This is a genomic window from Kribbella soli (genome assembly GCF_004331345.1).
Lineage (GTDB): Bacteria > Actinomycetota > Actinomycetes > Propionibacteriales > Kribbellaceae > Kribbella > Kribbella soli.
In genome coordinates, this window is the sequence record NZ_SJJZ01000001.1 from 1,176,709 (window position 1) to 1,233,272 (window position 56,564).

At 68.1% G+C, this 56,564-nt stretch carries 54 protein-coding genes (2 of these 54 only partly in view); 17 read left to right on the top strand and 37 right to left on the bottom strand.

Features of this window, described 5'->3' with window-relative positions:
- From E0H45_RS05950 to E0H45_RS43830, 10 genes are all read right to left on the bottom strand, one after another.
- On the bottom strand, positions 1-118 hold the 5' end (the start) of the coding sequence (locus tag E0H45_RS05950; RefSeq protein ID WP_131335236.1) for an LLM class flavin-dependent oxidoreductase. It extends 983 nt beyond the left edge of the window; the window shows 118 of its 1,101 coding nt (coding positions 1-118); it begins with the start codon at positions 116-118; its stop codon lies off the left edge, out of view.
- A complete protein-coding gene (locus tag E0H45_RS05955; RefSeq protein ID WP_131335237.1) occupies positions 108-2,009 on the bottom strand; it encodes an FAD/NAD(P)-binding protein in 1,902 nt (633 codons plus the stop codon). The genes E0H45_RS05950 and E0H45_RS05955 overlap by 11 nt, the downstream gene beginning before the upstream one ends.
- Entirely contained in the window at positions 2,006-3,322 is a 1,317-nt protein-coding gene (locus tag E0H45_RS05960) for an NtaA/DmoA family FMN-dependent monooxygenase (protein WP_131335238.1), read from the bottom strand. The genes E0H45_RS05955 and E0H45_RS05960 overlap by 4 nt, the downstream gene beginning before the upstream one ends.
- Positions 3,319-4,410, bottom strand: coding sequence for an LLM class flavin-dependent oxidoreductase (locus E0H45_RS05965; RefSeq protein WP_131335239.1), 1,092 nt, complete (start codon positions 4,408-4,410; stop codon positions 3,319-3,321). The genes E0H45_RS05960 and E0H45_RS05965 overlap by 4 nt, the downstream gene beginning before the upstream one ends.
- Positions 4,407-5,462, bottom strand: coding sequence for an NADPH-dependent FMN reductase (ssuE, locus tag E0H45_RS43585; protein ID WP_131335240.1), 1,056 nt, complete (start codon positions 5,460-5,462; stop codon positions 4,407-4,409). The genes E0H45_RS05965 and ssuE overlap by 4 nt, the downstream gene beginning before the upstream one ends.
- 9 nt (positions 5,463-5,471) lie before the next feature.
- Positions 5,472-6,428: an ABC transporter substrate-binding protein gene (locus tag E0H45_RS05975; RefSeq protein WP_131335241.1), complete on the bottom strand. Its 957-nt coding sequence runs from the start codon at positions 6,426-6,428 to the stop codon at positions 5,472-5,474.
- Positions 6,429-6,437: 9 nt separating this feature from the next.
- Positions 6,438-7,370 carry an ABC transporter substrate-binding protein gene (locus E0H45_RS05980; RefSeq protein ID WP_131335242.1) on the bottom strand — a complete coding sequence of 311 codons (933 nt, stop codon included), beginning with the start codon at positions 7,368-7,370 and terminating at the stop codon, positions 6,438-6,440.
- On the bottom strand, positions 7,370-8,122 hold the full coding sequence (locus tag E0H45_RS05985) for an amino acid ABC transporter ATP-binding protein (RefSeq protein WP_131335243.1): 753 nt from the start codon (positions 8,120-8,122) through the stop codon (positions 7,370-7,372). The genes E0H45_RS05980 and E0H45_RS05985 overlap by 1 nt, the downstream gene beginning before the upstream one ends.
- Entirely contained in the window at positions 8,119-9,012 is an 894-nt protein-coding gene (locus E0H45_RS05990; protein WP_131335244.1) for an amino acid ABC transporter permease, read from the bottom strand. The genes E0H45_RS05985 and E0H45_RS05990 overlap by 4 nt, the downstream gene beginning before the upstream one ends.
- 113 nt (positions 9,013-9,125) lie before the next feature.
- Positions 9,126-9,200, bottom strand: a complete 75-nt coding sequence (locus E0H45_RS43830) for a putative leader peptide (RefSeq protein ID WP_355483003.1) — start codon at positions 9,198-9,200, stop codon at positions 9,126-9,128.
- A gap of 425 nt (positions 9,201-9,625) precedes the next feature.
- Between E0H45_RS43830 and E0H45_RS05995 the strand changes: the two genes are divergently transcribed.
- Together E0H45_RS05995 and E0H45_RS06000 are read left to right on the top strand one after the other, a co-directional pair.
- Positions 9,626-10,477, top strand: coding sequence for a M23 family metallopeptidase (locus E0H45_RS05995; RefSeq protein ID WP_131335245.1), 852 nt, complete (start codon positions 9,626-9,628; stop codon positions 10,475-10,477).
- A 42-nt stretch (positions 10,478-10,519) separates the two neighbouring features.
- Positions 10,520-11,206 (top strand): hypothetical protein, encoded by a 687-nt coding sequence (locus E0H45_RS06000; RefSeq protein WP_131335246.1) that lies wholly within the window; start codon positions 10,520-10,522, stop codon positions 11,204-11,206.
- Here E0H45_RS06000 and E0H45_RS06005 read toward each other — a convergent pair.
- A complete protein-coding gene (locus tag E0H45_RS06005; RefSeq protein WP_131335247.1) occupies positions 11,203-11,712 on the bottom strand; it encodes a GNAT family N-acetyltransferase in 510 nt (169 codons plus the stop codon). The genes E0H45_RS06000 and E0H45_RS06005 overlap by 4 nt on opposite strands.
- 121 nt (positions 11,713-11,833) lie before the next feature.
- Between E0H45_RS06005 and E0H45_RS06010 the strand changes: the two genes are divergently transcribed.
- Complete coding sequence (locus E0H45_RS06010) at positions 11,834-12,445, top strand: M15 family metallopeptidase (RefSeq protein WP_131335248.1); 612 nt, start codon at positions 11,834-11,836, stop codon at positions 12,443-12,445.
- On the opposite strand, the gene E0H45_RS06015 is transcribed toward E0H45_RS06010, so the two are convergent.
- Both E0H45_RS06015 and E0H45_RS06020 read right to left on the bottom strand, forming a co-directional pair.
- Positions 12,442-13,836 carry a hypothetical protein gene (locus tag E0H45_RS06015; protein WP_131335249.1) on the bottom strand — a complete coding sequence of 465 codons (1,395 nt, stop codon included), beginning with the start codon at positions 13,834-13,836 and terminating at the stop codon, positions 12,442-12,444. The genes E0H45_RS06010 and E0H45_RS06015 overlap by 4 nt on opposite strands.
- 43 nt (positions 13,837-13,879) lie before the next feature.
- Entirely contained in the window at positions 13,880-14,401 is a 522-nt protein-coding gene (locus E0H45_RS06020; protein ID WP_131335250.1) for a GNAT family N-acetyltransferase, read from the bottom strand.
- A gap of 42 nt (positions 14,402-14,443) precedes the next feature.
- Between E0H45_RS06020 and E0H45_RS06025 the strand changes: the two genes are divergently transcribed.
- The gene (locus E0H45_RS06025) at positions 14,444-15,004 is read left to right on the top strand and encodes a helix-turn-helix domain-containing protein (RefSeq protein WP_238154977.1); all 561 of its coding nucleotides are present in this window, start codon (positions 14,444-14,446) and stop codon (positions 15,002-15,004) included.
- Here E0H45_RS06025 and E0H45_RS06030 read toward each other — a convergent pair.
- The gene (locus tag E0H45_RS06030; protein ID WP_131335252.1) at positions 14,971-16,482 is read right to left on the bottom strand and encodes an FAD-dependent monooxygenase; all 1,512 of its coding nucleotides are present in this window, start codon (positions 16,480-16,482) and stop codon (positions 14,971-14,973) included. The genes E0H45_RS06025 and E0H45_RS06030 overlap by 34 nt on opposite strands.
- Before the next feature lie 78 nt (positions 16,483-16,560).
- Positions 16,561-17,169 (bottom strand): TetR/AcrR family transcriptional regulator, encoded by a 609-nt coding sequence (locus tag E0H45_RS06035; RefSeq protein ID WP_131335253.1) that lies wholly within the window; start codon positions 17,167-17,169, stop codon positions 16,561-16,563.
- 220 nt (positions 17,170-17,389) lie between these two features.
- On the opposite strand from E0H45_RS06035, the gene E0H45_RS06040 reads away from it, so the two are divergent.
- Complete coding sequence (locus E0H45_RS06040) at positions 17,390-18,598, top strand: TerC/Alx family metal homeostasis membrane protein (protein ID WP_131335254.1); 1,209 nt, start codon at positions 17,390-17,392, stop codon at positions 18,596-18,598.
- On the opposite strand, the gene E0H45_RS06045 is transcribed toward E0H45_RS06040, so the two are convergent.
- Genes E0H45_RS06045 through E0H45_RS06060 form a run of 4 tightly spaced genes read right to left on the bottom strand, consistent with a single transcriptional unit; the run spans position 18,588 to position 23,468 of the window.
- Positions 18,588-19,418 (bottom strand): carbohydrate ABC transporter permease, encoded by an 831-nt coding sequence (locus E0H45_RS06045; protein ID WP_131335255.1) that lies wholly within the window; start codon positions 19,416-19,418, stop codon positions 18,588-18,590. The genes E0H45_RS06040 and E0H45_RS06045 overlap by 11 nt on opposite strands.
- Positions 19,419-19,420: 2 nt before the next feature.
- Positions 19,421-20,302: a carbohydrate ABC transporter permease gene (locus E0H45_RS06050; protein WP_131335256.1), complete on the bottom strand. Its 882-nt coding sequence runs from the start codon at positions 20,300-20,302 to the stop codon at positions 19,421-19,423.
- Positions 20,299-21,663 carry an extracellular solute-binding protein gene (locus E0H45_RS06055; protein WP_131335257.1) on the bottom strand — a complete coding sequence of 455 codons (1,365 nt, stop codon included), beginning with the start codon at positions 21,661-21,663 and terminating at the stop codon, positions 20,299-20,301. Before E0H45_RS06055 ends, E0H45_RS06050 begins: the two co-directional genes overlap by 4 nt.
- The gene (locus E0H45_RS06060) at positions 21,612-23,468 is read right to left on the bottom strand and encodes a glycoside hydrolase family 127 protein (protein ID WP_131335258.1); all 1,857 of its coding nucleotides are present in this window, start codon (positions 23,466-23,468) and stop codon (positions 21,612-21,614) included. Before E0H45_RS06060 ends, E0H45_RS06055 begins: the two co-directional genes overlap by 52 nt.
- Positions 23,469-23,625: 157 nt before the next feature.
- On the opposite strand from E0H45_RS06060, the gene E0H45_RS06065 reads away from it, so the two are divergent.
- Positions 23,626-24,624, top strand: coding sequence for a LacI family DNA-binding transcriptional regulator (locus E0H45_RS06065; RefSeq protein WP_131335259.1), 999 nt, complete (start codon positions 23,626-23,628; stop codon positions 24,622-24,624).
- Positions 24,625-24,700: 76 nt separating this feature from the next.
- On the top strand, positions 24,701-25,915 hold the full coding sequence (locus E0H45_RS06070; RefSeq protein WP_131335260.1) for a hypothetical protein: 1,215 nt from the start codon (positions 24,701-24,703) through the stop codon (positions 25,913-25,915).
- Here E0H45_RS06070 and E0H45_RS06075 read toward each other — a convergent pair.
- From E0H45_RS06075 to E0H45_RS06125, 11 genes are all read right to left on the bottom strand, one after another.
- Positions 25,878-26,858, bottom strand: a complete 981-nt coding sequence (locus tag E0H45_RS06075; protein ID WP_131335261.1) for an acetylxylan esterase — start codon at positions 26,856-26,858, stop codon at positions 25,878-25,880. The genes E0H45_RS06070 and E0H45_RS06075 overlap by 38 nt on opposite strands.
- Before the next feature lie 11 nt (positions 26,859-26,869).
- The gene (locus tag E0H45_RS06080; RefSeq protein ID WP_131335262.1) at positions 26,870-29,179 is read right to left on the bottom strand and encodes a polysaccharide lyase 8 family protein; all 2,310 of its coding nucleotides are present in this window, start codon (positions 29,177-29,179) and stop codon (positions 26,870-26,872) included.
- Between the two features lie 10 nt (positions 29,180-29,189).
- Positions 29,190-30,026 carry a GDSL-type esterase/lipase family protein gene (locus E0H45_RS06085; RefSeq protein ID WP_202872204.1) on the bottom strand — a complete coding sequence of 279 codons (837 nt, stop codon included), beginning with the start codon at positions 30,024-30,026 and terminating at the stop codon, positions 29,190-29,192.
- Positions 30,027-30,415: 389 nt separating this feature from the next.
- Entirely contained in the window at positions 30,416-31,468 is a 1,053-nt protein-coding gene (locus E0H45_RS06090; RefSeq protein ID WP_131335264.1) for a DUF1565 domain-containing protein, read from the bottom strand.
- Positions 31,469-31,512: 44 nt separating this feature from the next.
- Positions 31,513-32,004, bottom strand: a complete 492-nt coding sequence (locus tag E0H45_RS06095; protein ID WP_202872205.1) for a hypothetical protein — start codon at positions 32,002-32,004, stop codon at positions 31,513-31,515.
- 188 nt (positions 32,005-32,192) lie between these two features.
- Positions 32,193-34,172: a heparinase II/III family protein gene (locus tag E0H45_RS06100; RefSeq protein WP_131335266.1), complete on the bottom strand. Its 1,980-nt coding sequence runs from the start codon at positions 34,170-34,172 to the stop codon at positions 32,193-32,195.
- Positions 34,172-35,728: a heparinase II/III domain-containing protein gene (locus E0H45_RS06105; protein WP_131335267.1), complete on the bottom strand. Its 1,557-nt coding sequence runs from the start codon at positions 35,726-35,728 to the stop codon at positions 34,172-34,174. The genes E0H45_RS06100 and E0H45_RS06105 overlap by 1 nt, the downstream gene beginning before the upstream one ends.
- A gap of 152 nt (positions 35,729-35,880) precedes the next feature.
- Positions 35,881-36,645, bottom strand: coding sequence for an SDR family NAD(P)-dependent oxidoreductase (locus E0H45_RS06110; protein WP_131335268.1), 765 nt, complete (start codon positions 36,643-36,645; stop codon positions 35,881-35,883).
- 45 nt (positions 36,646-36,690) lie between these two features.
- Positions 36,691-37,572, bottom strand: coding sequence for a carbohydrate ABC transporter permease (locus E0H45_RS06115; protein ID WP_238154821.1), 882 nt, complete (start codon positions 37,570-37,572; stop codon positions 36,691-36,693).
- Positions 37,559-38,512, bottom strand: coding sequence for a carbohydrate ABC transporter permease (locus tag E0H45_RS06120; RefSeq protein ID WP_202872206.1), 954 nt, complete (start codon positions 38,510-38,512; stop codon positions 37,559-37,561). The genes E0H45_RS06115 and E0H45_RS06120 overlap by 14 nt, the downstream gene beginning before the upstream one ends.
- The gene (locus E0H45_RS06125) at positions 38,509-39,795 is read right to left on the bottom strand and encodes an extracellular solute-binding protein (RefSeq protein WP_131335269.1); all 1,287 of its coding nucleotides are present in this window, start codon (positions 39,793-39,795) and stop codon (positions 38,509-38,511) included. The genes E0H45_RS06120 and E0H45_RS06125 overlap by 4 nt, the downstream gene beginning before the upstream one ends.
- Before the next feature lie 223 nt (positions 39,796-40,018).
- Here E0H45_RS06125 and E0H45_RS06130 point away from each other — a divergent pair, with 223 nt between their 5' ends.
- Both E0H45_RS06130 and E0H45_RS06135 read left to right on the top strand, forming a co-directional pair.
- Positions 40,019-41,086 carry a LacI family DNA-binding transcriptional regulator gene (locus E0H45_RS06130; protein ID WP_202872207.1) on the top strand — a complete coding sequence of 356 codons (1,068 nt, stop codon included), beginning with the start codon at positions 40,019-40,021 and terminating at the stop codon, positions 41,084-41,086.
- Positions 41,087-41,095: 9 nt separating this feature from the next.
- On the top strand, positions 41,096-41,902 hold the full coding sequence (locus E0H45_RS06135) for a TrmH family RNA methyltransferase (RefSeq protein WP_131335270.1): 807 nt from the start codon (positions 41,096-41,098) through the stop codon (positions 41,900-41,902).
- 204 nt (positions 41,903-42,106) lie between these two features.
- On the opposite strand, the gene E0H45_RS06140 is transcribed toward E0H45_RS06135, so the two are convergent.
- Complete coding sequence (locus E0H45_RS06140) at positions 42,107-42,901, bottom strand: class I SAM-dependent methyltransferase (RefSeq protein ID WP_131335271.1); 795 nt, start codon at positions 42,899-42,901, stop codon at positions 42,107-42,109.
- A 169-nt stretch (positions 42,902-43,070) separates the two neighbouring features.
- Between E0H45_RS06140 and E0H45_RS06145 the strand changes: the two genes are divergently transcribed.
- Both E0H45_RS06145 and E0H45_RS06150 read left to right on the top strand, forming a co-directional pair.
- Positions 43,071-43,367: a putative quinol monooxygenase gene (locus E0H45_RS06145; RefSeq protein ID WP_130384741.1), complete on the top strand. Its 297-nt coding sequence runs from the start codon at positions 43,071-43,073 to the stop codon at positions 43,365-43,367.
- The gene (locus E0H45_RS06150) at positions 43,364-44,107 is read left to right on the top strand and encodes an isocitrate lyase/PEP mutase family protein (RefSeq protein WP_131335273.1); all 744 of its coding nucleotides are present in this window, start codon (positions 43,364-43,366) and stop codon (positions 44,105-44,107) included. Before E0H45_RS06145 ends, E0H45_RS06150 begins: the two co-directional genes overlap by 4 nt.
- On the opposite strand, the gene E0H45_RS06155 is transcribed toward E0H45_RS06150, so the two are convergent.
- Positions 44,104-45,366: an AlkA N-terminal domain-containing protein gene (locus E0H45_RS06155; RefSeq protein ID WP_238154822.1), complete on the bottom strand. Its 1,263-nt coding sequence runs from the start codon at positions 45,364-45,366 to the stop codon at positions 44,104-44,106. The genes E0H45_RS06150 and E0H45_RS06155 overlap by 4 nt on opposite strands.
- 82 nt (positions 45,367-45,448) lie before the next feature.
- Here E0H45_RS06155 and E0H45_RS06160 point away from each other — a divergent pair, with 82 nt between their 5' ends.
- The 3 genes from E0H45_RS06160 to E0H45_RS06170 all read left to right on the top strand — a co-directional run bounded on the left by E0H45_RS06160 (position 45,449) and on the right by E0H45_RS06170 (position 47,577).
- Positions 45,449-45,988, top strand: coding sequence for a P-loop nucleotide/nucleoside kinase family protein (locus tag E0H45_RS06160; RefSeq protein WP_238154823.1), 540 nt, complete (start codon positions 45,449-45,451; stop codon positions 45,986-45,988).
- 108 nt (positions 45,989-46,096) lie between these two features.
- A complete protein-coding gene (locus E0H45_RS06165) occupies positions 46,097-46,780 on the top strand; it encodes an RraA family protein (RefSeq protein ID WP_131335274.1) in 684 nt (227 codons plus the stop codon).
- The gene (locus tag E0H45_RS06170) at positions 46,777-47,577 is read left to right on the top strand and encodes an aldo/keto reductase (protein ID WP_131335275.1); all 801 of its coding nucleotides are present in this window, start codon (positions 46,777-46,779) and stop codon (positions 47,575-47,577) included. Before E0H45_RS06165 ends, E0H45_RS06170 begins: the two co-directional genes overlap by 4 nt.
- On the opposite strand, the gene E0H45_RS06175 is transcribed toward E0H45_RS06170, so the two are convergent.
- The gene (locus E0H45_RS06175) at positions 47,574-48,458 is read right to left on the bottom strand and encodes an LLM class flavin-dependent oxidoreductase (protein ID WP_131335276.1); all 885 of its coding nucleotides are present in this window, start codon (positions 48,456-48,458) and stop codon (positions 47,574-47,576) included. The two genes, E0H45_RS06170 and E0H45_RS06175, sit on opposite strands and share 4 nt — an antisense overlap.
- 91 nt (positions 48,459-48,549) lie before the next feature.
- Between E0H45_RS06175 and E0H45_RS06180 the strand changes: the two genes are divergently transcribed.
- Entirely contained in the window at positions 48,550-48,975 is a 426-nt protein-coding gene (locus tag E0H45_RS06180) for a MarR family winged helix-turn-helix transcriptional regulator (RefSeq protein WP_131335277.1), read from the top strand.
- Positions 48,972-49,658 (top strand): alpha/beta fold hydrolase, encoded by a 687-nt coding sequence (locus tag E0H45_RS06185; RefSeq protein ID WP_131335278.1) that lies wholly within the window; start codon positions 48,972-48,974, stop codon positions 49,656-49,658. Before E0H45_RS06180 ends, E0H45_RS06185 begins: the two co-directional genes overlap by 4 nt.
- Positions 49,659-49,665: 7 nt before the next feature.
- On the opposite strand, the gene E0H45_RS06190 is transcribed toward E0H45_RS06185, so the two are convergent.
- From E0H45_RS06190 to E0H45_RS06200, 3 genes are all read right to left on the bottom strand, one after another.
- A complete protein-coding gene (locus tag E0H45_RS06190) occupies positions 49,666-50,184 on the bottom strand; it encodes a YciI family protein (RefSeq protein WP_131335279.1) in 519 nt (172 codons plus the stop codon).
- A 79-nt stretch (positions 50,185-50,263) separates the two neighbouring features.
- Positions 50,264-51,355, bottom strand: a complete 1,092-nt coding sequence (locus tag E0H45_RS06195) for a hypothetical protein (RefSeq protein ID WP_131335280.1) — start codon at positions 51,353-51,355, stop codon at positions 50,264-50,266.
- Positions 51,356-51,419: 64 nt separating this feature from the next.
- Positions 51,420-53,606, bottom strand: coding sequence for an outer membrane protein assembly factor BamB family protein (locus E0H45_RS06200; RefSeq protein WP_131335281.1), 2,187 nt, complete (start codon positions 53,604-53,606; stop codon positions 51,420-51,422).
- Between the two features lie 92 nt (positions 53,607-53,698).
- On the opposite strand from E0H45_RS06200, the gene E0H45_RS06205 reads away from it, so the two are divergent.
- Complete coding sequence (locus tag E0H45_RS06205; protein WP_131335282.1) at positions 53,699-56,128, top strand: hypothetical protein; 2,430 nt, start codon at positions 53,699-53,701, stop codon at positions 56,126-56,128.
- A gap of 1 nt (position 56,129) precedes the next feature.
- Here the strand turns inward: E0H45_RS06205 and E0H45_RS06210 are convergent, their stop codons facing one another.
- Positions 56,130-56,564, bottom strand: the 3' portion of a protein-coding gene (locus E0H45_RS06210) for a potassium channel family protein (RefSeq protein WP_202872208.1). Its footprint extends 351 nt past the window's final position; only the last 435 of its 786 coding nucleotides appear in the window; its start codon lies off the right edge, out of view; it ends in the stop codon at positions 56,130-56,132.

Below are 56,564 nucleotides of genomic sequence, written 5' to 3' on the forward strand. Positions count from 1 at the left end.
TGTCCTCGTGGGCGCGCGCGAGTTTGCTGGTGTACTCCAGGTCCAGCGGGCCGCCGGTTCGCGGCGTCACCTCGCTGGCCGGATTGGTTCCGGCGATGCCGAGGAACTCAACTGGCATGGCGTTCTTCCTTCCGTACGGTGGGTGCGAGCAGCTTGAGCAGGTCGCGGGCGACGGCGTCGTTCTGCCGGAAGCCGGGACCGTTGAAATGCGGCCGGGAGAAACCTGACGAGCCGGCCGATCCGGAAACGGACGGCCCGAGCAGAAACAGCGTTTCCTGCGTGGATCCGTCGGCACGGATCGCGCGGCATTGCGAGTCCGCCTTGAGCTGACCGCCGCCGAGACTCGTTCCGTCGGCCGCGAACAGTTCGTCCGCCGCCAGCGCACCCGAGTCCAGCAGACCGCGCAGCAACGGGTCGGCGGTCGCGAGTACGTCGGGACGCGGCAACCGGGCCTCGACGAAGGCCCGCGCCCTGACCTCACCCGCCACCGCAGGACTGGTGGCAACGAACTGATCGTTGTCGATAGCAACATCGAGATCCGGCCCGGCGAACCGGACGATGCCGGCCCGATGCAGCGCGAGCAGCTCCTCCAGCCGTCGCGGCGGCGGTCCGCTCGCCACGAACGAGAAGAAGCTGTGCCACTCGCTCTCCACCCGCCGCACCCGATCCTCGTCCGACAACTGCCCGTCGGTGATCGCCCGCGACAACACGCTGTAGATACTCAGCAGCGCGTTGAACACCGCCAGATCCGCGGAATACGCCGAATCCGCGCGCCGGAGCAGATCGTTCTCGATCAGCTCGGTAAGGAACCGCTCGAACCCCTCCCGGTCCGCGAAGAACCGCCCGGCCAACGGCCGATCCACCTCGTGCCGGACGAACCGGTCGTTAGCAGCCGGCACAGCGGCACCGACGGCGGCCTCGAACTCCGCATCCGACCCCGCACCGGATCGGGGCGACCAGGCGTCGAGCGCTTCGGCGAACCGTTCCCACGGCCACCGGGTTCGTTCGGCATGGGCGGTGAACAGCTGCTGATAGTGCGCGTAGGCCAACTCTTTCTCGATCAACGGCGCCACGTCACGGTCGAAGTCGAGAACGCCTTCGCCCAACGCCTCCTTCGTCAGGTAGCGCGTCGGGACCGGCTTCGTTCCCGGGACGGTGTAGCCGAGCTTCGAGTGGTACGGGACGCCGCGGCGCGAACCGACGTACAGGATCGGCTCGTCGCCGGACGGGTGGTAGCTGAGCAGGCCGTTGCACTCGTCGTACCAGCCGCCGCGGCCCTCGGTGAGCAGCACCATCAGGTCGACGAACGCCTGCCCGAATCCGCGGACGATCACCGGCGCCTGCGGCCACAGCCCGTCCAGGTCGACGTCGGCGGTGTACCCGGGCGGGATGTAGGTCAGGCCGGCGTCCGCGGCCTGCGCCGCCCACGCCGATTCCGATGCCGTGGGCAACCGATCCAGGTAGCCGAGCGCGAGCACCACCGCGTCGGCCGCGATCTCCTGGCCGGACCCGAGAATCACCCGCTGGTCCGCAGTGAGCTCGACGGCTCGCTCCGGATGGGTGATGACGGTCGCGGGGAGATCGCGGACGACGCGCTCCCACACCCACGCCAGGTACTCCGCCTGCACCTGACGCGGTGGGAAGTCCATCGGGCCGGGAGGTTCGAGCCCGGCCTTCTCGAGGATCACCGCGCCCTCGCCGGCGACCCAGGCGGCGAGGTCCGGCCCCGGCACGATCGGTCCCTCGCACTCGACCGACTCGTCGGTGAAGATCGTGACGTCGGACGTCATCGAGTTCATCCACAACAGCCGCGACTGCTCGCGCCGCCAGATCCGCCCGCCACCGGCCGGGAACGGATCCACCACGTGGATCTCGACCCGTCGGCCACCGAGGAACTCTCCGGAACTGGCCGCGAACCGTTCCAGCAACCCTGCAGTCCGCGGTCCACCACCCACGAACACCACCGTCGCCGGCGGCTCCTTCCACGGATGCAGATCGGCCACGGTCATAGCTGGAGCCCTAGGTGGTCCCGGAGCGTTGTGCCGGCGTATTCCGAGCGGAAAACGCCGCGTTCGCGGAGCAGCGGGACGACGCGGTCGACGAAGTCGTCGAGGCCGGACGGGGTGAGGTGCGGAACGAGTACGAAACCGTCTGCAGCGTTTTCCTGGACGTGCCGGTTGACGGCCTCCGCGACCGTGGTGGGCGAACCGACGAACGTCTGCCGGTTCTGCTGGTTGATCACGGTCTGCCGCAGCGACCAGCCGTGCTCCTCCGCCTGCGCTCGCCACTCGGAAACGATCGGAAACGGATCGTTGTACCCGACCCGCCCCTGTGTCACCGACGACCCGACGACCGGGTCCTCGGCCGGCAGCGGACCGTCCGGGTCGTACGCCGAGAGATCGCGTCCCCAGAGCAGTTCGGCCAGCACCAACGCGGTCGGACCGGAAACCTGCTGCTCCCGGATGTACGCCGCTTTCTCGATCGCGTCGGCGTCCGTGTCCGCGACCACGACCGTCACCGCGGGCATGATCTTCAGCGACTCGTCGGTCCGCCCGTACTTCGCCAGCCGCGACTTCACGTCCTTGTAGAAGGTCTGCCCGCCCTCGAACGTCCCGTGCCGGCTGAAGATCACGTCCGCGCTCGACGCCGCGAACTCGCGCCCCTCGTCGCTGTCGCCGGCCTGGATGATCACCGGCCGGCCCTGTGGCGACGGCGGCAGACCGAACCGCCCGCGGATGGTGAAGTGCGCGCCGTCGTCCGCGAAGGCCCCAGCGCCCTCGCGGGCGAACGCACCCGCCGCCTGGTCGAGGACGAGTTCGTCACCGTTCCAGGAGTCCCAGAGTTTCCGCACGATCCGCAGCGATTCCTGCGCACGGACGTACCGGTCGCCCTTGTCGAGGTATCCGCCGCGGCGGAAGTTCTCGCCGGTGAACGCGTCCCAGGACGTCACGACGTTCCAGGCCGCGCGGCCGTTGGAGACGTGGTCGAGGGTCGAGAGTCGTTTCGCCAGTTCGTACGGCTCGTTGAAGGTCGAGTTGACGGTCGCGGCCAGGCCGAGGTGCGTCGTGACCGCGGCCAGTGCGCTGAGCACGGTCAGCGACTCGGGCCGGCCGACCACGTCCAGGTCGTGGATCCTCCCCTTCACCTCGCGCAGCCGCAGCCCTTCGGCCAGGAAGAAGAAGTCGAAGGTCCCGCGTTCCGCGGTTTCCGCGAGTTGCCGGAACGATCCGAAATCGATCTGCGACCCGGCCGCGGGGTCCGACCAGACGGTCGTGTTGTTCACGCCCGGAAAGTGCGCGGCAAGGTGGATCTGCTTGGTCATCGTGCACTCCTCGCGTACCTGTTCACCGGCCGCCGTAGTCCGAGCCGGCCGCGCAAACTCCCGCCTCGCTCCCCGGACCCGACCAACCCGCGTTCCCGCAGCACCGGCAGCAACTGCTCCGCGATCACCGGCACGTCCAGCTCGAGCGACGCAGGCCGAAGCTGTACGCCGTCAACGCCCGCCGCAGCCCATGCCTCGATCAACGAGGCGAGCTGCTCGACACCGTCGACATGCGGCTGCACCGCGGCGGACACGAGAACCAGCGGCCCGACCACCTGGCCCGACGTCAACGTCACGCTTCGACCGGCGTCCCCAGCAGTCAGCGTCACACTGCGACGAGCGTTTTCCCGCAGCTCCTGCACCTGAGTCGACAGATCGTCGGAATCCGGCAGAAACACCAGTTCCGCATCGGCGGCCGCCTCCAGCGCCTCCGAGGCGCTGACCCGGATCCCGGTGATCGGGTGCCCCTGCGGCGGCCGCGGGACGATCGACGGGCCCTTGACACTGAACGTCGGCGATTCGAAGTCGACGTAGTGCAGTTTCTCCCGGTCGACGAACCGCCCGGTGGCAGCGTCCCGGATGATCGCGTCGTCCTCCCAGGAGTCCCACAGGCGACGCCCGGCGTCGACGACGTACCGCGCCTCGCGCCACGTCTCGGCGGCCGGCGCCGGCTCGCGCCGCCCGATCACCGCGGCCGCTTCGGCCGACGTCGAGACGTCCGCGATCCATCCGGCCCGGCCACCCGAGATGTGGTCGAGCGTCGCGACCGACGCCTGCACGTGGAACGGCTCCGTGTGCGTGACGGTGATCGTCGGCAGCAACCCGATCCGTTGCGTCACCGGCGCGACCCGCGCGGCCAGCCCGAGCGCATCCAGCCGGACGCTCACCTGATCGAGTACGTCGTCCGGCGCCTCGAGCGCATCCGCGAACGTCACGAGATCGACTCCCGCCGCCTCCGCCCGCTGGGCCGCGCGTACGGCGAGCTCACCGGTCAGAATCGCCCGCGGATCAACCTCCGGGCCACGCCACGCCCCGGGATCTCCGCCCGCCCCGTCGATCTCGATCGCCGTGATCAACCCCCGGCTCATGACGCCACCTTCAACGCGACCGGGAGGTCCTTCCTGAACGGCAACGGACCGATCGACTCGGGATCGGCCTCGGTGTCGAACTGCGGCTCGAACCCGACCGCCAGATACAGCCCCGCCGCCTCCGGCTGCCGCGGACCGGTCGTCAGATACAACCGCCTGTACCCGAGATCGAGCGCCGCCGCCTCCAGTTCGGCAAGCACGCGACGCCCCAGACCCTGCCGACGATGCAGATGCGACGTCCACATCCGCTTCACCTCGGCGGTCTCGTCGTCGTACCGACGGATCGCACCGCCGGCAACCGTCTGGTCGCCGTACCGCAGCAGCACGAACGCGCCGCCCCGCTCGACGTGGAAGTCCGACGGCGGTACTTCGGTCAGCTGCGTGTTCTCGTTCGTACGCCCGTACCGCGTGCTGTACTCGACGACCAGATCCGCCAGCAACGGCGCCGCCTCGGGATCCTCCGGCCGCGCCCGGACCGCCTCCACCGCGGCGATCTGCACCGGCGTACTCTCCACCGGCTGCCCGCCCTCGACGGTCGCCAGGAACGCCTCAGTCACCTGATACAGCGGGACCGATGCCACCGGATCGAGCAGCAGCCCGCCACCGTCGTACAGCTGGACATGCGAGGACAGGACGAACCAGCCCTGCCCGATCGCGCCCGCGCCGAGGCTGGTGAGCACCGGCCGGAGCGCGTAGTCGATCACCAGCACATGCGCCGGCGTGCCACCCGTTGCCAGCGGCAACACTGTCTTGCCCTTCAACGCGTACTGCGGCAGTAGGTCGAGAAACACCTTCAGCAAACCGGAGTACGCCGCCTTGTAGACCGGGGTCGTGACCACGACCGCATCCGCGTTCTCGAGCACCGAGGCCGCCGCGGAAATCGCTGGATCGTCGGCCTGACCCCGCAGCAACGGCTCGGCCGGAAGATCGCGCAACACGATCGGCGTGACGGTGTGGCCGTGGCTGATCAGGCGCTTGGTGACATAGTCGAGCACCGCGTCGGTCCGCGACGGGACCGACGGGCTGCTGGAGATCGTTGCAATGGTCGCCATCGAGTTCTCCTATTTCTTCGGCAGACCGGGCGGGTTGATCAAGGACTTCGGGACGGCCTCGCCCTGCAGGCCCCACTTGGCCAGCACCTTCGCGTAGCTGCCGTCGGCGATCGCCGCGTTCAGCGCGTCCGCGAGCGGCTTCACGAGACCGTTGTCCTTCTTCGTCGTGATCCCGACCAGGCCCTGCACGGGATAGCTGGACGAGACGGTGCCGACGATCTCGGTCTTGTGCTGGGTCGCGACGTGGTACGACGCGTTCGGGTTCGGGCCGAGGTACAGATCGATCCGGCCGGACTGCAGCGCGAGGTAGGTGTCCGCAGCCTGCTGGTAGTACTTGAGGTTCGCGGGTTTCCGCCCGGCCGCGACGTTCTGCTTGTTCCAGTCGACCAGGATCGCTTCCTGCAGTGTTCCGGAACCGACCGCGACGTTCTTTCCGGAGATGTCCGCCGGACCGGTGATCTTGAGCCCCGACCCCAGCTTCGCCTCGAACGCGTGCAGCCCGAGCCGGTACGTCGCGAAGTCGTACTTCTCCTTGCGCAGCTCGGAAACTCCGATGTTCGAGATTCCGACCTGGTATTTCCCGGAGTCGAGCCCGAGGAACAGGTTCTCCCAGCTCGTGGTGTCGATCTCCGCCTTCAGCCCGAGGACGCTCGCGACCAGGTAGGCGACGTCGATCTCGACGCCGATCGGCGTCTTGTTGTCGTCCGCCGTGAACCCGAGCGGCGGCAGACCGCCGCCGGCCGAGCCGTTCCCGATCACCAGCTTCCCGGACTCCCGCACCGAGGCCGGCAACTCGGCCGCGATGCTGTCCACCTTCGCCGACGTGATGTGCTGCTGGTCGGCCGAGGTGTCGAACGCCACCGCCGACGTGTCACCGCTCTTGGCAGCGGGTTGAGTTTGTGGATCCGCACAAGCGGCCGCTGCCAGCAGAACCACCCCGAGCACTACGCTCCAACGTTTTCTCATCAGCTGTCCTCAGCTCGTCAGGGGAAGGCCGGGCGGATTGATCTCGGACTTGCCGACCGCCTCGGTCGACACGTTCCAGCGCTCCAGGACCTTGGCGTAACTGCCGTCCGCGATCACGCCGTTGATCGCCGCCTGGTAGGCCTTCACCAGGCCGCTGTCCTTCTTTGTGGTGGCCGCGATCAGGCCCTGCAGCGTCGGCCCGGCGCCGGAGAACTTGCCGATCGTCTCGGTCTCGCCGGACGTCTTCACGTGGTACGCGATCGACGGGTTCGGACCGAAGTACCCGTCGATCCGCCCGGAACTCAGGGCCAGATACGTGTCGGTGTTCTTCTGGAAGTACTTGATCGTTGCCGCCGGCAACCCGGCCTTGACGTTGGCCTCGTTCCAGTCGACCAGGATCTTCTCCTGGTTCGTCCCCGAGCCGACCGCAATCGTTTTCCCGGCGATGTCCTTCCCGCCGGTCACCCGCCAGGTCCCGCCCTTCTTCGCCTCGAACGCGATGTCGTCCTTGCGGTACGTCGCGAAGTCGTACTTCTGCTTGCGCTTCTCCGTGACGGTGATGTTCGAGAAGCCCACGTCGTACTTGGCAGAGTCGAGACCGACGAACAGGTTCTCCCAGCTGGTGACCTCGATTTCCGGCTGCAGCCCGAGCGCCTGCGCGACCAGATAGGCGATGTCCACCTCCAGCCCGATCGGCGTCTTGTTGTCGTCGGCGTAGAAGCCGAGCGGCACACTGCCGCTGCCGAAGCCGGCTCCGACGACCAACGTGCCGCGGTCGCGGACCTTCGCCGGCAGCAACGCGGCCGCAGCCTCATTGCGAGTGGTGGTGACCCGGTTCTGCTCGGCGGAGGTGTTGACCCCGGTGTCCGAGGCCGCGGTGGCCTGCGCGCCACAACCGGCCAGCGTGAGCAGTGCAAGGGACAGGACAAGAAGTCGTTTCATCACAGCACCTTCGAGATGAACGCACGGGTGCGCTCGTGGACGGGGTTGTCGAGCACTTCCTTCGGAGGACCTGACTCGACGATCCGGCCGTCGTCGATGAAGACGACCGTGTCGGCGATCTCCCGGGCGAATCCGATTTCGTGGGTGACGACGACCATCGTGGAACCGTCGCGAGCAAGCTCCTTGATCACGTCGAGGACCTCGCCGACGAGTTCCGGGTCCAACGCGCTGGTGGGCTCGTCGAACAGCAGCACCTTCGGTTTCAGCGCCAGCGCGCGTGCGATCGCGACACGTTGCTGCTGACCGCCGGACAGTTGCCGCGGGTAGGCATCGGCCTTCTCACCCACGCCGACGCGCTCCAGCAGCTCCCGCGCGAACGGCTCGACCTCGCTGCGCTTGCGGCGCTGCGCCGACACCGGCGCCTCGACGACATTCTCCAGCGCGGTGAGATGCCCGAACAGGTTGAAGTTCTGGAACACGAACCCGACCTGCGACCGCTGCCGCAGGATGTCGCGCTCCCGCAGCTCGTGCAGCTTGTCGCCGCGGCGTCTGTACCCGATCAGCTCGCCGTCGATCCGGATCAGCCCGCGATCCACCTTCTCCAGATGGTTGATCGACCGCAGCAGCGTCGACTTCCCCGATCCCGACGGGCCGAGGATCACGGTGACCGCGCCGGCCTCGACCTCGAGGTCGATCCCCTTCAGTACTTCGAGATCGCCGAAGCTCTTGTGCACACCCTTCACGTCGATCATCGCGTCGTACCTCGCGCGAAGCGGCGTTCCACGTAGTACTGCACGATCGACAGCAGTGTGGTCAGGACGATGTACCAGACCGTGGCGACCATCAGCAGCGGTACGACGCGACTGTTCCGGCCGTAGATCACCTGCACCTGGTAGAAGAGCTCCGGGATCGCCATCACCGAGACGATCGAGGTGCCCTTGAACAGGCTGATCACCTCGTTCGCGCCGTTCGGCAGGATCGAGCGCATCGCCTGCGGCAGCACGATCCGGAAGAACTGCCGCCGTTTCGGAATGCCCAGCGCGGCGGCGGCCTCGGTCTGGCCGGCGTCGACGGAAATGATTCCACCGCGGATGATTTCCGCGGCGTACGCCGCCTGATGCAACGCCAGTCCCAGTACGGCGGCGCCGAGCGGACCGAACAGGTTGTTCGTACTGAAGTGCACGAACTCCGGGCCGAACGGGATGCCGAGGCTGAGCTCCTGGTACAGGTAGGCGATGTTGAACCAGAACAGCAGCTGCACAATCAACGGGATCGAGCGGAAGGCCCAGATGTAGCCCCAGGCAACTACCTGCAGGAACGGGCTGCCGGACAACCGCATCGACGCGAGGACGGCGCCGAGCACGAAGCCGAGCACCGTGCCGTACACCGTCAGCTGCACGGTCACCCAGAGCGCCGAGAAGACGGTCCGGGTGGCGAAGAACTGGAAGAACGTCGGCCAGTCCCAGCCGGGGTTGGTGGCCAGTCCGTGCACGAACATCGCGAGTAGGACGAGGACGACGCCGACGCCGACCCAGCGCCACGGATGCCGCCGGGCGACGACGGTCAGATCGGCTTCGAGCGGTACTGCGGTCGCCGGCGGTCCGGTGGTACCGGACGCGGACGTGACTGAAGTGGTGGACACGATGACACTCCCTGGCGGTGGGCAGGCTTCGCGGGCCCTGCGACGGCGGAGGGCGGCAGCGGGCAACAGGCGTCCGGAAGCGGACGCCTTGACAGGACGTGAGAAGACTCAGGTCAGCGCAGACAGAGGGCGCTGGAGACCCGGAGGAGGTCGATGTGGAGGCGGTAGTACGGCGGCTTGCGCGTCATGCCCGTCTCCTCTCGTCGGTCGTGTCATTTCAGTATGGGACGAGACTGAAAGATTAGTAAGTCGGTCGACAAAGCTCTCAATATATGGACGGCTTATACCGGCCTGGAGGGCCTGCTCGACGCCAAACGCCGGGTGATCCGCGTCACGGTGGCGGCGACTTTCTTGCCCAGCCGGTTCACGCCTGAGCATGTACCGGACGGCAGGACGCCCTCACCGAGCGTGTTCGATTTCGTTGATCTTTTCGCAATCCGTGTTTGAGGCGGCCGTGACCTCCTCGTTATGGTCATTCAGTCGCCGTACCCCCTCAACGGCAAATCGCCGCCCCTCCCCTCCCCCCTCCCCTGGAAGGCTCCCCGTGCCCACTCACCAAGACGCGCCGCAAGCAGATCGGCAGCCGTCCGGCCGTCCGGCTGCATCGCGCCGGGTGGCAAAGCACCGCTCCTCCGGCCGCAACGCGACCCGCCGTACCCAGCTGATCGGCCTGACCGCTGCATTGGCCGCGGCGGCCGGGACCACGACCGTCGGACTCAGCTCGTCCGCGACCGGTCCGGCCAACGCATCCGGAAGCACCGGCCTGAACCCCTCACAGGCCGAGGCTCTGACCGCCGCCCGGATCGACCGGCGCGACCTCGGGTCCCGGGACGCGTCCCGGATCGACCTGTCGCTCGCGGCGACCCGGAAGGCAGCGGCCGAGACCGCCGCGAAGCAGCGGGCCGCACGCTTGGCCGCGAACGCGACGCTGACGCAGCGCCGGTCGCTCGCCCTGGCCGCCGCCAAGGCAGCCGCGGCGAAGAAGGCCGCAGCGAACGCCAAGGCTCTCGCCGCCGCGAAGGAGGAAGCCCTCGCGAAGGCTGCAGCGATCAAGGCAGCCGCTGCCCCGGACATCGTGCTGCCGACCACCGGCTACCACCTGACCGCCCGCTTCAACCAGGCCGGCGGCCGCTGGGCGCACAACCACACCGGTCTCGACTTCGCGGCCCCGATGGGTACGCCGGTCCGCTCGGTGATGGCCGGTGAGGTCATCCAGGCCGACTTCGAAGGCGCCTACGGCCGCCAGGTGAAGGTGCGGCATTCCGACGGCACCGTCACGTCGTACAGCCACATGTCCGAGTTCGACGTCTCCGTCGGCGACTCGGTCGAGGCCGGCACGATGGTCGGCCGGATCGGCATGACCGGCAACACCACCGGCCCGCACGTGCACTTCGAGGTCCTCCCCGGCGGCGGCTCCCCGATCGACCCGGAGCCCTGGCTCCGCAAGCACGGCCTCAACCCGTAGATCCGCTAGCGTTCCCCCACACACTTCCAAGAGGGGGAACTCTTGAAGCTCTACAAGCCTGCCCTGGCCGCTGCCCTCCTGGCGTCAGGTCTGGTCACCACGCAACCCGCCCAAGCCACCACTCAGCAAGCCACCGCGACGTGCTCTTTCAAGGTGCCGCCGAAGCTTGCAATGACGGCGGCCTACACGCACTACGCAGTGCCGCTTGGCGCCGACTGCCCGTCGACCATGTACGGAGCTCGCTGGACCGCGACCTGGAAGAACGGTTTCAGCGAGACCGTCGACTGCCGCCAGGGCTCATGCCCCGGGGTCTCGTTGCAGACGAAGTATGTCCCGGTCGGCAAGGTCACCTGGGTGGGCGCTCCCGAAGGCGGAGTCGACCAGAACAATCAGAAGGTCGCGACCCTGCTGCCGGCCTACACGGAGGTCAGGCTCGGCTCGTCGGCGAGCGTGAACGCCGGACGGAAGGGGACGAGGACCGCGTTCCTGACGACCGTCTGGTACTTCAACCCGACGACGAACACCTATGCGCGTTGGGCCGGTCGCAAGCTCCTCCTGCAGTACCAGGAGATCGGCACGACGACCTGGAAGGGTCTCGCCTACGTCACCACGAACGTCAGCGGGCAGGCGTCGTATACCTACTACCCCGGCCGGACCCGCAGATATCGCGTGTACGTGCCGGCCTCGACGTCCGTCTGGGACTTCTACACACCAAGCATCAGCCGCTAGAGCATCTTGGCCATGTCGAGGGCGGCTATGTAGTCGCCCTCGATGAGGAACTCGTTGGGGTGGGTGCCTTCCAGCTCGTAGCCGTGGCGTTCGTACAGGCGGCGGGCGGCCGTGTTGGTGCTGTGGACGTGCAGGCTGATCTTCCGCGCGCCGCGGAGGCGGCCTTCGGCGGTGGCTGCGTCCAGGAGAGCGGAGGCGACGCCCAGACGGCGCGCTTCGTGGGCGACCGCGAGGCCGTTGATCGTCAGTACGCCGGAGCCCTCGGGGAACGGGTACTTGTCCTGCAGGCGCAAGTACCCCACCACGACGCCCTCGTGCTCCGCCACCAGATGCGCCTCCGGCCCGCTCCGGCTGAAGAACGTGTCCTGCAGGGTGTCCTGGTACGACGGGAATCCCGACGTCGCGTCCCACGCGCTCCGCTCGATCGCGAGCAACGCCGCGTCGTCCTCCTCGACGGCACGTCGTACCGTCACCTGCTGGTCGCCTGATCGGCGGTCGTCACTCACCGCACCATCCTCGCCCGCCGTGCGGGCCACCTGCCTGCGGGGTCAGGTTCCGGGGACGGTATCGAAAACGTATCGGAAATCGCAGACGCTGCTGCAACATCGCCTTGGATGAACTGTCGGCATGCTGACCAATCACCTGAGGCGCGACCGTCGGCCCGCCGTACCCGGCCGCCTGGCGATCGTTGCCGCCGTCATCAGTCTGGCGCTGACCTCGTGTACAGCGGTTTCCGCGCAGGACTCGGCACCGTCCAGCACCGGATCCGACCGGTCATCGAAGTCCGGCTCGACCCGGAGCGGACCGCCCGGCGCGGCGGACGGCGTACTGCCGGACCACACGTCGGCGTACAACACCAGCCTGCCCGGGGTCACGAAGCTCGATCCCGCCCTCCGCGAGGCCGTCCAGAAGGCCGAGACCGGGATGAAGGCGGACGGGATCAAGATGCAGGTGACGACGGGCTGGCGCAGCAAGAAGTACCAGGAAGAGCTGATGGAGAAGGCGATCCGCAAGTACGGCAGCAAGAAGAAGGCCAAGGAGTACGTCGCCGACCCGGACGAATCGCACCACGTCACGGGCAACGCCGTCGACATCGGCCCCACCGACGCCGACTACTGGCTGATCCGCCACGGCAGCCGCTACGGCCTCTGCCAAACCCTCTCCAACGAGATCTGGCACTTCGAACTGGTCACCACCCCGGGCGGAACCTGCCCACCCATGACCGACCCGAGAGGTTAGAGGTTGGCGACGACGGTTTTGGCCAGCGGAAGGATGTCAGGACCACGGACCGGGCCATGGGTGAGCGTCAGAGTGAGCAGGGTCTTGTCGGTCGGCGCCACGCGGATGGTGGTGTAGGTGGGCTTGTCGGTGCGGTCGGCAGGACGATCGGCCAGCGTGAAGCTGGTCGGAGATCCGTTGAGCGCCTGACGCGAGTTGGTGAGGGTGAGTTCGACCCTCAGTTCCAGGACGTGGGTCGGTTCGACGAAGGTGCACGGGATCGGACCTTCGCGGGTGCCGACGTACACGGGACGGAAAGTCGTTCCGACGTGTTTCCCGACGGCGGCGACTGCGAGGGCGCAGTTGACGTGCGGATCGGCCGCTGCCTGGCGGGCGATCTCGTCCGCGCCCTTGGGGAGGTCAACCGGGTGGTACGGCTCGCAGTCGCGCGGGTGCCGGAGGTCGTCGCAACCGCCCGGGTACGGCGAGTCGGGCTGGTCGGCGCGCAGCGTGAGAGCACCGCTGATGACCGGGGCGCTGGGTGCTGGACTGTTCATGACCGTGGCGGTCGTGGTCGCCAAGGCAGTGGCGCGGTCGCAGGTGGCAGCGTGCACCTTGCCGGTCAGCCTCATGGCAGGGTTGCCGCCCGGCCCGACCGGACCTTGCTCCCAGAAGACCTCACAATCGTCGTCGTAAGAGCGAAGTCTCGCCGGCTTTCCGGCGATCCGGAACGGATCTTTCCCGTCCGGAGGCACGCTGTAATCCAGACTCAGCCGCTCGTCGGTGGTCTTCGCCGCGCAGACGCCGAAGCTCCTTCGCTCCAGTTCGCTCCCGCCGCCGAGCGCCCGCGACAACGCCGAGCAGGCGTCCCACCGTGCAGCCGGCTGGAGTCGTGGGCCGGCGAGGACGGGGACGGCCGCAGTCCCCGAGGCGCGGGCGACCGCACACGCGTCCGCGGACGCGCGCTTGTCGGTCACACCGATCACCACTGCTTGGGTGAAGCTCACCGGGAGCACGAGCGCGCAATGATTCCGGTCCGTCGGCGACAGATATCCGTGCACACCGGCAATGGCGACGGGTTGCTGGCTGAAGCGAGTCTGGTGCGTGCTGGTCTCGCCGAGGTCGGCGAAGACCGACAGTTCATCGTTCGAGCGGGCGCACATGGACAGCGAGTTCAGCGGTTCCAGTGTTGTCGCCGGCAGGGACGCGACCGCTGGGAGGAGATCGCACGGGTTGAGCCGGTTGAGCGTGTTGACGACCGCGGCCTGGTCACGGTCGGGATTCTGGGGCACCGCCGGATGTGTTGCCTTCGGCAAGGGGCTCGCGCCGCCCGAACCCTGCTCCGCACCGCAGGAGATGGAGGCCAGTAGTAGCCCGCAGAGCGAAACCGTCGCCAGCGCTCGTTTCATCACCCGGCAAAGGCTAGGTCCCTACCGGCTCACCGGCCTGGACCACTCAGACCGGTTCTTCGGGGGGATCGGGGAGTTTGGCGAGGGGGCGTTGGGACCAGGCGACATCGTGCCAGGCGTCGAGTTTCCAGCCGATGTTGCGGTAGGTGCCGATCGGGTCGAAGCCGAGGGATTTGTGCAGCGCTTCGCTGGCGGGGTTGGGCAGCGTCACGCCGGCGACGGCGGTGCGGAAACCGCGTTCGGACAGGCGGTCGAACAGGGCGTTGTAGAGCGTTCGGCCGGCGCCGGTGCGATGGTGGCTGGGGGCAACATAGACACTGACCTCACAGGACCAGCGGTACGCCGGGCGCGGCTTCATCGGGCCGCCGTACGCGTATCCGACGACCTGGTCGTCGTCCTCGAGAACCAGCCACGCATGGGTGGACTGGGCCTTGGTGATCCGCTCGGCCATCTCGTCGGCCGTCGGCGGATCGAGCTCGAACGTGATCGCAGTACCGGCGACATAGGGCGCGTAGATCGCCACACAGGCTTCGGCGTCCGCAGCCGAAGCGTCTCTGACCTGAACCATGACACGATAGTAGCCACAACTGCCGCTATAGTGGCAAGCGTGATGGATGATCTGTCTCGATCCTTGGCCGCGACCGTGCAGCAGGCGCGGGTTGCGCAGGACCTGTCCGTGAACGCTCTCGCCGAGCGGTCGGGGGTTTCGCGCGCGATGATCGGGAAGATCGAGCGGGGCGAGGCGCAGCCCACCGCCGTACTGCTGGGGAAGCTGTCCGGTGCGCTCGGCATGACGTTGTCCGAGCTGGTCGCCCGTGCGGAGAACACGGGCGAGTTGCTCCGTCGAGCGGACGACCAGCCGGTCTGGACCGATCCGGTCACCGGGTACCGCCGGCGCGCGGTGTCCCCGGTGACCGACGGGCCACTGGAACTGGTGGAGGTGGAGCTACCTCCGGGAGCATCGGTCTCATACCCGGCCGACGCCTACATCTTCAAGTATCAGCAGTTGTGGATCCTCGACGGACGCCTGCGCTTTCACGAAGGGTCACAGGTCCACGAACTGCACGCCGGCGACTGCCTGCAACTCGGCCCACCGCTACCGACGACCTTCCACAATCCGGGTACGTCGGCGTGCCGCTACCTTGTCGCGCTGGTCAAGGGGCGCGGCTGAAACCACTGCGCCACGGCGTCACGCAGACCTTCCCGTTCCGCGGCTCCGTCCTCCTCGGCGGCCCAGGCGACGTAGCCGTCCGGCCTGATCAGCAAGGCGATCGGAGTCTCACCCCGGCCGGTGACCACCTCGATGGGATCCGACACGAGGTCGGCGAACGAGGCGTCAGGCGTGAGGTCGACGAGGAGTGGGCGGGCGGACCGCATCAGCTCAGCCAGCCGCACCGAGCCGATCGTCAGATCCGGCGCCCATCGGCCTACCAGGGGGTTCGAACCTTCGTGGTACTTGATGTCCGCGCCGGAAATCAGTTCCGCAATTCGCTGCACGTTCCGCGGATCGGTCAGAAACTCTCCGAACAGTTTCCGCAACGCCGTCACGTCGGCGCCCGGCGCGATCAATGCGGACTGCGACTGGGTCTGCATCACGACCCGCTCCCCCACCGGCCGACGCTCGGACTCGTACGTGTCGAGCAGTCCCGCCGGCGCCCGGCCCTGCACCTCGGCCGCCAGTTTCCACCCGAGATTGACCGCATCCTGCAGCCCGAGGTTCAGTCCCGGCCCGCCGATCGCGGAGTGCACATGCGCGGCGTCGCCGACCAGCAACACCCGTCCGGAACGGAAACTCGACGCCAGCCGGCTGTTTCCCCCGACCACCCGCCGGAGCTGCCGGACCCCCTCACCCGTTGGCTCGACCAACGGCAGATGGACGCCGAGCACCCGGTCGGCGCTCTCCTGCAACTCCTGGAAGCTCATCTCGACGTCCGGCGGCGTGTCCCACTCTCCCGTGCTGATCGCGGGCAGCCGATTCGGAAACGGCGCCCAGACGAACATTCCACGTTCCGTCCGCTGGTGCAGGAACGGCGGCACGACGCCGTACCCCGGGATCTTCAGCAGCCCGTCCTCGAGGTACTCGGGCGGCACCGCGGCGCTTCCGGTCCGGGACACCATCGAGTCGTTGGTGACGCCGGGAAAGTCGATTCCGGCCAGTTTCCGCGTCTGGCTGCGCCCGCCGTCGGCCCCGACCAGATAGCCGGCCCGCAGTTGGTACTCCCCGTCCGGCCCGGCCAGAGACACCGTGACGCCGTCCGCGTCCTGCGTGAACCCGGTCAGCTCATGACCACGCCGGATCTCGACGCCGAGTTCCAGTGCCCGCTCCTGCAGCACCTCTTCGATGCGTACCTGCGGAACCTGCAGCAGATAGACGGGATTCTCCTCGAGTACGTGGAGCGGCAACGGCATCGCGCCGAACACGAATCCAGGAGCCGGCTGCGGCGGACCCGGCGTACCGCTCAACCGCTCGTACAGTCCGCGCCGGTCGAGCATTCTGATGACCTGGCCGACCAGGCCGTTGGCGCGCGGCACCGTGCTGCGCTCCGGGAGTTTCTCCAGCACGATCGGCCGGACTCCGGCCAAGCGGAGTTCACTGGCGAGCATGAGGCCGTTCGGTCCGGCCCCGGCGATGACAACTTCTGCGTCCATGACGTTCCTCCACTTAGGCGTGACTGACCGCCCCGGCGACTCACCGGGGTCGAGTAGCTCTGTTGGTTGTCCGGGCTGTTATTCGGGGACGGGCAGGCCGGCTTCGACCTGGTCGAGCGCCGACGACAGCAGGTCGGCGATCGAGCGCGGCGGATCGGCCCGCAGCCACTCCGCCGTCACGACCGCGCGGGTCGCGCCGATCACCTCGGCGACCAGCCGCGGATACATCCCCGAGGTCCCGGTCCGGTCGGCGACCGCGGCCGCCAGTTCCTCACCGACGCGGGCGTAGGCGCGCGCGACCGCGCCCTGGAGTGCCGGCTCGCTCATCATCAACCGGATTCCGGTGAGCCATTGCTCGTCCGGTGGCCGCCGGCTGCCATGGCCTTCCTCGCCGAGGGCGAAGTGCTTCTCGATCGCCGCCCGGACCGCGACCCACAACGGCTCGTCGGCCGGCCGCGCCCGGAGCTCCTCGGCGATCCGCAGGCTGCGATCCACCTCGCGCGCGGCGATCGCATCGGCCTTGCTGTCGAAGTAGTTGCGGAACGTCCGCAGCGAGACACCGGCCTCGGCGGCGATGTCCTCGATCCGCACGTTGCCGTACCCGCGCTCGACGGCGAGCCGGACCGCCGCCCAGCTCAACGCGATCCGCGTCTCCTGCTTCTTCCGCTCCCGCAATCCGTCGGCCATGTCTCGACCGTAACAGAAGTTGCCTAAAGAGCAAAGATGCCTTTTAGGCAATTTCTTCCGACCTGGCAGAACTGAGAGTCGGACCATGGTTGGGTTAGCCCATGACGGTGTTGAATGCCGCGCTGCCGCGCGGCGGGTCATGGGGCTCTAACTCCCGACCTTCCCTCGTCGCTCCGGTCGCTTCGCTCCCTCCGCTCCTCAGTCCAGGCCGGGAGGCCCCATGACCGTGTCCCCGCTGGTGTGGGTGCTGACGCTGCTGGCGATCGTCGGCCTGCTGCTGTTCGACTACTTCTTCCATGTGCGATCGGCCCACGTCCCGACCCTTCGCGAGGCCGCCGTCTGGTCCGCGCTGTACGTCGGGATCGCGGTGCTGTTCGGACTCGGAACACTCGTCCTCGGCGGCGGCGACATGGGCTCGGAGTACTTCGCCGGGTACATCACGGAGAAGGCGCTGTCGGTCGACAACCTGTTCGTGTTCCTGATCATCATGACCGGCTTCCGGGTGCCCAGGGAGAACCAGCAGAAGGTCCTGCTGGTCGGGATCGTGGTCAGCCTGATCGCCCGGGCCGGGTTCATCTTCATCGGCTCCGCGTTGCTGAACACGTTTTCCTGGGTGTTCTACCTGTTCGGGATCGCGCTCCTGCTGACCGCCGGAAACATGCTCAAGCCGGAGACCGAGGAGTCACACCAGGCGCAGAACCTGGTCGTCCGGCTGAGCCGCCGGCTGTTCCGGACCTCGGAGGAGTACGACTCGGACCGGCTGACAACGGTCGTCGACGGGCACCGGATGCTCACGCCGATGCTGCTGGTGATGGTCGCGATCGGCGCCACCGACCTGATGTTCGCGCTCGACTCGATCCCGGCGATCTTCGGCCTCACGCAGAACGTGTTCGTCGTGTTCACCGCGACCGCGTTCAGCCTGCTCGGCCTGCGGCAACTGTTCTTCCTGCTCGACGGGCTGCTGGACCGGCTGATCTACCTGTCCTTCGGGCTCGCCGCGATCCTCGCGTTCATCGGCGCCAAGCTGATCCTGCACGCGCTGCACGAGAACAACCTGCCGTTCGTGAACGGTGGCGACCACGTCGAGGTGGTGGAGATCAGCACCGGTCTGTCCCTGGTCGTGATCCTGGCCGTGCTGGTGATCACGATCTTCGCGTCCCTGTTCAGCACCCGGGGGCGGACGCAGACCGCGATGGCCCACATCCGCCGCGACGCGACGGCGTACCTCGATCCGGAGTACACCGAGGACCCGGCGGAGCGGGAGCGGGTGTTCCAGCGGTTGCTGCGGGCCCGCGACCACATCACCGAACTCGGCCCGAAGGCCAAGCAGCAGGTGTGGAACGAGGAGGATCTGATGGCCCTGTGCCGCGAGGTCGGCGAGGCGCACGCCGCCGCCCACGCCGACCACGAGATCCGCCCTAGCCTTTGACGGCCCCGGATGCGAGACCGCTGACGTAGAACCGCTGCAGCCCCACGTACAGCACCACGCACGGGATCATCGCGATCACCGATCCCGCGACCAGCGATCCGAAGTTGATCTCGCCGTACGCGCCGGCCTGGACGTTCACGAGCGCGACCGGCAGCGTGTAGAGCTCGTCCTTGGTCAGGAAGGTGAGCGCACCGAGGAACTCCGTCCAGGCCGCCAGGAACGCATAGAGGGCGACGGTCGCGGCGCCCGGCGTGATCAGCGGGCGCAGGACGGAACCGAGCATCCGGAACGTTCCGCAACCGTCGACATGCGCCGAGTCCTCCAGCTCCACCGGCACCGACGCGAACGAGTTCCGCATCACGAACACCCCGAACGGCAGGTTGACCGTGGTGTAGAACAGCACCAGTCCGAGCAGGCTGTCCGTCAGCCGCAGGACGTTCATCTCCAGGTACAGCGGCGTCAGGATCGCCTGGAACGGGATCATCATCGACACCACCACGAGCGCGAACAGCAGCGGCCCGCCGCGGAATCGGAAGCGTGCGAACCCGTACCCGGCGAAGGTGGCAAGCAGGGCCGTCAGTACGGCGGTGCTGACGGCGACGATCAGGCTGTTTCCGACCGCCCGGACCAGGTTTCCGGGACCCTCGATCAGTGTCCGGAAGTTGTCCCAGGTCAGGTCGAAGAACGTTTTCCCGTCCGGAGCCGCGACGATCACGTCGTTCGGCTGCACCGAGCGGAAGAGTGCCCACAGCAACGGTACGGCGAAGACCAGGAACGCGCCGCCACCGCCGATCACGTAAAACGTGTTCTTGAGTCGCATCGTCAGTCCTTCTCCCGGAGCAGGCGGAACTGGGCCGCGGTGACGAGGCCGACCACGATCACCAGCACGATCGACAGCGCGGTCGCGGCGCCGAGCTGCAGCTGGACGAAGGCCCGGTTGTAGATGTACTGGACCACCGTCGTGGTGTCGGTTCCCGGACCGCCGCGGGTGAGGATGTAGAACTGCGAGAACGCGAGCAGCGAGCCGATCACCGAGATGATCACCGCCATCGCGATCGTCCGCCGCAGGATCGGGATCGTGATCTCCCACTCCTGTTTCCACCAGCCCGCGCCGTCCAGCTCGGCGGACTCGTAGTACTCCCGCGGGATCGCCTGCATGCCGGCCATCAGCAGCATCATCGTGAGCCCGCTGACCGCCCAGATCACCAGCACGCAGATCAGTCCGGTGGCGAGCGGCCCGTCCACCAGCCAGGCCGTCGTACCGTCGGTGATGCCGAGCTTGCGGAGCACGATGTTGATCACGCCGCTCTCCGGCTGCGCCTCCAGGACGGTGACGAAGCTGAGCGTGGACAGTCCGACGACGAACGGCAGGAAGAAGACCGTTCGCAGCACCGTGGAGCCGCGGCGTTTCCGGCGTACCAGGACCGCGAGCGCATAGCCGAGCACCAGGATCGGCCCGGTCACGATGACCGTGTAGAGCAGGGTGTAGAGGACGGACTTGGCGAACGCGGCGTCGGACACGATCGCGGTGTAGTTCTTCAGCCCACTGAACTTCACCGTGCCGATCAACGGCCAGTTGGTCAGCGAGATCACCAGCGCGAACCCGAGCGGGATCAGGACGAAGACCCCGACGAACAGTACGGCGGGACTCACCAGGAGCAGCCCCGTGCGGCCAGGATGTGTGAGCGAACGTGGCGTGCTCATGCCTGCCCCTGTTTCAGAATGCGGTCGTAGTTCTGCTGTGCTTCCTTCATGGCGGCCTCCAGCTCGCCGTCGAACACGGCGCGGCGGAACATCTGCAGCCACGGCCCGTCCGGCTGGTTGTAGAGGAGGTTGTAGGAAAGCGTTGTCGGCGCGTACCCCTCCTGGATGCGTTCCAGCGGCAGCGTCGCCAACGGATACTTCTTCGCGAACTCCGCGGTCCGCGCGTCGGACCGCACCGGCGTGTACCCACCGGCCGGCAGATCGATCTGTTGCGGCAGGTCCAGCGCGAACCGCACGAACTCCCACGCCCCCGATGCATTGCGCGCGCCGCGTGGGATACACATGTTGTCGCCGCCGTCGAAGAACGCCGCACCGCCGTCGGGCCCGGAGAGCAACCGCGGCGCCACCTTCTGGTGGAACGCCTCGTCGGACGCGGACACGACCACGCTGTAGTTGGACGGGAAGATGCCGATCTTGCCGGCCCGGAAATCGCTCCCCCAACGGGACGCGTCGTCGGAGAAGTTCGCCCGCGGCACCAGGCCGTCGACCCACAGCTGACGATGCAGCTCGAGCATCTGCTGAACGACATCGTTTCCGACGATGTGTCCGGACTGCTCGCCGATCGTGCCCTGGATCAGATCGGTGTCCGCCGCCCAGATCATCGGCTGTACGACGAAACCGAGTGCTCCCGGACTGTTCGCCGGGAAACTCCACGCATAGATGTCGTCGCCGAGTTTCCGAAACTTCCGGGCTGCTGCCAGCAGATTGTCGAACGACTTGATCGCCTCGTCCGGATCGACGTCGGCCCGGTCGCACAGCTCGGTGTTGAACCAGAACATCGAGTTGTCCGCGAGGTACGGAACGCCGTACGCCCGGTCGTTCTTCGTCGCCAGCCGGAGATGGCCGGGGCTGAGTTTGTCCCGGAAGTCCAGCGCGGCGAGCGGGTCGGTCAGGTCGGTGAACGCGTCGCGGTAGATGAACAGCATCGAGTTGATGTCGTCGATGTCGACCAGGTCCGGCACCGTCCGGCCGCGGATCGCGGTCGCCAGCTTGGTCACGTACTGGGCGTCCAGGACCGGTGTCAGCTCGACGGTGAGCCGGTTCTGGGACGCGTTGAACTTCTTCACCAGGTCGGTCAGACCGGTCTGCGTCGCCGCCCGGCACCACACCTGCACGGTGCCGGTGGCGTCCTGCCCGAAACCCGCCGCCTGGACGTCGGGTTCGGGCAGGACCGAGCTACAGCCCGGGAACAGACCGGCCGTGGTCGCCGCGGCGCCTACGCCGAGGAACTTCCGCCGGGTGAGCATCGTCAGGCCCGGGGCAGCCAGACGCGCATGGCACCGATCTCGCGGTTCGCCCATGCGTAGTACGGGATCGCCGTCACCTCGACCTCGTCTCCGGTGGAGTCCTCCGCATCGCCGGTGAACGGCCAGCCCTCGCGATGCCCGGTGCCGGTACGTCCCCGGGCCGACAGGACCGTGACCCCGTCGAGCAGTTCCGAGTCCTGCGCGACAGGTGCCTCAGGCAACAGATGGAGGTCGTCGACGTTCGCGGTGTTGTCCACCTGCTCGACGGCGTACACCAGCGGTCCCCGCTCGATGGCGACACAGCCGCGGACAGCATCGATCCGCGGGTCCGCACCGACCAGGCGCGGCGTGAGCGGCAGCTGCAGGTCGATGTCGGCGGCCTCGACCCGGGCGTATCCACCAGCCTCCACCGGCTGCCCGTTCACCGTCGCGCCATCGGCCCACCCCGGAATGCGCAGCTCAACCGCCACCGGCGTCGCGCTGGTGATGCGGACCGAGCCGTCCCACGGGTAGTTGGTGTCGACGGTCAGCTCGACGTCGCCGGACGTGATGACACCGGCGGCGTACTGGTGGATCTGGACGGCGTCGTCGGTGGTCGTCGCGAGGTAGCCGTCGAGACTCGACAGGGTGCGCATGATGTTCGGCGGACAGCACGCGCAGTCGAACCAGCCACGCCGTCCGTGCGCCGGGCTCCGGCCGGTGTCCGGGTACGCCGATCCGCGCAGCTGCAACGGGTTGACGTAGAAGTACTCGGTCCCGGTCAGCGAAACGCCGGCAAGGAAACCGTTGTACAGCATCCGCTCGATCGCATCGCCGTACGCCGCCTCGCCGGTCGCGAGCAGCATCCGCCATGCCCACTGGATTCCGCCGATCGCGGCACACGTTTCCGCGTACGCACGATCCGGCGGCAGCTCGTACTCGTCGCCGAACGCCTCGCCCTCCCAGCGCGCACCCAGCCCGCCGGTGACGTACGTCTTCGTGGACCACATGTGGTCGAACTGCGACTTCAGGGAATCCAGCAGCTCGGAGTCGCCGGTCTCCAGCGCGACGTCGGCCGCACCGGCGGCGAGGTAGACCGCGCGGACCGAGTGCCCCTCGACCGAGGTCGCCTCGCGGACCGGGACCCGGTCGGAGAAGTACGCCGGCGAGTGCCCGTGCCGCTCGATGATCCCGTGCCCACGAGCCTCGACGAACCATTTCGCGAGATCCAGGTACGCCGTCGTACCGGTTTCTCGATAGAGCTCGACGAGGGCCATCTCGATGACCGGGTGGCCGTCGACGTCGACGGTCTTGTCGTCGCCGAACGTCGCCACCAGGTGGTCGGCCAGCTTGGTCGCGACATCGAGCAGCGCCCGGTCGCCGGTGCAGCGGACCTGGGCGACCGCGGCCTGGATCAGGTGGCCGGCGCAGTAGTGCTCGTGACTCCAGACGAGTTGCTGGTAGCGGCCCTCATCGCCGTACCGGAGCTGGACGACCGAGTCGAGATAGCCGTCCTCGCGTTGGGCGGCCGCGACGACCGCAGTCAGATCGCGGATGCGCTGCAGCAGGTCGTCGTCGGGGTTGCGTCCGTACTCCCACGCCGCGGCCTCGAGCCATTTGTAGACGTCGGAGTCGGCGAACACCGGGCCGATCGCCTCGCCTTCGCCGAGGCCGGCCGCGAGGCGGAGGTTCTGCAGGTTTCCGGCCTTCTCGAGCTGGTCCTGGCCGCTCGGGATCGCGTCCGCGCCGTTGCGGGCCTGCCGCGGCGCCCAGAAGCCGCCGGTGATCGTGGCCTGGCCGAGTCCGAGGGGGTGCCGGCGGCCCTTCGTGGTGGCCGCCGGGCTGCGGGAAGTAGTGACAGTTTCCGGGGAAGCGCTCATCTGCCGTGACTCCTGAGTTAGGAAAATCCGGAACACGTTTTCCTGGACGAAGGTAGAGAGCCTGCAGCGCCAGGTCAACCCCTACCTGTGGATAAACTCCGGGCCGGCCGCGATCCGTGGGGTACTGTGCCGGAAACCTCAGGAAAGGAGTTGCCGCATGCCGTCACGGAGCATCCGCACGCCCGGGATCAAGGACGTGGCCGCGCTGGCCGGCGTCTCGGCGAGCACGGCGTCGAAGGCGCTGAACGACACCGGGCAGCTCCGCGCGGCGACCCGCGAGCGCGTCCGGCAGGCCGCCGAACAGCTCGGTTTCACCCCGGACAGTCGCGGCCGCGCGCTCGCGTCCGGGCGCAGTTTCACGGTCGGTCTGATCACCACGGACAGCTCCGGCCGGTTCAGCATCCCGATCATGCTCGGCGCCGAGGACGCGCTCAGCGCGGGCGAGATGGCGCTGGTTCTCTGCGACACCCGCGACGACCCGCTCCGCGAGCAGCACTACCTGAAGTCGCTGGTGTCCCGCCGGGTGGACGGCATCATCGTGACCGGTCGCCGAACCGAGGCGCGGGAGCCGATCGACGTGCCGATCCCGGTCGTCTACGCGTTCAGTCCGTCGACCGATCCGGACGACACGTCGGTGATCGTCGACGACCACGGCGGCGCCGCGTCGGCCGCGCGGCACTTGCTGTCCCTCGGCCGCGAGCAGATCGCGCACGTCACCGGGCCGGAGTCACACCTCAGCGCACAGATCCGGGCCGCGGCGACCATGGGGGCCGCGCGGGAGGCGTTCGTCGGCCAGCCGCTGTACGGCGAGTGGAGCGAGCGCTGGGGCCGGCACGCGGTCGACGTACTGCTCCGGGCGCAGCCGACCGTGGACGCGATCACCTGCGGCAGTGACCAGATCGCCCGCGGCGTCTGCGACCGCCTGCGCGAGCTCGGCCGCTCGGTCCCCGACGACATCGCGGTCACCGGCTACGACAACTGGTCCGTGATGGCACTGGCCAGCCGCCCACCACTCACCACCGTCGACATGGAGCTCGAAGAACTCGGCCGCCGGACCGCCAATCTGCTCCTCGACGTCATCGCCGGCTCACCCCGCCGCGGTCAACTGATCCTTCCCACCCGCCTGATCACCCGCGAGTCGACCCTCGGCACCTGAGCCTCGCGCGTCCAGTCTTCGGATAGTCACCCGCACGACCGCCGTTGGTTGCCGAAAACCCTCTAGATTGATGCGGGTGCTGCGCAAGCTAATGATCGGCGTGGCGGTCATCGCCACGCTGGTGGCGGGGGTGGGGACCGCGCGTCTGGTTCTTCCGTGGACCGATCCCGCCCGTGGCGTGGTGAAGCAGCTGGCGTTCCTGCGTGCCGAGCTCGAGGGCGGCGCGGACCTGGCTGCGCAGAAACAGTTTCCGGAGGGCTATTTCTTTCTCAACGTCCTGTACGGCCTGAGCTGGGTCCAGGTCGGCATCGACGATCCCGCACGCTCCGCGGACGCGACCGCGCAGGTGCGGTGGGCGCTCGACCGGATCGAGTCCACGGACGGGACCGCTCCGTTCGACGAGTCGCTGCAGCCGCAGTACGGCGTTTTCTACGCGGGCTGGACGAACTGGCTGCGCGGCGGGCTGATCGCGCTCGGCCACTCGGATGCCGCCGACCGCGACACCTTCACCAGCGAATCGGTGGAGATCGCCACCGCTTTCCGGACCGCGAAGACCCCGTTCCTGGCGGCGTACCCGGGGCAGGCCTGGCCGGTCGACTCGGTCGTCGCGATCGCCTCACTGCGGTTGTACGACGCCTTGGTCGTACCGCGCTTCGGGCAGATCGCGCGGAACTGGGTGACGACGGCGAAGACGAAGCTGGATCCGGCGACCGGATTGCTGCCCCATCAGGTGGTTCCGCAGGTGTCCGGCGCGCGCGGTTCGTCGCAGGCGATGATCCAGCGGTTTCTGATCGACATCGATCCGGCCTTCGCGCGAACGCAGTACGAGATCTTCAAGGACAAGTTCGTCACCGGGCTCGGCGTTCGCGAGTACCCGAAGGGCTCGACCGGACAGGGCGACGTCGATTCCGGGCCGCTGGTGTTCGGGAGGAGTCTGTCCGCGACCGTGGTCACTGTCGGCGCGGCGCGGGTGCATCATGATCCGCTCGCGGACCGGCTGGCGCGCGAGGGTGAGCTGGTCGGGATGCCGTTCAGCGGGCTGAAGACGAAGCGGTACCTGTTCGGCGCGGTGCCGATCGGGGACGCGTTCCTCGCCTGGTCGACGTCCGCTCGCCCGATGGTCGCCGCCGACCAGGGAGGTGGCCAGGGAAGTCGCGACCAGGTCGAGTTCGACGGCGAGTCCGGCTGGTGGCGGCTTCCCTGGCTGGTGTTGCTCTGGCTACCGGCGCTGATCCTCTGGGGCGCGCTCCGGCTCAGGCATCGCGGCCGAAGGCGGAAGCGAGGGCACTGAGCTTGCGCGGCAGGTCGTACTCCGCGCCGCCTTCGTGCCCGTTGTAGGTGAACACCTCGATCTCCGCGGGACCGGCGTACCGGTGATATGCCGCGAACACCGTCGACGGCGGGCAGATGTTGTCCATCAGTGCGACCGAGAACCACGCCGGGCAGGTCGCCCGCGCGGCGAAGTTCACCGCGTCGAAGTAGGACAGCGTGCCGATCGCGGTCTCGGTCTCGAACCGGTGCCCCTTCAGCCAGCGCGCGATCTCGGCGTACGGACCGTTGTCCGTGATCTGCGACGCCCGCCGGTAGTGCGACAGGAACGGTACGTCGGCGATCGCGGCGGACAGGTCGGCGCGCAGACCGGCGACCGCGATCGCCAGCCCACCGCCCTGGCTGCCACCGACCACGGCGACGCGATCACTGTCGACGTCAGGGCTGCTCTTCACGGCGTCGACCGCACGGACCGCGTCGGTGATCAGCCGGCGGTAGTAGTGCTTGGCCGGATCCTCGATTCCGCGGGTCAGGAAACCCGGTGACGACGATCCGTGTCCTTCCGGCGCGATGTCCGGAGTTTCCGAAACGGTTTTTCCGCCACCACCCTGACCGCGGTTGTCCATGATCAGGTGCGCGTACCCGGCCGCGCTCCAGGTCAGCCACTCGTACGGAATGCCGCGGCCGCCGTTGTAGCCGATGTACTGCACGACCGCGGGCAGCGGACCGGTGCGATGGCGTGGCAGGAGCAGCCATGCCTTCACCGGTTGACCACCCCATCCGCTGAACGTGACGTCCTGGACCTCGACGGTCGCAAGGCGTGCGTCGTACGGCGTGAACCGGGCGTCGATCGGGCGGCCGGCCGCGTCGTCGAGCGTCTGCTTCCAGAACGCGTCGAAGTCCGCGGGCTCCTCCGGCTCCGGCCGGTACTCACGCAACCGGTCCAGGGGCATGTCGACGAGCATCAGTTTTCCTTTCAGTGAAAGCAGGCTGTGGCTGAGTTGCCGTGGCGTTCGGTCGTGTCGACGACGATGCGCCAACCGCGACCACGCCGACTGACCGTGACGCCGGCATCGGCCTTCGTCAGCAGCAGGTCGGGCTTGTCCAGGTCGACGGTGACCGAGGTACGGGTCTGCGTCGGATCCGAGATCGCGACCGTTCCTCCGGAGACCACGACCGAGGCCGGGCCGTCGGCGGTGAGTTCGGCGACGGCGCCTGCCGTCCAGAAGTTGGCCGCCAGGACGTTGCGCAGCCGGACAGCGTGCGCCGTACTGTCGGCCCGCAGTTTCTGGACCGGGAGCTTGCCGGCGAACGACTTCGTCTCCGCGAGTGTTGCGGTCGGCAACTGCACGTAGAAGTAGCCCTGCCCGGCAGGCGCCGTACCGTGGGCGAACCAGACGGTTTGGTACGGCCGGGTCACCGGGGTGTCGGTGCCGTACTTGAGGTTGATCTCCCGCCAGGTCGCGGTCCGGTTCTCGCGCAGCGTCTGGACCGGGGTGCGATCGGGGAACACGTAGCCGCCGGTGCCCTCGAGGTGACACCAGCCCGGAGCGGCGGTGAAGGTCTCGTCGCCGGTACGCAGCTTGCGGTTCTCGACGACTGTCTCGACCGTGCCGTCGCCGGTGATGTCCGACCCGAGGCACACCATCACGTCGTCGATCAGGAACCAGCTCTTCAACGCCCGCAGGTTCGTCCCGTACCCGCGCAGATCCATGCCATAGGCACCGATCGTGTGCTGCGGAACCGACACACCACCGACCCAGTCGGCCTCGCTGGTGCTGCGGAAACCGTAGGAGTCGGCCAGCCGCCGGGTGTCGATGGTTGTCCCCGGCAACCGGTACGGGTCGACCGTCGGCCAGTAGTCGCCCGAGTAGTGACCGAGGTCGTCGTCGTACAGCAGCACCATCCCGTCGGACAGGTGCCAGCCGTGCAGGTTCTCGGTCTGGATCGACTCGTAGTTGTAGATCCGCGACGAGTACGCGCTCAGTCCGATCGTGAACGACGGGCGGTGGTGCGCGACCTTGTCCATCCGCGGGTACTGCTTGTGCAGGACGAGCGGACCGCGAGCCGTTGCCGACGACGCGAGAATGTTCCGGGCCGCCACGAGCGAGGCCGGATCGGTCACGGTCAGGAAATCCCGGAAAGTATCTTCGGTGATCCACTGCTTGACCAGCGCGGACAGCTGCGCGGCCCGTTCCGCCGGCGCGGCCGGAATCAGGCGCAACGTGCCCTCGATGATCGTCTGAGTCGGCGCGTGGTTCTGCTTGCTGGGACGGGCGATCTCACGACCGCAGACCGATCCCATCAGGTCGCCGCGCACCATCAGCGGGTCGAAGGCGTCGTTGATCCAGCCGTAGATGTTCTCCAGCTCCGGATCGGTGACGGTCCACTCGGTACCGCCGAGCAGGTAGAGCAGAGAGGAAAGCGTTCCGAGCAGTTCCTTGCCGTACCCGCCGTTGTACGGATGCTTGTAGTGCTGCAGGAATGATCCGTCGCTGTAGAACCCCTCGCCTGTTCCGTCGACCCGGCCGGGTGCGTCGTTGAACGCGAGCACGCTGTTCGCACCGCTGCCCTCGACGTCACTGATCGCGTCGCGAACGCGGACGAGCGCGGCGGTGTCGCCGTCCAGGACTGCGCGGACCGCCACCACGGTGGCGATCCAGACCCGGTTCGCGCCGGTCGCGATCTGGCGGTCGGCGCGCCACAGGTTCGGATCCGGCGTGTAGTAGTTGATGGCCTGCGTGTACGTCGTACGCACGTCCGCCGGAATCACGTCGTACAGCAGGACCAGCGTGTCGGCGAAGGCGGAGGCGCCGCCGATCTCCCAGTCGTAGTCGTTGTCGTACCGCGGGAGCGTGGGGCTGTAGCGGTTCGTGTGCATCCATTCGAGGGCGCCGCGGATATCGTCGGCAACCGACGTGTTTCCTTGGTAGGCCGAGCCGTTCGTGGCCCAGGCGACCGCGATCTGCTTGATCCGGCGGAAGTTCGAGGCGACGTGGTTGGAAAGCGTTGTACTCGCGAGATCCGGCCAGAGGGTGGTGCGGTTCGCCGAACGGTCGAGGGTGGCGAGCGCGGACTGGGCCAGGCGGTCGACGCGGGCGATCGCGACGGCGAGGTCCGGGTCGGCGGGGTCGACGGTCGGGCCGCCGGTGAGCAGCGTCTGCCAGCGGAGGCGGAGCTCGTCGGTGGACGCGTCGGCCCAGGTCGGTGTGGGGAGGGCGAGCAGGGTGGCCCCGCCGATCATTCCGCCGAGCACAGTCCGGCGGCGAAGCGTGAGGTCAGGCATGTGAGTCCTCTCAGAGGGCTAGGGCGATCGCCTTTGCGCCGGCGGAGTTGGGGTGGAGGCCGTCGCCGCTGTTGAAGTCGGGGCGGAGCCGACCGGGATCGGCCGGGTCGCGGAGCGCGGCGTCGACGTCGAGTAGGCGATCGAAGAGACGTTCTTGCCGGAGTACGGCGTTGACGTCGTTGCGGACCTGGTCGAGTGCGTCGGTGTAGCGGATCCAGCCCTTGAACGGGCCGATGGTCGCGCCGATCACCTCGAGGTCGTGGTCGTGCGCACGGCGTACCAACTGCTCGTAGGCGTCGAGGATGCGCGTCGGGTCGGTCTGGCTGGGTGGTTGCTGGATGTCGTTGATGCCCAGGAACATCACCAGCGTCCCGACGTTCGGCAGGCCGAGTACGTCGCGGTCGAACCTGGACTGCCCGCCGGGCCCGAAGCGGGCGTCGTCGAGCAGAACACGGTTTCCGCTGATCCCGAGGTTCGCGACCGCGGGGCGCCGACGGAACCGCGCGGCGTACTGGTCGGGCCAGCGGAGGTTGGCGTTGTCCGGCGTGCCGACGCCTTCGGTGATCGAGTCGCCGAGGACCGCGACCACCTGACGTCCGGCCGTCGGCACGTCGACGCCGTTGAGCAGGAACACCGAGTTCGTGGCGCGATCCCCGATGTAGCCGGTCGCATGCGCGTTCCGGTGGAAACTCAGCGGGCCGGTGGGACCTGGCAGGTACATGTTCACCACCAGATCCCCGCCATCCGGCAGGACCAGCCCTACCGGATCACTCACCACGGTCGCCCCCGCGGCCAGCACCACATCCTTCTCACCGCCGAACAACACCGGCTTCGCATTCGCCGTCACCGACCCCACGACAACAGGCGCAGAACCAAACGGATTCGCAAACCGCAACCGAACCGCAGGCCTTCCCGCGCCGCCGGCCACGGTCGCACCACCAACCGCCGCACCCTCGCCCGTCCCAGACGTGGTGCCGGCGGAGAGTCGGAGCTTGTATCGGAGAGTGGTGTCGGTGAAGCCACCCGTTGCGTCAGCGTCCGCGGCGGTGGGAGCGGTCTGCGCAGTCGCCCAACTCGCAGCCCACTGGAGCCGCGCCGAGGCCGCCGTTGTCTGGCCTGAAGTTGCGTCGGCGGTTGCGTCAGCCGAGGCTGCCTCGCTTGCCGTGCTGCCGAGGACGCCACCCAGCACTCCACCGGCTGTCCCGCCGAGGATCGATCGGCGCGACACCTCACCCATCAGCAGGCCGCCGTGGGGTTGAAGTTGGCGCCGTAGGTGCCGACGGAATCTCCGCCGGTGTTTCCGGACATGGTGTTTCCGCACACCTGCCCCTGCGGCGTGCGCATGAACTTGACGCCGCCCGACGCGTTGTTCTTGATCGTGTTTCCGTAAACGCTGTTGTCGACACCATCGGTTTCCGTGTCGCCGCCGAGACGGACGCCGGCGCCGGTGTTGTCGTGGATCGTGTTGTAGCGGAACGTGTTTCCGTTGCCCCGGGCGTCCAGCCCGCCCGAGCTCGAGTCCTTCTGCTGACTGCAGTCGTTGTGCTCGACCACGTTCGCGGTGGAGTTCTCCTTCACGTCGACACACTCGTTGCCGTACGTCGCGATCGTGTTGTCATGGATGTGGTTGTTCCGGCTGCGGTCCGCTTGGGCGTCCGGCGCACCGTTCTCGCCCTGCTGCTCCGGCGCGGTCCCGAGATAGATCCCCTCGCCGTTCTTCCCACCGTCGTTGAACTTGAAGTCGTACACCCCGCACGGACCGACCGTGTTGTCGTATACGTCGGCGTTCGTGATCAGGTACCGCAGCCGCAGGCACTCCCCACCCGCGTTCTTCAACTGCATGTTCCGGATCGTCAACGTGCCCACGCCGTCACCAGGCGACGTGCTCATCACGTACACGAGCTTGTCCCGGTACCCGTCCTTGCTCGACGACGACCCGAACAGCCCGTCGATCGTGAACCCGTCCAGCGTCACGCTGTCGTGCTGGATCTGGAAGATGCGCGAGTTTCCGGCGCCTTTCACGACCGCGGTCGACGGGCCGGTGATCGTGACACCGGATCTGATCGTCACCGCGTCCTGGAGATAGGTGCCGGAGGCAAGATGTACGGTCGCCCCGCGTGGCGCGGTATCAAGCGCTTTCTGGATGGTCGCGAACGCCGTACCGGTCGACGTACCGGAGTTCGCGTCGCTGCCGGTGGTGGCGACGTAGTAGTCGGTCGCGGCATGCGCCGGGACCGCGGGCATCGCCAGCGCGGCGCCGAGAAGCAGGATCGGGACAGCTCGGGACATGGTGGTCCTCCTGGTTTGGGCGGTTTGCTGCCTATGAGTGCTGTCTAGGAGTGGTCGGCGACGAGTAGGCCGGCCAGAACCGGAACTGTGGTGCCGAGGAGTAGGGGACCTGCTGGTACGACGAGTGAGAAGACCGGTGCGGCGACGGCGGCACCGAGGAGTGCGGTGCCGCGCGGTACGGAGGTGAAGGCGAGACGGAACGCCGTACGACGCCAATCGGCCGCTGATCCGGATGGGTCGCGGCCCGCGGCGACCGCGAGCGCGAGGTGATAGGTGACCGCGGCGGCGACCAGACCGACGTGGATCATGAACAGGGTCAGGACGAGCGGCCCGGACCGGCCGGACAGGAACGACAAGTTGCTGGCGGCAATCACTGCTGCGATGGTCATCAGCACCGAGTGCGGGAGCAGCGGACGCCAGTACTTGCGCCAGCCGACGAACACGCCGGTGAAACAGCGCGCGTCACCGTCGGTCCGCCACCGATTGAGCGCGAACCCGACCGCCGCCAGCGCCGGCAACCACGTCACAATCCCCAAGCACAGGATCGTGAACGCCGCCCCCGCCGCTGCCGGATTCGCGACCCACCCCAACCAGTCCAGCGCCCGCCGACCAAACCCCGCCCGCTCCCGCCGACTAGCCCCCGCCTCCTCCCGCCGGCTAACTCCCGCCCCGTCCCGCCGGCCCGAACCCGCGCCGTGGACCGGGCCGCGGGCCGCGGGGCGGGTCATAGGGTGACCGTCCTGTCTGCGGTGCGGATGATGGCGCGGACCGCCACGCCATCACAATCGGCTCGCTGCGGGTCGTCGCCCGCTCCGAGCGCCGCATCGGCGGCAATTCTGATGGCCTGGGCGTCCAGGGCTCCTTCGTCGTCGGCGAGCAGCACGGTCTCGTCGTCAAAGGCGACGCCGAAGCCGCGGGCAAGGTCGAGTCGGCGAGCCGTCGGCGGGGTCGGGTGAAGGGCGGAGGTCGGTTCGATCGTGGTGAGGAGGGTTGCGGTCGTCGATTGGTGGACGGTGGCGCGGAGGGTGTGCATAGTGCGAGTGAGGCGGAGGCTCGGTGTGCTGGACGTCGGGTTGGCCTCGACCTCGGTCACCGCGGACTCCACGGTCAGCGGGGTGTGGAAGCGGACCCAGGCCTGCGCGGACCCGGACCGCAGCGCGATCTCGTCGGCGTACTCGATCGGCCAGTCGGCGTGGAGCAGGAGGGTCCAGTCACGCGGAGAGTCGGCCGCGCAGCGATCCAGCAGGACGAGCCGTCCGGCCGGGGTGAAGACCAGCGTCCGGTCGAGCCGCGTGATACCCAGTTCGGGCGGGTACATCGCCGCGATCTGCGCGGTGGCGTGCGCCATCCCGTCGACCGCGTGGACGTCGACCATCCGCGCCTGGCGCTCGTACGGAATCCCTTTGTAGACGTGGTATCGGTCCTCGTCGGCGTACCCGAAGCCGTCGACCAGGATCAGGTTGTGGTCCCCCGCCCGCTTGCGGTTGCTGTACCCCTCGTCCACGGCCAGGAACGCGCCCCGCGACGTCAGCACGAACGATCCCGAGTCGGGATGATGATGCCCGGCGCTCAACGTGTCCCACCCGCGCTCACGGTCCAGCCGGTGCGACGTCTCCCAGGCCTGGTGCCCGCCGCCCGGCGCCGCCTTGAACGACACCATCGTTGCCTCGTCGTCCCATCCGGTCCGCGCCGTGACGAGGCCGAGGTCCGGAAAGTACGCGGACAGCGGCGCGGTCTTCGCGGGATCGACCGGCGGCAGCGAGTCGTCGTACCAGAGCAGCTCGAGGTACGCCTCCGGCATGACGCCCGGCTTCACGCCGCTCGCGTACGCCTCCCGCCAGAAGAAACGTTCGGAAACGAGGTCCGCCAGCCACTGCGCCTCACCGATCCGGTACGCGGACGCGAGTTTCCGGTACAGCGCGACGCTGTGTCCGCTCCGCCGGTCGTGGCAGTCGCCGTGGTCGATGTTCTCCTCGAATCCCGGCGCGCACTGCTGCAGCCGGTAGGAAAACGTGTTCGCCAGGAACCGGCAGCGCTCCCACCAGTCGAGCCCTTCCTGGACCTGCAACAGATCCAGGTACGTCGCGAGCCACGGAACGCCGTACCGCCAATAGACGACGCCCTCCATGTCCGACCCGTCCGCCGGCAGCAACTCGATGACTGTCTCGAAGTTCCGCCGGGCGCGGTCGGTCCACTCGGTGCGGCCCAACGCGTACCCGGCCGCGGCGAGCCCGGTGTAGCAGATCCAGTTGTGGTTCTGCCAGTACGACGAACTCCACCACGAGCCCTCGGACTCGACGGCGAACTCGTACAGCCGCGATCCCTGCAACTCCAGCTTGGCGCGCAACTCGTCGGCCAGCTCGAAGTCGTCGCCGAGCCAGGTGGACGCGAGGGACAAGCCGTGCAGCAGCCAGCCGGCGTCGAGATCGTGGTCCGGCAGGTGCGCCTTGCCCCAGTGGGGGAAACCGATTGCGGCCGAGATCCAGCGGGCCGCCTCGGAGCGGTAGCCCTCGTTGCCGGTCAGGCGGTAGGCCAGCGCGAGGTTCGCGGCGGCCGGGCCGAAGTACGTGATGCTCGCGGACGGGTGCTCGGTCGGCGGGGTCTGCGTCCGGTACCAGTCGCACTGCTCCCGCAACCGCCGCCACTGCGCGGCATACCGCCCGTCGAGACCGTCGCGCACCTCCGCGAGCCGATCGTCGAACATCACAGTCCTCCGATCGAGTGCTCATGCCCGTCGACCGTGATCACGTCCCCTGTCAGCTGCACGTCGACGGGCGTCGTCGAGTAGACGGAGCAGTACGTCGCGGCCGCGCCGACAACTGTCCAGTCGAGCCAGGTCCGCACCCGCTGCGGATCATCAGCCGGCCCGGCACCCGGCCGAGCCACCGGCACAGCGTCACCGGACGCGTGGTAGCCGTACAGCGTCTCGTCGCCGCCCCAGATTGTCCGGACCACATCCGGCCCGACCTCCACGGTCAGCTCGACATCCGGCCGGAACTGCAGCACGATCTCACGCTCACGATCCGCCGCCACCCGGACGACATCCACCAGGTAGTTGTCTCCAGCAATCAGTTTTCGGGTCGCCCGTACGCCGTCGTACCAGCCGTCGACGGTGGCCGTCACCGAGTCCTCGTCGTGCGTCAACTGGCCCGTTGCCTCGGCGGGCTCGAGGTTGTCGATGCGGATCGTCGGGTGTGCGGTGACGGACTTGTAGTGGGCGCGCCACTGGGAATGTCCGTACGGAACCTGCCCAGGATCGGGTTGCCACGGCGTAGTTGCGCCGTACAGGTAGAGCGCGAGCTTGTCGTGGTGCCCGTGGGAGCCACCGTGCGGTCCGTGGTCGAGGATCGCGTGGATCCCGGGCACACGAATCACCGCATAGGTGGAACCGAGGTGTGCGCCCTGGAACGAAGTGAGCGCCGAGGTGCGAGGTGGGCCGCCGAACCATCCGGTAAGTCTGTCCTCCAGCCCGTCGTACTCCGGGCCGACCTCTGCAAGTGCTCGAGCGGCGACGGCATCCAGGCCGTGAGCGGTTGTGAACTGGCGGGCCAGCGCGACGATCTCCAACCACTCCAGCGCCAGCGGCACCCGGAGGTACGGGCCGTCGTGGAGGGCCGGGAGAATACCGCCGTCAGTGGCGATCGAGGCGAGGGCCGCGATCATCTTCTCCAGGCGGTCAGGCACCAAGGACGGGTCGACGCCGCGCAGGCTCAGTAGGTAAGCGCGGAGCACGAAGCCGTGGTAGTACGTGCTGGCTTCCCACTCCCAGCCGTCTTCGCCGGTCGCCGTCTCCAGATGCGCGAACTGCCCGTGCTCGCCGGTCAACCACTCCTTCTCACCGGACCACACCTCGCCCCGAACGGCAGCAGCCGCCTGGCTCACCGTCGTACCGAGCGCGTTGAACCACGCCGTGTAGTTCGACGAGAACTTGTCCTGGGCAACCATCGCGTCGCGCGCCCGCTGCGCCCCGGCAACCATGTCATCGAGCATCGGCAATGTCTCACGCAGCTCGGCGCGTCCAGCCAGGTTCAGGATCGAGTGCGCGATCGGCACGCCCCACACCGCATCCGTGAGTGCCTGGTGGAAGAGCCGCCCGCGCTGCATCCACCCCTGCGCCTGCTCGTGCTCCCCCGCCTTCGTGAGGTCCGAATACAACCGCGCGTACGACGTGAGCAGGTCAGTCCCACCGCCGTCGTACGAGAGCAACCGGATCCGCCGTGCCCAGAAGTGATGCGCGAGCACGGTCCACGCGCCGCGCACCGCAGGGGTGTCGACCCGGCAACCGTAGGAACACGGCACCCCGCCCGCCGGAAAGTTTCCGGAATCGAATCCGACGTGCGCCAGCTCGACACCGTGCGCCGGGCACACGTACTCGTGCCACCAGCCACCGCGTTCCGTCGGCGGATTTCCGTTTAACGCGGCCACGTGCCACCGTCGATGTCGATGGTGATCCCGGTCAGGTACCCGGACGCCGGCAGCGCCAGGAACCGGACCGCGTTCGCCACGTCCTCGACCTGCCCGGCGCGGCCGATCGGCGTGCCCGCGACCATGTTCGCCTGCGCCGCGGTGGTGGAAAACGTTTGATGGAACGCGGTCTCGGCGATGTACCCGGGCGCGACCGAGTTGACCGTGATCCCCTGCGGCCCGAGCTCCTTCGCCAGGCCCTTGGTGAACCCGCGGACCCCGGCCTTCGCCGCCGCGTAGATCACCGACCCGGGACCTCCGCCGTTGTGTGCGGCGAGCGAGGCCATCGTGATGATCCGCGGGTTCGCGGACTGCGTGAGGTGCGGAATCGCGGCCCGGGTGGTGCGGAACGTCGCCCCCAGGTTCACGTCCACGACCTGCTGGAAGTGCTCGTCGGTCATCTCCTCGACCTTGACCCGCCCGATCAGATGACCGGCGTTGCAGACCAGGACATCGAGTCCGCCGAGGAAACCGGCCGTTTCGTCGAGCAGCCGGTCGACGTCCGCCGTACTCGTCACGTCGGCACCGACCGCAATCGCCTTCCGACCGAGCTCCTCGATGTCGGAAACGGTCTGCGCGGCCGCGGCGGCGGACTTTCCGTAGTGCACCACCACGTCCGCCCCGGCCGCCGCCAGGCCGAGCGCGATCCCGCGGCCGATGCCGTGCCCGGCACCGGTCACCAGCGCGCGCGTCCCCTGCAGTTCCCCGGTCATAGAAACAGTCCCTTCGGTCATTGTCAGCTCAGTGTCAGGTGAGTGTCATTTGATGCCCGCGGTCGCGAAACCTTGGACGAAGTAGCGCTGCCCGATCAGGAACAGCACCACCATCGGCACCGTGGCCAGCGTGGTCCCGGCCATCAGGAACGCCCACTGGGTGTCGTTCTCGGTGCGGAAAACGGAAAGTCCGACTTGGATCACCCGCAGGCTGTCGCTCTTGGTCACCAGCAGCGGCCAGAGGAAGTTGTTCCACGACCCCTCGAATGTGAGCAGCGCGACGGTGATGAACGCGGGCTTCACCAGCGGCGTCATGATCCGCGCATAGATGCCCAACTCGCTGAGGCCGTCCAGCCGGGCCGCCTCCTCCAGTTCCACCGGCAGGTCAAGGTAGAACTGCCGGAACAGGAACACCGAGAACGGACTGACCGCGCCCGGAATGATCAGCGCCCACCAGGTGTCCAGCCAGCCGGTGCCGCCCTGCCCGGTGATGTCGTTCCCGCCGAACAGCGGCATGAACCGCACGATCAGGAACTCCGGCAGGATCTTCGTGTACGTCGGGATCATCAGCGCCCCGACGAACCCGAGGAAGATCAGCGAACTGCCCCGGAACCGCAGCCGCGCCAGCGCGTACCCGGCCATCGAGGCGATCAGCACGTTCAGCACGGTGTGACTTGCGGCGATCACGAAGCTGTTCCGCGCGTACGTCGCGAACGGCGCGGCGCGCAACGCGTCCACGTAGTTGCCGAAGGCCCACTCCGTCGGGAACAACCGCGGCGGAACCGCGGCGATGTCGCCGGGGGTCTTCACCGAAGTGAGCAGCATCCAGACGAACGGCACGATCATCACCAGCGAGATCGCGGTCAGGGTCAGGTAGAGCGCGATCCGGCCGGTCCGGAACCGCGCAGAAGTCTCAACGGGTGGCACGGTCGCCTCCGGTGATCCGCCGGTTCAGCAACGTCAGGAACAGCAGCAGTGCGAACAACACCAGGCTCTGCGCGCACGCGTATCCCATCCGGAACTCCCGGAAAGCGGACTTGTAGATCTCGTAGGTCATCATCGTCGTGCTGTTGGCCGGACCGCCGTCGGTCAGGATGTACACCTGGTCGAACGACTGGAACGCGCCGATCACCGACGTGACGAAGACGAAGAACGTCGCCGGCCGCAGCAACGGCAGGGTCAGGCTGAAGAACTGCCGGAACTTCGACGCGCCGTCCACCGACGCCGCCTCGTAGAGTTCGGTCGGCAGACTCTGCAGCGCGGCCAAATAGATCAGCATCTTCAGGCCGATCCCCTGCCAGATCCCGACCACGATCACCGCCGGCATCGCCCAGTCCGTCGACGACAGCCATGCCGGGCCGTCCAGGCCGAGGAACGACAGGATGGCGTTGGCCAGACCGCTCCGCGGGTCGTAGATCCACAGCCACACCAGCGCCACCGCGATCGTCGCGGTCACCTGCGGAATGAAGATCGCGGTCCGGAAGATCGCCCGTCCGGCCAGCTGCGTGTTCAGCATCAGCGCGATCAGCAACGCGATGCCCATCGCCACCGGAACGGTGAAGAACGTGTAGATGCTGGTGTTCAGTACGGCACGCCGGAAAACGTTGTCGGAAAGCAGATCGCGGAAATTTTCCAGCCCGATGAAACGCGGCGGCGTGAGCACGTCGTACGACGTGAAGCTCAGCACGATCGCCGCGACGAGCGGGATACCGATCCAGATCAGGGCGTGCAGCACGGCGGGCGCGACCATCAGCAGACCCGCCCGGCGGCGGGCACGCAGCAGCCCCCGGCGCCGGGGTGGAGCAGCCGACGGCCCGGATGCGGCTGCGCGCACCCGGTCCCGCGTCGACACCATGGTCCCGCTCACAGGCGCGAAATCGCTTCCTTGCTCAGGTTCGCGAGTTCGTCGATCGCTTCCCTTGCGGTCCGCTTGCCGACCACCGCGGTCTCGAGGGTGGTCTTGATCTTCTCCCGGATCTCCATCCAGGCCGCCGTACCGCCCTCGGACCGGGCCTTGCTCATGTTGTCCAGGGCAAGCTTCACGAAACCGTTTTCCTTGACATAGTCAGAGGTCCGCAGGTCCTGGACGCCGGGCACGGAACCGCGTTGTTGCGCGGTCGGCAGGATGGATTCCGGCGTACCCATGAACTCCACCAGCGCCTGGGCCGCGGCGGCGTGCTTGGACGAGGCCGACCGGGCCACCATGGTGCCGCCCTGCAGCATCGCGGGCACCTTGTTGGCCAGGATGAACGCGCCGACCTTGTCCTCCTTGAGCAGCTCCGGGGTCTGCTGCTTGAGCTGCACCCAGAGCGAGTTGTTCGACATCATCATCGCGGAACGACCCTGCTGCAGGGTGGTCGGCTGACCGGCCGACGACTTGAACGAGTAGTCGGCGGACTTGTCCTTGATCACGTCGAGGAACAGCTGCAACGCCTCGACGCCGCGGTCGTCGTTGAACTTCACCTGCTGCCCGGACTCGTCGAACAGGTTGCCGTCGTTGGCGAACAGGAACGTCTCCCAGCACTGCCGGAGATCGATCGAGAACGGGTCGAAGCCGACCCGGGTGAGCTTGCCGGAGCCGTCGCTGCGGGCCAGTTCCTTGGACAGCTCCCGCAGTTCGGCCCAGTCCTTCGGCGGCGCCTTGATCCCGGCCTCGGCGAACAGGTCTTTGCGGTAGGTGACGATCCGGGTGTCCAGGACCATCGGCAACGCGTACAGCTTGCCGTCGTACCGGGACGGCTCGAGGACGCGGTCCTCGTACTCGTACCGCTTGGCCAGGTCGTCGGGCAGCGGCGCGAGCACCTTCTTGTGCGCGAACGGCGGGATCCACCCGACGCCGAGCATCACCACGTCCGGCATCAGGCCCCCGGCCAGGCTGGTGGTGATCTTCTCGTTCAGGGCGGCGTACGTCGTGTAGTCGACCTTGACAGTGACGTTCGGGTTCTTCTGCTTGAACGCCGGCAGCAGCTTGCCCTCCAGCAAGTCCTTGCCGGTGCTGCCCTCGAACAGCGGGGTGAGCAGGCTGATCTCGCCTTCGACGGGTCCGTCGGCGGCCGCCTGGCTGTTGCCGGACGACGCGGAGCACCCGGTGGCGGCGGCGACCGCGCCGAGCCCGAGGGCCGTCAGGACTGATCTGCGGGTGTACTCCATGGCGCGCCTTTCGTGGTGCTGCGGAAGGGAGTGGTGCAACGATCTACCAGCCGGAACGGCGCAGTTATGCGAGGCTGGTGCAACGATGCACCGCATGCTAGGAACGGATTTCACGGCCCGTCAAGAGGTTGACGCCCACGAACTTGAAGCTGGACTTTCGTCGCGACCTGATGCATCGTTGCACTGCGACACGGCAGCACCAACGGGGTGACAGAATGCGCGGGTGGGCGGTGAATTGAGAACTGGTGAGGTGACGATCCAGCAGGTCGCGACCGAGGCGGGCGTCTCGCCGAGCACGGTGTCGAACCTGCTCAACGGGCGCAACCACCGGATGCTGCCGGAGACCCGGCAGCGGATCGAGCGCGCCATCGACAAGCTCGGCTACCGGCCGAACCGGGCCGCCCGGCAACTGCGCACCGGCCGGAACACCACGATCGGACTCGTCGTCCCGTCGGTGGGCAACCCGTTCTGGGGTGCGCTCGCGCGACACCTGGAGTCCGCGGCGCTGGCCGAGGGGTACCACGTGCTGCTGTGCAACTCGGAGCGCGATCCCCGGCGCGAGCGCGACTACGTCGACGAGTTGTGGGCCGACGGCGTACACGGCGTCGTACTGTGCTCGTCGCTGCCGTCGCTCGAGCATGTGATGCCGCTGGTCGAGCGCGGACTGCAACTCGTCGCGTTCGACCGTACGTCGCAGGCCGGGGACCCGGCGTCGCTCGTCAGCATCAGCGTCGACAACGCGATCGGCAGCCAGCTCGCCACACAGCACCTCACGGACCTCGGGCACCGCCGGCTGGCGTTCGTGTCCGGCGCATTGGCGAGCGTCAACCGCAAGGAGCGGTACCGCGGGTTCACGGCCGGCCTCGAACAGGCGGGGATCGATCCGGCGACCTCGGTCCGGGCGCCGGTCAAGGGCGACGCGGACGACTTCGGGGACGTCGAGGCGTCCGAGCTGGGGCGTGCGGCCGCGGCCGAGCTGCTCGCGCTGGAGGAACCGCCGACCGGGATCGTCGCAATCAACGACATGTGCGCGCTCGGGGTCTGCCGCGGGCTGCGGGACGGCGGTCTCGAGGTGGGCAAGGACGTGTCGGTGGTCGGGTTCGACGACATCGTGCTCGCGGACCTGTACGCGCCGACGCTGACCACGGTCCGGCAGCCGATGAAGGAAATGGCGGCGGCCGCGTTCACCCAGCTCCGGTCCCGGCTCGACGACTCCGGACCGACCCAGGGCCAGTCGCTGCTGTTCCGCCCGGAACTCATCGTCCGCGAGTCGACCGCGCCGCCGTCGTAGGGTGGGTCGGTGCAACGGATCTCCTCGCGGAATGCCCGGTTCCAGGTGTGGCAGGCGTCGCTGACCAATCGCACCAAACGACAGCGGTCCGGCGAGTTCCTGGTCCAGGGCGTGCGACCGATTTCGGTTGCCGTGGACAACGGTTGGCCGGTACGCACCGTCATCACCGACGCGTCCCGACCGTTGTCCCGCTGGGCTGCGGACCTGCTGCAGCGACTGCCGGCCGTCGAGCGGGTCGCGATGGCGCCGGAGTTGCTGGCCGAGCTCGGCGAGAAGGAGGAGCCCGAGCTGATCGCCGTACTGGAGCTGCCGGCCGACGATCTCGATCGGATCCCGGTCGGGCCGGAGTTCCTGGGCGTCGTCTTCGACCGGCCGACCGGGCCGGGGAACATCGGGTCGATCATCCGGTCCGCCGACGCGTTCGGCGCGGACGGGGTGATCGTGACCGGGCATGCGGCCGACGTCTACGACCCGAAGGCGGTCCGCGCGACGACGGGATCGCTGTTCGCGGTTCCCGCCGTACGCGCGGCCTCTCATCGCGAAGTCCTCGACTGGGTACGCCGGTCCGCACTGCCGGTCGCCGTGGTCGGCACCGACGAGCACGGGTCGACCGACGTCTACGACTTCGACTTCACCCAGCCGGTCCTGCTGCTGATCGGCAACGAGACCGCGGGCCTGAGTACGGCGTGGAAGGAAGCCGCCGACCACCTGGTCCGGATCCCGATCACCGGATCGGCCAGTTCCCTCAACGCCGCCAACGCCGCAACCGCGGTCCTCTACGAGATCTCCCGCCAGCGCTCACACCCTCCCCACTGACCACCCACACCACAATCCGCGCAGCCGGAGCCGTCGTACGTGGCGCGGCCGGAGCCGTCGTCGGCATTTGATGGGTCAGCCAGCGGATTTGATGGGTCAGCCAGCGAAATGCCGGGTTCCACACCCTGAGTTTCGGTCACTAACCCCCAATTTGCCTGGCCCACCCAGCAAATTGCCTGGCCTACCCAGCAAATCGGGGGAGGGTCAGGCGGTGCAGAGGAGTTCGCCGTGCAGGATGGAGATGCAGGCGTCGGGGGTGTCGGTCCAGGTCCGCCACGCCTGTGAGATCGCTTCGAGTCGTTCTTCCGGTACGCCGGATGCGCGCGCCTGATCCGCCAGAGCCGACTTGAGGATGCGGTCGGCCCACATGCCGCCCCAGAACGCACGATCCTCCGGGTTGGCGAACGCCCAGGTCGACGTGGTCGCGTCCACCTGCTCGAAGCCGGCCGCGAGCGCCCACGACAGCAGGCGCCGGCCCGCGTCCGGTTCGCCGCTGTTGGCGCGCGCCATCCGCTGGTAGAGCGCCATCCACTCGTCCAGCTCGGGAACCTCCGGGTACCAGACGAAGCCGTCATAGTCCGAGTCGCGGACCGCGACGATGCCGCCGGGCTTGCACACGCGCCGCATCTCCCGCAGGGCCTGCACGGGATCCGCCACGTGCTGCAGGACCTGGTGTGCGTGCACGACGTCGTACGTATCGTCCGGCAGATCCAGTGCGTGGACGTCGCCGACGACGAACTCCACGTCGAGGTCCAGGTTCTCGAACGCCGTCCTGGTGATGTCGAGTGCGGCGGCGTTCGCCTCCAGCGCGGTCGTCCGGCCGGGCTCGACCAGGCGGGCCAGGTCCGCGGTGATGGTGCCGGGACCGGCGCCGACATCGAGCAACGACATCCCGGGCCGCAGGTGCGGAAGCAGGTATCCGGCCGAGTTCTCGGCGGTCCGCCAGCTGTGCGACCGCAGTACGGACTCGTGATGGCCGTGCGTGTACACGTTGTTCATCCCAGGCTCCTTTGCCTTCTCGACGATCCTCACGCTAATCCAGAATCTTGCTGAATGAGACATATCATCTTGCGATACGAGACGATGTTCATGACCGAATATGGCCAGACCGGGCCTGTGTCCGCGGGCGAACCTTGAGGTACTTCGAACAGAACCCAGGAGGATTCCGATGCTGGCAAAGGTGTTTCCGATCAAGCTGAAGGACGGCAACCAGGCCGCCGCCGAGGCGATCGTGCAGGAGTTCGCACCGAAGGGACCGGGCGCCGAGGAGGGCACGTTGTCGTTCCGCGTGTACCGCGACCCGTCGAACCCTGACTACCTGTTGTTCGTCGAGCACTTCGCGGACCAGGCGGCGTACGACGCGCACACCGGGTCGGCGGCGTACGAGGAACTGATCGCGGGCCGGTTCGCCGACCTGATCGTCGAGTTCGTCGAGGTCGACCACGAGCTGCTGGTCAGCCTGTGAACGACTTGGCTCGGCGGCTGCGCGAACTGCACGGGCAGCCGCCGCTCGTACTGCCGAACGCGTGGGACGCCGGCTCGGCGCGGGCGATCGAGGCCGCGGGGGCGGCAGCGATCGCGACGACGAGCGCGGGTGTCGCCTGGGCCGCCGGCGTGGACGACGCCGGCGGCCTGAACCAGGAGTCCGCGATCGCTGCCCTGCGCGCGATCTGCGCGGCGGTTTCCGTTCCCGTCACCGCCGATATCGAGGCCGGGTACGGCGATGTCGCGGGGACGGTGACCGCTGTCGTCGAGGCGGGTGCCGTCGGCATCAACCTCGAGGACAGCACGGCACGGGTCCTCGACGATCCGTTGGTGCATGCCGAGCGGATCAGGGCGGCACGCGCCGTAGCGGTTGCCAGCGGCATCGATCTCGTGATCAACGCGCGGACCGACACGTACCTGTTCGGAGACCGGACCGGCACGATCGAACGTGCGAAGATCTACGCCGACGCGGGTGCGGACGTGCTGTTCGTGCCGGGCGTCGTCGACGCGCCGACGATCGCGGAGCTGGTGAAGGATTCGCCGCTGCCGCTCAACGTGATGGTCGGTCCGGGTGCGCCGACGGTCGCCGAACTCGCGGACCTCGGTGTCGTGCGGATCAGCGTCGGGCCGGCGATCACGAGTGCGGCGTACGCGCTGGCGACAGCGGCGGCCAAGGAACTGCTGACCACCGGCACCTATGAGGCACTGCGCAGTCTCTAGGCCAGCCTGAGCTGTTGATAGACGGCGGCAAGTGACCGCCAGGGGGTGAGGTGGTCGCTCTCGCCGTTGAACGGCCAGGCGTCACGGGCCCCGAGGCGCAACGCGATCTCCTGCGCGGCGCGCGGGCTCGTGATGGCCTCAAGGGATCCGAGCTCCGCGCCGGCCTCGAGCACGATGTTGCCGTCAACAACTTCTCGCGCCAGCGGGCCGACCAGCTCGGCCCCGGTCAACGCCTCCGGTCCCGGGAACGCGTGCGTCAGTCCGTGCCCGAGCCCAGGGACCGGTACGCCGTACACCTCGACGAGTTTGCGCAACGCCTCGGTCGCCTCATCTGGAGCGAGCCGGTCCCGGACGACCGCCTGGACAGCGACCTCGAACGGACCCCATGCGCCAGGAACACGTATTCCGGGGCGCGCGGCCACGAGCGGCCCGAAATCGGTGTCCGCGGACAGGTGCGCACGAGCGCGGATCGGCTCATGGTCGAGTCCGACGAGCTGGGTCGCCCGGTCGACGACATGGATGACGCCCTCCCAGAACGGGAGATGCGCGCGCAGGATCAGATGATCCTCTCCGCCGGCGCCGATCTCCAGCAGGCCGGGCTCGCCGTCGAGCGAGATCGTCCGCCGATACACACCGTCCTCGACCGACTCGACGCCCGGGACCGCGTGCGCCCCCAGGTACGTGCTCATCGCTTCCCAGTCGTACGGCGGGGTGAACGGCAACCGCAGCACCAGACCACCGTCGGCCGCGAGGCGATCGCCGCGACGCCGACGGTCGCGCAACGCACGCGGTGACGCCCGGAAGATCTCGCGCATCGCCCGGTTGAACTGTCGCAGGCTGCCGAAACCGGACGCGAACGCGATGTCCGCGACGCCGAGATCGGTGTCGTCCAGCAGGCGCCGCGCGAAGTGCGCCCGCCGTGAGCGAGCGAACTGATCCGGCGTGACGCCGAGATGCTCGTGGAACATGCGCCGAAGGTGCCGCGCCGACACCCCGAGCCGCGCCCCCAACGCCTCCTCACCGGACTCGTCGAGCAGACCCGCGATGATCAGTTGCACCGCACGGCAGACCAGCTCGGGCGCCTCGTCGGCCACCGTCCCCGCCACTCGGTACGGCCGGCAGCGCAGGCAGGCGCGATACCCGGCCGCCTCCGCGGCGGCGGGCAACTCGAACGTGCTGACGTTTTCCGCGAGCGGCTTGGCCCCGCACCCGGGCCGGCAGTAGATCCCCGTCGTACGGACCGCGGAATAGGTGGTCACGAGAACACGCTAGGCGGGGCCGCCGACAGTTCTGACACGCGTCTTACACCGAGTGCCCACCGTGACGGCTAAGGTACGGCGGGTGCAGTCGAAACCGATGCTGGTCGTGGTGAGTGGTCCGCCCGGGACCGGGAAGACGACGCTGGCGCACCGGATCGCAGCCGCGATCGGCTGCCCGGCGATCTGCCGGGACGAGATCAAGGAAGGCATGGCGCACGCGACGCCGGACTTCGTGCCGGGCCCCGGCGACCCGCTGACGATGCGGACCCTGTCGACGTTCTTCGACGTACTCGGCCTGCTGATCGGCCGCGGTACGACGGTGGTCGCGGAAGCGGCGTTCCAGGACCGGCTGTGGAACCCGGGCCTGAGCCCGCTGCTCCAGCGCGCCGACGTCCGGATCGTGCACTGCACGGTCCCGGCCGAGGTCGCGCTGGAGCGGATCGTCGCCCGGACGTCCAACGACCCGCGCCGCGCCGCACACGAGGACGCGCAGATCAGCGCCGACGCCCGCCTCCGCACCCACAACGCCTTCCAGCCCATCGATCTCCCCGTTCCTTCGCTCACTGTGGACACCACCAGCGAGCCACCGCTGGAGAAGGTTCTCGCGTTCCTGTCGCGCTAACGACAGGAGGTAGTCGCGTCGGAGCGGCCGAGTTCGGGGCGCGCACGCGGGGAGCCGACGGGCGTGGTGAACTACCTCCTGTCGTTAGCGCTTCGCCGAGGGGTCCACATGCTTGAACGGTTTGCGGGGTTGACCACTGCACACGTTGCGGATGCTTGTGTGCGGGCGGGAGTGCCGGTGCGGACGGTGTCGTTGACGTCCGTGGCCGGGGGTCGGGTCGCGGGGCGGGTGTTGCCGGCGCAGCATGTCGGCAGTGTCGACGTTTTCCTGGAGGCGTTCGAGTCCGCTGCCGAGGGCGACGTACTGGTCGTGGACAACGGTGGTCGGCGGGACGAGGCATGCGTCGGCGACCTGGCCGCGCTGGAGGCTGCTGCGGCCGGTGTCGCCGGGATCGTGATCTGGGGACTGCATCGGGACACGGCCGACATCACCGCGATCGGGTTGCCCGTGTTCAGCCTCGGCGCATTGCCGACCGGACCGTTGCGGCTCGACCCGCAGCCGGCCGATGCGTTGTCCAGGGCAACGATCGGTGAGTGGACGGTGACCCGGGACGACGTCGTACTCGCGGACGAGGACGGGGCGGTCTTCGTACCCGCGGATCGTCTGGCGGAACTGTTCGACATGGCGGAGTCGATCCGGGACACCGAGCACCGGCAGGCGGACGAGATCCGGGCCGGGCGGTCGTTGCGTGAGCAGGTGAGCTTCAAGCAGTACCTCGAACGCCGGGCTGTCGATCCGTCGCTGACCTTCCGCCAGCACCTGCGCGCGGTGCGAGGAGCGATCGAGGAATGACCACGTGGCAGTTGGGTGAGGTCGCCGTCGAGCGGATGGGGTTCGGCGCGATGCGCATCACGGCGAATCCCGACCAAGCGATCGCCGTACTGCGTCGCGCGGTGGAGCTCGGGGTCAACCACCTGGACACGGCTGCGTTCTACGCGTCCGGAAAACGTTTCGCGAGCGAGCTGATCCGCGAGGCGCTGGCGCCGTACCCTGCCGACCTGATCATCGCGACGAAGGTCGGGCCGGGGACTGATGCGGACCGCGGGTTCTACAACGCGACGACGGCCGCGGAGCTGCGGGAGCAGGTCGAGACGAACCTGCTCCAGGTCGGCGTCGACTGCCTGGATGTGGTGAACCTGCGGATCACCGGGGACGGCTCGCTCGCGGAGCGTTTCGGTTGGCTCGTGGAGCTGCGCGACGAGGGGCTGATCAAGCAGCTCGGCGTCTCGAACGTTCGGCTCGCCCACGTCGAGGAGGCGCTCGCGATCGCGCCGATCGTCTGCGTCCAGAACAGCTACGCCGTCGACCGCCGCGGCGGCGACGAGGACGCGATCATCCGTTTCTGCGCCGAGCGCGACATCGCGTACGTCCCGTTCGGCACCATCACCGGCGCCGACGACTCAGCTGCTGTCGACTCGATCGCCGCGGCCCACAACGCGACACCTCAGCAGGTCCGCCTGGCCTGGACCCTCCATCACTCCCCCAACATCCTCGCCATCCCCGGCACTAGCAACGTCGACCATCTCGAAGAGAACATCGCCGCCGGCTCGCTGCACCTGAGCCCCGAGGAACTCGCCACCCTCGACTAACTGACCGCTGCCCGGACTGCGGGCACGACCTCCTGGGACCAGCGGGAGAGCTGGACTTCGAACGGGTCGGAGCCGCGCGGGAAGAGCGTGAAACCGGCGGCGTCGTGGTTGAGGATCGCGTCGGTGAGTTCCTCGATCCACTGTGCCGGGGAGCCGCCGAGCCAGCGGCCGTCCTCATCACGGGTACGGCGCAGTGGGGTCGCGGTGATCGCACCGGGGAAGTTGTAGATCGTCGCGACGTCCGACGGTTTCCGGCCGACCGAGAGCGCCGCCTCGTCGATGATCGGGCGGGACCAGCGGAAGCGATCGCTGAGCCAGTCGGCGGCGTGACCGGGGATCCAGCCGTCGGCGTTCCGGCCGGTCGCGGCGAGCGACTTGGGTCCGTTGGAGCCGGTCCAGATCAGCGGCGCGGGTACGGCGGCCGGGCGGAGCGCACCGATCGGGTAGTGCTTGGTCGGCGCCGGCGTACCGCCGTCGGACATCGAGTGGACGAGCTGCATCGCCTCCTCGAACGCCTCGACCGCCGCGGCCGGACGCAGTTCCGGCACGCCCATCATCGTGATGCGGTCCCAGGCTCCGCCGGCGCCGAGGCCGAGGACGAAGCGGCCGTCGGACAGCGCCGACAACGAGGTCGCCGTACGGGCGAGGACCGGCGCGGGCCGCAGCGGCAGGTTGGTCACGTTGACGAACGCCGACAGTCGCTCCGTTCGCCCCAGGATGAAGGCGATCGCGGCGTACCCGTCGAGCATGTCCTGGACGTACGGGTGGTCGGCGAGGCTGACGTGATCGAGACCGTCCCGGTCGGCCTGCTGCGCGAGCCGCACGATCCCGGCGGCTTCGCGCACTGCGTCCGGCGACCCGTATCCGAACCGCACGTTCATGTCGACTCCTCAGATAGTTCGTTGTTCTAACTAGTTGTAGCACGAAATGTTAGAACTGCAAACTATTAGGCCAACGGACTATCATGGGGACATGGTGACGACGACGGCTGCCCGCGACACCGATCTCGCGAGCGCGCTGGTGCAGACGATGCACCGGCTGCAGGACCTGCACGCCGAGACCAGCCGGCCGCTCGGGCTGACCCCGCAGCAGGCGCATCTGCTGTGCGTGCTGCTCGCCGGCCCTCTCGGCATGACCGAACTCAGCCGCATCCTGAGCATCGAGCGCTCCAGCCTGACCAGCATGGTCGACCGCCTGGAACGCCGTACCTTGGTGGCCCGCACTCCCCATCCGACCGACCGCAGAGCCAGCCAGATCGAGCTGACCCCCGACGGTCTGGCCCTGGCGCACGAGGCTCACAACGCGGTCGTCGACCGCATCAACACCCTGACCGCCGATCTTCCCCGCGCCACGCGCGCGACCATCACCACGGCACTGCAGTCGATCCTGACGCGATGAGCTATCAGTACGTCGCTGTGGCCGGTGCCCGCACCGCCTACCGGGCAAGCGGTTCCGGGCCGGCGCTCGTGCTGATGAAGAACAACCGCCGCCCGTTGGACTACCCGGTTGCGGACGTGCTCTCCCGGCGATTCCGGGTCCTGCAGATCCACCCCGTCGGCTTCGGCGCCAGCGACCGGCCGGAGGAATACGCTTTCGGCAGCATCGACCGGCAGGTGCTCGCCGTACTCGATCACGAACGCATCGATCGGTTCGCCGTCTGGGGCTTCTCACAGCCCGCTTGCATGTCGGCGATCGTCGCCCGGTCGACGGATCGGGCAGCTGCGCTGGTGATGGGCGGCGTACCACCGATCGGTTTTCCGACCGACGGCACGATGCGCCGGCTGGAGCGGGAGCCGCGGCTGCCCAAGGCTTCGTTGGAGTTCTGGCGGAGCTATCGCTCGTACGACTGGCACCACGAGCTCAGGTGCTATGCGGGAACCAAGGTGGCGTACATGGGTACTGCCGATCCGGCGATCCGCCGGCTCCGGAAACTGCGGCCGGTCCTGGAAGGCATCGGCTTCAGCTACCTGGAGTTCGACGGATTGAGCCATAGCTCGTGCGGGCTGGGCGACGAGTCGGCCGACGGCCGGCACGTCGCCCAGACGGTGGCGGATCAGCTGCTCAGTCGCGGCGCAGGGTGAAGACTACTTACCGCCTGCCGCCGAACTCCCACGGGTGTACTTCGGCGTTGTCGGCCTGGATCAGGGCTGCGGCGGCCTCCGGGTTTGGTGCTTCCAGGAGGGCGGCTCTTCCTACGTGAGTGTTGTTGCTCAGGAGGTCGCCGTACATGATCAGGTGGTCCGACGTGAGTGGGCGCGCGGCGTCCTTGGTGAGGACGAGGTAGCGGTGGTAGCCCTCGACGGCGGTGGCGAAGTCCCACATCGTGCGGCCGGGGTTGTGGTTGTGAAAACGGTGGATTTCCACGGTCTCGAAGGCGCCGGCGCGGTAGTACGGCTCGTCGTACGCGAACTTGCCGGCCGCATCGTCATCCGGCAGCTCGACGATGTGCAGGCTGCCGGTGGTTCGCTCGCGGTCCTCGGTCAGCGTCGGGCCGCGGGCGATCAGGCCGCCGACGTACCCGTCCATGAACGTCCAGTGTTCCTCGTTCAGCGCGACCTTGATCTCGAACCCATCCGGCTTGTCACACCCGTAGACGAAGTACTCCATGCTCAGCTCCTCCGGACAGTGAAAGCACAGGCGGTAGTGCGTACGACGGGGTCGCCGTACGCACTACGCGTGGCGGGGATCAGACCGTGGCGGCCAGGTGGATGCGCAGGATCGTGTCGTAGTCGATGACCTCGACGCCGGCCGCAGGGGTGACGGTTTCCTGGGAGGCGACGATCACCAGCTGGCGCAGGTCGTTGACGTCGACGTCGTACTTCGACTTCACCTGGGAACGGTTCTCCGGGTTGGCGAGGTACTCCGCGTACTGCGCGAGCTCGGTCGCGCTGTCCTGCACCGGCGTACGGAAAACGCGGCGGCGCTTCTTTCCGTTGACCGTGTCGACGACCGGGAGCTCGAGCCGGCCGACGATGTGGCTGCCGTCCGCGCGCTCGAGGATGAAGTCCGGGTGCAGGTCGCCGAGCGCCGGCTGGCGGACCAGCTTGGTCGCGTCGAACGCCGACAGCAGGATGCTCTCGTGCTTGTCGAGGAACTCGTCGACTCCGCTGTCCTGCAGACCGTGCGCGAGGTACGTGCTCTCGAACGCGTCCGCCTTCAGCACGGCCGGGTCGATCGGCAGGCTGACCGTGCCGATCGGGTCGAGGTGCGGGCTGGCGTTGGAGTAGTTCCGCAGGAAGTCGAGGTACTTGTCGGCCGGCTCGGAGCGGTGGATCGCCAGCGCGAAGAACACCCAGTGCGCGCGCAGCGACTCGCCTGCCGTGTGCACGAGCAGGGCGCGGTCGAAGGTCGAGTAGTTGCCGGGCCCGAACCGCAGCAGCTCGTCCGCCGGACCGACCACCACGTCTCCGAGGAGGTTCCCGGTGCTCGGAAAACGTTGTTCGAGGGCGCTCTTGCCGGCCTCGGTCGTGATGGTCGCGTCCTTGAACCAGTTCTGTCCTTTGAGGTTCGCAACCACGGTGCGGCCGTCGCCGATTCCGAAGTACTCCTCGACGCTGCCGACCTTCTGCCGCCGGACCTCGAGCGTCCGGTACTCACGGCTCAGCCCGACGAGCTCGAGGATGTTCCAGTCCGGCGTCTCGGTCAGCACCATCATCCGCGGGAACAGCATCGGCCCGGGCAGCTCGGTCCGGTGACTCACCGGCAGATGCCCGGCGGCCTCCTTGAGGTGCTCCCCCCAGAACTGACTGTTCACCTTCACGAACTCGGTGGGTTTCATCGTTCTCCTCGCTCAGACACTCGGACTCAACCTTCAACTCCCGCCCGAGCTGAGCCTATTCCCCCTACCTCAGCGCGATCAGGCTGTCTCTGCCGCTGACCAGGATCAGCTCGCCGGCGGCGATCACGCCATTTCTGCACTTGACCGCCGGATCGAGGTCGAAGAACGCGACGGCGGCGCCCTCGGCGACCTTCGCGATCCGGCAAACGTTTTCGTCGTCCACCAGGAACACCCGGCCGCTCGGCGTCACGGCGTACTGCGGGTTCAACGTGGAGCTCCACCGGACGCTCGGCTCAACGGTCGAAACGACCTGACCGTTCGCAGCGTCGACGAACCGGACGACGGTGTGGGTGTCCTTCGTGGCGGCGCTCGGACAGCTGAGCAGTACGACGCGGTTCGCGGCCGCCTCGATCCGGATCGAACACGCCCACTCCTGCGGGATCTCGGAGTGCCACCGCACCTCGCCGGAATGCGGATCGAGCGCGGTGAGCTGCTGCGGGTTGTCGCGGCTGCCCTCGAGGCCGACGACCAGGCCCCCGACCGTCATCATTTTGCTGAGCGATCCGTCGCGCATCCAGCGTTTTCCGCCGCTCTTCAGATCCAGGCCGACGAGCTGGTCGGGGAGGTCGCCACAGCTGTGTCCCAGCTCGACGACGACCATGTCGGCAGTGGCCTCAGCGCTGATGCTGGTGCAGCGGCCGGGTTCGTAGGTCCAGCGGTTGGAGCCGTCGAGGTTCGTCCCGTACAGCTTGTCGGAGCCTTTGCTGACCGACTTGCCGGTGATGAGCGGGTCGTTGTCCTCGATGTCGTAGTCGCGGGTGCGGTTGCGCCAGCCCGCCGTACGTTTCCCGGTGTCGGCGTCGAGGACGAAGTACCCGAGGTCGTCGTACGACACGAGCAGCTGCTGACCGCCGTCCAGGACGGACAGTTTCGGCTCGTCGTCCGTGTTCGCGCGGATGTACCGCCAGCGGGTCTGGCCGGTCGCGGGATCGAGCATCTCGACGGTGCCGCGGCCGCGCGCGATCGCGATCCCGTGGGCGGTCGCGACAGTCGCGCCGAGGTCGAGCCGGCCGGTGTTGGTCCACAGCCGGTCGCCGCCGTTCACGACGGAGGCGACGTTGAGGTTCGCCGGCTGATGGTCGCCTTCGAGGTGCTCGTTCGCGCTGAACATGTAGGCACGCTGGAGCGGGTCGATGACGTAGAGGGTGACGAGGACCACGGCCACGACGGCGGCGAGCGCGGCGAGCATCTGGCCGCGATTCCTGGTGACGCCGGGGGCGAACCTGGTGGCGGCGAAGGCTGCCGCGCTGGCCAGGATCAGCAGGACGGACAGGATCACCAGGAGCGGAACACGTTGTCCGACCCCTGAGGCGCCGGTCGTCGGCGGAACCGTCAGCAGAACGGTCACCAGGCAGACGAGTCCGATCGCTGCGGGTACGGCGGTGAGGATGCGGGCCTTGCGATCGGCACGCCGTACCGCCCACCAGAGGCCGGCGAACGCCGCCGCCGCGAGCAGCGCCATGACGATCGCTTGCCATTTCGGATCGCTCTCGAACGCCGGAATCCGCCACGGCTGCCCGATCGCCGCGACGCCCGCTACGAAAGCCAGGAACGCGATCAGCACCGCGAACACCGACAGACCGGTCCGCTGCCAGCCGCGCCACACAGGCGGCGTCAACTGTTCCAGCAACGCCAACTCGGCCGTGAGACTGGCCCGGGCCGCTTCGTCGTACCGCTCGTGAGCGAGCTGGGTCCGGTAGATGCGCTCGGACGCCAGCATGGCCTGGATCTGCGCTCGCCGAGCCTTCTCGTCGAACCGGGTGTCGCGGCGAAGCTCGGACGCATGCGCCGAGGACTGCGAACCTGCAAGTACCGCGTCCACCGCGTCCAACAGCACGTCCGCATTGGCATCGCGTCCCTGCGCCTCGTGGGCTGGATCGCCGCCGGTGAGCCGGACCAAGCGGGCAACCTCAGCGGTTCGCACCGCGGTCACGCCGTACGTCGGCAGCAGCTCCTCCGCCAACTGCGCCGACGCCTCAGCATCCTCCCGCGCCGTATTCGCCTTGGCATGCTCCGCCCGATGGAACCAGGCGGCCAACCGCACCGCCACCGGATCAGTGCACAACTGCTCCAACAACTCCAGCGCAGTCAGGACACCGACCAGATACCGCTCCCGATAAGCGACGCGCTTCCCGCCATACCGCCCGACCAACTCATCACCAAGCGCGCCAGGGACAGTGTCATCCCACATTCCCCGTAGTCCAGCCACCCGCCGATACTGGCAGAGCCCCGGGTTCAGCAGTTTGATTAGGTTAGGCTGCACTAACTTGATCGAGGAGGCGTATGGCGGCCCGGTTCCTGCCCGGCTGGGTGATGGTGAGCGCCGAGTCCGGGCGGCTGCTGGAGAACCCGGGCCAGCTGGCCGTCGACCTCGCCGACGTGCAGCACAACGGCAACGGCGTCTACACGATCACCACCGGTGCGAGCGAGACGATCCGGCTGATCAAGCGCGTCGGGCCGCTCCCTCCGGGCGTGCGGCTCGAGTACGGCGTCGACTTCGAGGACGACGTACCGACTGTTGCGCTCACGCTCTCCGAGCGGCTGGCCGACGACGAGGTCGCACCGGTTCTGGCCAGGGCCCTGGCCGAGTCCACGGCGCCTGCTGGTGCGGGCGATCGGGTCTTCTCCCCCGGCAGTACACCCGATGTGGATGCTGTGCAGCGGCCCGCGGACGCCGGTCTCCGGGCCGAGTTGCGGCAGCGCGGTCGGCTGCTCGCCGGAAAGCGCCACATTCATGCCGTCCGACAGCTTGCCCTCACGATGGGCGTCGCCGACGGGCAGCCGAACGCCGCACTGCTCCGGACCCTCCTCACCGAGGAGGAGCGCACGATCCTCGACCGCGCCGCGGACCCGGCGGCACGCCCCTTGGAGGACCGTGTCGATCGGTCGGGGTACCTCGCGAAAGCGCTCGGCGGATCCGGAGTTTCCGCCGCGGTGATCGGTACGGCGGCGGCGGTGTTCACCGGCAATCCGCTCGTCGGGTTCGGCATCGCGGTGCCGACGATCGTCAACGCGGCCGTCGGTTCGATCGCCGAGCGGCGCCTGGACGAGCAGAAGATGTCCGGGCGGAAACCGGCGTACACGGCCGACCGGAAACAGCGTGAGTACGACTTTCCGGGCCTGCGGTCGCTCCTGGACGGGGCGGAACCGGTCCGGCCGGCGGCGGTAAAGATGCCGCGGGCAACGGCTTGGCGCAACTACCTGCGCCGGTACGCGATGCCGACCCTGGCCACCGCCGCGGTCGCGGGCGTGCTCACGCCGCTCGGCGTACCGGCGTTGTCGACGGCCCTGGTGATCGCGTCGTCGGCACTCGCCAAGTCCCTCGCGGAACGCCTGGTCGACACCAAGAAACTCGATTTCCGGCTCCGCCGCATCGACGCCACCGAACGTCTCCGCCTCGCCGACCCCACCCTGTACGTCAACCAACTGGTTGCCGAGTTCACCCACCTGCAGACTCGCCTCACTCAGATCCGCACCCCTGATGGGACGACCGGCGAGGCCTCTGCGGACGTGCCGGGGTCTCCGCCGTACACCGTGGCGCTTGCGGCTCAGCTGATCGAGAACGTATCGGGCAGCGCGCGCCGTGCCCTGCTCGGCGGAAAACGTACGACGGGCACCGACCACCCGCAGTTGGAGGCACTGCTGAGCGCAGCCGGCCCCGGCCTGCTCGGTGCGGTGACGGGCGCGATGGGCGACAAGTACTTCCTCAACCGCGACGAACCCGCCCGAGACGCCTCCAAGCAGTGGTCACGCAGCCATCAAGAGGCCACCCAGGCCGCAGAACTCGCCAGCGCCCTCGAACCACAACTCCGAGCTCTCCGCGAACTCGTCGACCACCTGGAGGAACTGAATGGCACGTCCAGCGGCACCCTACGGAACCTGCCGACAGTCACCACCCCACCAGAGGGCCTACGCCCCTCGGCACGAGCCCCATGGTCGGCGTACGCCGTCCAAGCCGCCGCCGGATCGCTAGGCGGAGTAGCCGGCGCGGTCGGCCTCGACCTGCTCCTAGACCTCCCCGACCTCGCCGTAGTCCTAACGGCCGCCGGAGCAGCAGGCTCCATGACCGCAACCCCCGCCGCGCGCTACCTGTTCCGCAGCCGCGAACTCCAGGTCCACGAAGCCCTAGAGACAAACAAAGCAGTCCGAGCCGTCAACCAGTCCGACCTACTGGAACAACGAGCAATCACCCGCTACCTCATCACTCAACTCACCCTGCAAGCCGAGTCAGTCATCGATCCGACGCACTCCCCCGACCCCAAACGGATCCCCAGCAGCCCCACCGACCAAATCCGCGCCGCCACAACCCAAGCAGTACGCCGCCTAGCCGCAGAGCCTCCCGGCAAGCCCCTCCTCCCCGAACGCCTGATCGCCCTAGAACACCTAACCAACACCGCAAACGCCCTGGACCACCACACCCTCCACGGCACCCCCGACTCCCGAGCCCACCTCCAAGCCCAACTAGACAAGGCATTAGCGGAAACCAACCGCCTCTACCACGACTCCGGCGTACCAAATGGCCTGGTCCTACCAGCAGTAAGCTTCGCGACCGCACCCCAGCCACAACTGGAGCCCTCCGACGACGAGATCACCGCATTGCGCCGGCTCGTCGACCTACCGCACCCCGAGGTCCACCGCCCAAACGCCACCCCCAACGCCGGCCGCCCAAGCACCAACCCTCGCCGCCCCGGAACCAGCCCCCGCACTCGGTGACCTACCCGACAGACCCAACCACCGGGGGCTCACTCGGCGTACGGCGCAACTCGACGCGCAACGCCCGTACCTCTTCGACGAGCGCGGAAACCTGCACTCGCAGATCCGCCTCCTCACGTTCCTGGCGCGAGACATGCTCGACGAACCAAGAAGCCAGCGCGGCGGTCACCACACCAAGGAGCGCGACCCCGCCGAGCATCAGCCCGACACCAGCAACGCGGCCAGCGCCCGTAATCGGATACCGATCCCCGTACCCGACCGTGGTGATCGTCGTAACCGCCCACCACGTGGCGTCGCCGAAGTTCTTGATACTCGCCGACGGTTGTGAGCGCTCTGCATCCAGCACCGCAACCGCCGAGGTGAACCCCAAGAGGCCGACCCCACCAACCACGTAAACCATCGCGCGCCCACGCAGGGAGGCCGCCCGCCGGTTCAG

Excerpts from the sequence above, each read along its gene's own strand:
- E0H45_RS06045 (WP_131335255.1), bottom strand. The coding sequence starts at position 19,418 with ATGCGACTCAAGAACACGTTTTACGTGATCGGCGGTGGCGGCGCGTTC.
- E0H45_RS06175 (WP_131335276.1), bottom strand. The coding sequence starts at position 48,458 with ATGAACGTGCGGTTCGGATACGGGTCGCCGGACGCAGTGCGCGAAGCC.
- ssuE (WP_131335240.1), bottom strand. The coding sequence starts at position 5,462 with ATGGCGACCATTGCAACGATCTCCAGCAGCCCGTCGGTCCCGTCGCGG.
- E0H45_RS05980 (WP_131335242.1), bottom strand. The coding sequence starts at position 7,370 with ATGAAACGACTTCTTGTCCTGTCCCTTGCACTGCTCACGCTGGCCGGT.
- E0H45_RS06190 (WP_131335279.1), bottom strand. The coding sequence starts at position 50,184 with ATGGAGTACTTCGTCTACGGGTGTGACAAGCCGGATGGGTTCGAGATC.
- E0H45_RS06020 (WP_131335250.1), bottom strand. The coding sequence starts at position 14,401 with ATGGTTCAGGTCAGAGACGCTTCGGCTGCGGACGCCGAAGCCTGTGTG.
- E0H45_RS05965 (WP_131335239.1), bottom strand. The coding sequence starts at position 4,410 with ATGAGCCGGGGGTTGATCACGGCGATCGAGATCGACGGGGCGGGCGGA.
- E0H45_RS06145 (WP_130384741.1), top strand. The coding sequence starts at position 43,071 with ATGCTGGCAAAGGTGTTTCCGATCAAGCTGAAGGACGGCAACCAGGCC.
- E0H45_RS06065 (WP_131335259.1), top strand. The coding sequence starts at position 23,626 with ATGCCGTCACGGAGCATCCGCACGCCCGGGATCAAGGACGTGGCCGCG.
- E0H45_RS06205 (WP_131335282.1), top strand. The coding sequence starts at position 53,699 with ATGGCGGCCCGGTTCCTGCCCGGCTGGGTGATGGTGAGCGCCGAGTCC.
- E0H45_RS06035 (WP_131335253.1), bottom strand. The coding sequence starts at position 17,169 with ATGGCCGACGGATTGCGGGAGCGGAAGAAGCAGGAGACGCGGATCGCG.
- E0H45_RS06010 (WP_131335248.1), top strand. The coding sequence starts at position 11,834 with ATGCTGACCAATCACCTGAGGCGCGACCGTCGGCCCGCCGTACCCGGC.
- E0H45_RS06050 (WP_131335256.1), bottom strand. The coding sequence starts at position 20,302 with ATGAGCACGCCACGTTCGCTCACACATCCTGGCCGCACGGGGCTGCTC.
- E0H45_RS06200 (WP_131335281.1), bottom strand. The coding sequence starts at position 53,606 with ATGTGGGATGACACTGTCCCTGGCGCGCTTGGTGATGAGTTGGTCGGG.
- E0H45_RS05985 (WP_131335243.1), bottom strand. The coding sequence starts at position 8,122 with ATGATCGACGTGAAGGGTGTGCACAAGAGCTTCGGCGATCTCGAAGTA.
- E0H45_RS06110 (WP_131335268.1), bottom strand. The coding sequence starts at position 36,645 with ATGACCGGGGAACTGCAGGGGACGCGCGCGCTGGTGACCGGTGCCGGG.
- E0H45_RS06075 (WP_131335261.1), bottom strand. The coding sequence starts at position 26,858 with ATGCTCGTCGACATGCCCCTGGACCGGTTGCGTGAGTACCGGCCGGAG.
- E0H45_RS06080 (WP_131335262.1), bottom strand. The coding sequence starts at position 29,179 with ATGCCTGACCTCACGCTTCGCCGCCGGACTGTGCTCGGCGGAATGATC.
- E0H45_RS06040 (WP_131335254.1), top strand. The coding sequence starts at position 17,390 with ATGACCGTGTCCCCGCTGGTGTGGGTGCTGACGCTGCTGGCGATCGTC.
- E0H45_RS06100 (WP_131335266.1), bottom strand. The coding sequence starts at position 34,172 with ATGTTCGACGATCGGCTCGCGGAGGTGCGCGACGGTCTCGACGGGCGG.
- E0H45_RS06030 (WP_131335252.1), bottom strand. The coding sequence starts at position 16,482 with ATGGACGCAGAAGTTGTCATCGCCGGGGCCGGACCGAACGGCCTCATG.
- E0H45_RS06185 (WP_131335278.1), top strand. The coding sequence starts at position 48,972 with ATGAGCTATCAGTACGTCGCTGTGGCCGGTGCCCGCACCGCCTACCGG.
- E0H45_RS06165 (WP_131335274.1), top strand. The coding sequence starts at position 46,097 with ATGCTTGAACGGTTTGCGGGGTTGACCACTGCACACGTTGCGGATGCT.
- E0H45_RS06060 (WP_131335258.1), bottom strand. The coding sequence starts at position 23,468 with ATGAGCGCTTCCCCGGAAACTGTCACTACTTCCCGCAGCCCGGCGGCC.
- E0H45_RS06125 (WP_131335269.1), bottom strand. The coding sequence starts at position 39,795 with ATGGAGTACACCCGCAGATCAGTCCTGACGGCCCTCGGGCTCGGCGCG.
- E0H45_RS06195 (WP_131335280.1), bottom strand. The coding sequence starts at position 51,355 with ATGAAACCCACCGAGTTCGTGAAGGTGAACAGTCAGTTCTGGGGGGAG.
- E0H45_RS06180 (WP_131335277.1), top strand. The coding sequence starts at position 48,550 with ATGGTGACGACGACGGCTGCCCGCGACACCGATCTCGCGAGCGCGCTG.
- E0H45_RS05975 (WP_131335241.1), bottom strand. The coding sequence starts at position 6,428 with ATGAGAAAACGTTGGAGCGTAGTGCTCGGGGTGGTTCTGCTGGCAGCG.
- E0H45_RS06090 (WP_131335264.1), bottom strand. The coding sequence starts at position 31,468 with ATGTCCCGAGCTGTCCCGATCCTGCTTCTCGGCGCCGCGCTGGCGATG.
- E0H45_RS06055 (WP_131335257.1), bottom strand. The coding sequence starts at position 21,663 with ATGGGCGAACCGCGAGATCGGTGCCATGCGCGTCTGGCTGCCCCGGGC.
- E0H45_RS06140 (WP_131335271.1), bottom strand. The coding sequence starts at position 42,901 with ATGAACAACGTGTACACGCACGGCCATCACGAGTCCGTACTGCGGTCG.
- E0H45_RS05955 (WP_131335237.1), bottom strand. The coding sequence starts at position 2,009 with ATGACCGTGGCCGATCTGCATCCGTGGAAGGAGCCGCCGGCGACGGTG.
- E0H45_RS06025 (WP_238154977.1), top strand. The coding sequence starts at position 14,444 with ATGGATGATCTGTCTCGATCCTTGGCCGCGACCGTGCAGCAGGCGCGG.
- E0H45_RS05960 (WP_131335238.1), bottom strand. The coding sequence starts at position 3,322 with ATGACCAAGCAGATCCACCTTGCCGCGCACTTTCCGGGCGTGAACAAC.
- E0H45_RS06170 (WP_131335275.1), top strand. The coding sequence starts at position 46,777 with ATGACCACGTGGCAGTTGGGTGAGGTCGCCGTCGAGCGGATGGGGTTC.